The organism is Vibrio sp. Vb1574, assembly GCF_033338675.1.
Genome location: NZ_JAWOTC010000002.1, coordinates 230686 through 288356, shown reverse-complemented (window position 1 = coordinate 288356; position 57671 = coordinate 230686). Strand labels below are relative to the sequence as shown.

Sequence of the window (57671 nt, the reverse complement as noted above, 5' to 3'; positions counted from 1 at the left end):
CTTCCGGCCGGCACTTGAGTTCTTGGTGTGGCAAGCCTTGCCATGTGCAATTGAGTATCAACGTCCGAGAGAAATGCAAAGCCTGGAGCAAAGCCAATTGCAGAAACCGCGTACTCGGTTTTCGTATGCAGGGTAATAAGATCGTCTAATGACAGACCTCGCTTTTTAAAACGAGATAGATCTAACGCGGTTTCTTCAGAGTAATATACAGGGATAGTAATGTGATTCGGCTGGGAAAGCTTAAGTGATTGAGTATCAAACTGGCTCACGATTTGTTGCAGCTCATTGGCTAAGTTCTTTTCGTTGATTCGAAAAGGTAAGTAATCAATGAGAATAGTTTGATAGGAGGGGACAACGTTCATAACAATTGAAGCGAAAGTTTCTCTTATGCTGCGAGCAAGCTCTCCGACTGCATTTTCAGAAATACTCTCATCAAACTTAATGAAAATACTGCACTCGGAGATCAAAGAGATATTAAATTTCTCTTTATGCATTAATTTCCTCCAGCGTATAGGCTTTGGCGGATCTTTTGGATCAGCGCGATCGACTCTTCATTGTCACCATGAACACAAATTGTGTCGGCTTCCAATAATATGTAACCGCCTGAAGCGGTTTTGACACGCCCAGAGTCAGCTAAGGTCCGGACTTGCTCAAGTATCGCGTGCTCGCTTTTTAACACGGCATTGGGCTGTGTTCTAGGAGTCAGTAAGCCGTCATCTTGGTATAAACGATCTGCAAATGCTTCAAATAGCAAGGGAACATCATAATCGTCTGCGATTTCTAAGTATTTTTCGTTTTCCTGTGAAGCTAGGATCATTAACGGTACTTTGAACAGTGCTGCCGCCTTTACTACCGCTCTAAATATCGCATCACTTTTCATCATGTCGTTGTATAGAGCACCATGAGGCTTTATGTAACTGATGTCTGTGTATTGCGCCCGGCATAATGCTTGTAAAGCACCAACCTGATATATAACCATGTTCGTAATTTCATCACCCGTCATGCTTATGCTTCGTCTGCCAAAGCCTTGTAGGTCGGCGTAACCTGGGTGTGCGCCAATATCAACATCGTTGTCATTCGCTAGGGTGATAGTGTCGTGCATGACATTAGGGTCGGAGGCATGAAAACCACACGCGATGTTCGCCATATCAACATGGGGCATCACTTCTTCATCTGCGCCCATACTCCAAGAGCCAAAGCTCTCGCCCATATCACAGTTCAATGTAAGTTGCTGTTTATTCAATGTCATACGTTTTATTTCTACACAAGCAATGGGTTTACGATGCAGGAAAATGCATCTAGGTTCAGTGACTCACTTCATTCTTCTATCATGAAAACGAGGCTTTTTGAGCAGATAGGTGACGAAAAAGATCACGTTAGTCCATAAAGATGTTGCCGTTATTTGAGTTGATCCGAATTTTAAGGTATTTCGTTTCTTTTCCATCCAATTTTTGAGAATTTAAGGTTATTTTGCATTAGCATCGTGTTAATCTTGTCGCCCTTCATGGGTGATAGATTGCATAATGGTTCTTCTGTCATTTTTGTGGTTGTCTGCGACAGGAATATATATGTCATTACGAGCGAAGCTTATTTGGCCTCTTCTGGTCTTTTTAACGGCTATCTTTGTTATCTCAAAAGGTTACACCTCGTATACTGTATACCAATCGTCTAAGCATGAACTGGTCGAGCAGACAAGAAAGTTGATTAACAACGTTTCTTTCTCAATTAAAGATGCGCTGACGACAAAGGACAAGCAAAAAGCTCAAACTATTCTCGCCAACTTTTTAAACCAGCCAAATGTAACGCGGGTCAAACTTTATGACCAAGATGACCAACCATTCGCTGTTATGGAGATAAGTGGGGCACTGGCACCCGTTCCAAGTCAAACCGAAAGAAGTAGGTTGCACGCTCTAGGCTATGCCTTATCAACCAAATTTCTTTATGTTCTAGAGCCGATTATCCATGATGGCTATGTCATTGGTAGCATGAGAGTTACGCTTTCTCATCGCCCAATTGTAGAAGCCATACAATCTTTACTTCGAGATGGCGCTTTACTTCTTCTGTTTCTGATCGCTGGTGGCACTGTTTTTTACATAAGTATCGAGAGGCTTGTTCTCAGGCCCGTGATGGAACTCACCCGCGTAATAGAGAATGTGACACACGGACGAAACACGGAAAATCAAGCTCGCTATTACGCCAAGGATGAAATTGGAGACCTCGCGAGCTCTTTCAATCAAATGATGAATAGGTTAACAGTACGTGAGAAGCAGCGGCAACATTCGCTAGACACACTAGAACAAAAGCGCGCATTTTCAGAAGAGGTTATCGAATCTGTTCAGCATGCATTAGTTATTACAGACAATTCCGGACGTGTTATTCATTGTAATACGGCGACCCAGCAAATATTTCAAAAAAAATTAGATGAACTTAAATATGCCAATATTCGTGATCTAATTAAAACCAAAACACCGAATGAGCTGAGTCAGATCCTGAGTCGAGGCCTAGAGTGCGATGATATTCACCTCAAAAATGCAGATAACGAACAGCAGTTGAGCCTAACCAGTCGTCGCCTCTCGACACATGAATACTTACTGTTTTCGATTCAAGATATCACCGAAATTGAAGAAGCCATAAACCGGCAACGTGTTGCGGGACGCGTTTTTGAAAGCAGCCAAGATGGTCTCATTGTTCTTAATCATCGCGGTGTCATTACGATGGCAAACCCTGCCGTCACTAAGTTAGTCGGCTTAGAGGTGGATCAGCTTATTGGGAAGTCATTCATCCAAACGCTAAAGTGGCGCAAGTTACAGGAAATGATGCCTAGTATCATCGAGTCGATAGAAAATTATGGCGTTTGGCAAGGTGAAGTTATCGAGAAGAACCATATTGGTCAGTTTGTACCGATGTTTGCTCGAGTCAATCGTATCGTTAAGTGTGAAGACTATGGTTTCTATGATCTGGTTATTGTTCTTACCGACCTTTCCGGCGCAAAAGAGATGGAACGATTGGAGCATTTAGCTCATCACGATGCTTTAACGGGGTTAGCCAATCGATCTAAGTTCCATTTAGAGTTGGAACAACTAGTACAACGCTCTGGATACTTGCGTGACGAATTTGCAGTTTTGTACCTCGATCTGGATGGATTTAAAGAAGTTAACGATACCTACGGTCATGATGCAGGTGATGAAGTTTTGAAAAAAGTTTCCGAGCGTCTAACATCTGCGACGAGACATAGTGATTTAATCGCAAGACTTTCTGGTGATGAATTTGTCATGTTGGTTAATCCCGCCAATCAAAAAGTGGTCACCCGAATAGCAGAACAGTTGCTCGAGAGCATATGTGCTCCAATTGAGTACAAAGGTCACTTACTCAAAGTTGGCGTTAGTATCGGCGTAAAATTAGTCGGCGTAAATGAGCGCGATGCTACTCGAGTTTTAAAAAGTGCGGATACGGCAATGTATCAAGCAAAGAAAGCCGGGAAAGGCCAAGCAATATTAATGGGATGCGAATTACAAGAGACAGTTTAAATCGTAACGTCAAAGCTTTAAACTAACTCAATTCGCGTCAGAAGGAATAATAAAATGAAAGTACTCGTTACGGGTGGTATGGGCTATATCGGTAGTCATACGTGTATTCAAATGATCGAAGCTGGCATGACGCCAGTGATTCTAGACAACCTGTACAACAGTAAATCTACGGTATTAGATCGAATTGAAAAGGTATGTGGTGTAAAGCCAACCTTCATTAAAGCCGATATCAGAGATAAATTGGCGATGGTAGAAGCACTAAAGTCGCACAATATTGAAGCTGTTATCCATTTTGCAGGTTTAAAGGCCGTCGGTGAGTCTGTAGCAAAACCTTTAGAGTATTACGACAACAACGTTAATGGCACTTTAGTATTGGTTGATGCAATGCGTGAAGCCGGAGTTAAATCGTTGGTATTTAGTTCATCAGCGACTGTATATGGTGATCCTGCATCTGTACCCATCACAGAGGACTTTCCAACTAGCGCAACTAACCCATATGGGCGCAGCAAATTAATGGTAGAAGAGTGTTTAACCGACTTCCAAAATGCGAACCCTGACTGGAGCATTACACTTCTTCGTTACTTTAACCCGGTAGGTTCACATCCAACAGGCGAGCTAGGTGAAGATCCTCAAGGTATTCCAAACAACTTAATGCCGTTTGTTTCTCAAGTTGCGGTAGGGCGCAGAGAGTTCCTTTCTGTGTTTGGTAGTGATTATCCGACCAAAGATGGCACAGGCGTACGTGATTATATTCATGTAATGGACTTATCCGATGGTCACGTTGCTGCATTAGAAAAAGTAGGTAGCAAAGCTGGCCTTCATATCTATAACCTCGGTACTGGTAACGGCTACAGTGTACTGGACATGGTGAAAGCATTTGAAGCCGCAAGTGGTAAAGATGTCCCATACCAACTTGTTGAGCGTCGTCCAGGTGATATTGCAGAGTGTTGGGCGGATCCATCAAAAGCGATGAATGAGTTAGGTTGGAAAGCAACTCGCTCTCTAGAAGAAATGACTGGCGATACATGGCGCTGGCAGTCTACTAACCCTCAAGGTTATCCAGATGCCTAATCTTTAATTTACATAATAGTAACAAAAAGGCGCGTGATTGCGTCTTTTTTGATCCAAATCGGAAAAAATCGTAAATTACTGGTTAAAAGGTAGCAAGTATATATAGAGCTGTTAAACTATGCCCGACTCTTAATTTGGGTTATAAATTTTCTCATAGCTATTGGGGTAGTTCATGGAACTCGGTCTGATCATCACTTTCATCATTGCAGCAGCAGTAATGGTGAAAAAAGAGATGGCAAAACAGTAAACTTTCATTTTTCATACTTTTCTTTACATTTTTGAAATGAAAGCCATAAAAAAAGCCAGCATTACGCTGGCTTTTGTGTTTTTAAGGTTTAGAACTCGTATTTAACACTAATGTTATAATTACGCTCAGCTTGCGTTTTGTCTCGACTTAACTCAGTCTTACCGCGAACATCGTTCCAAAGATGGTATTCTTCATTCGTTAGATTCATAACACCAGCACGAATGGTTATATCTTTCATTGGTTTGTAGTACGCCGTTAAGTCAACGACTGTCGCAGACGGCAAAGCAACTTGGTCTTTGATTCCGCCTTTATCACCATCAGAGTTGATATCACTGTTCGATTTCTTAGCCGTGTAGTTTACTTTTAGGCTTGTCCCCCAAAGTGCATTTGGTGAATCGTAATTTACAGCAGCTACGGCATTCCATGGGTTTACACTGTTCAAAGGATTACCATCACCATCTTCACCTTCTGTGTATGCTGCAACAAAGCGAGTTGTCACGCCTGATGGAAGACCAGCAATGGCATGCCAATCAAGACGGTTAGAGAGCTCAACCCCTTTAATGTTTGCTTCACTAATATTGATATTTGTGAATTCAGTTAAACCACCATTGTTTGATGACGTTTGCTCAATAAAGTCACTGTAATCACTGTAGTAGAACGCTACTTCAGTTGCAGACGCTGCAGTGTTATGACGGTAACCAAGTTCATAAGACAAACTCTTTTCAGATCCCAAATTTGGGTTAGGGCGGTTGGTATAGCCATGAGCCGGATTATCGTAAGTGTAGTAAAGCTCGTCGAACGATGGCGCTCGGAACCCTTGGCTCACTTGCGCGAAGATCGTGCCAGGTTGCGATACAGAGTAAGTCGCTCCTAAACGACCAGTTAATGCAGAGTCGCTAAACTTCTCGAATGACTCTTCAGAAGTATTTGAAGGATTAGTAGAGAAGTAATCGTAACGCACACCTGGAGTCAGAATTAGCTTGTCATTAAGAAGCGAAATTTCATCTTGCAAGAATAAACCTAAGCTTTCTTCTTTTGCATCCGGTGTGTAAACGTAAACAGTATCTGGCGTGCCAGGATCGGAATTAAACTCGCGATTGGTATTACTGATGTCACTATGTTTGTACGATATTCCGTAAACAATATAGTGATTTTGAATCTCTTTATCTAACTGAGTTTCGAATTCAAATTTGTCTTCAGTATATTCGTAATCTTTTTTCTGTTGGTTGTCACCACTAGGCGGTACGTAAGGTGGGTAACCAGGGCTGGCTTCGATAAAGCGATTAGAGACGCCGTTTTCTTCTTTAGCAATCCATGTAAGCTTGGACGTGATCGTATCCGAGATAGCTGCATCTGCAAACCAAATGTGCTTGAGCCCAATGCGATTTTGCTTGGTTGTGTCTTCAGCGTTGAAGTTTTTGTAACTTTTATGTGCGATCTCTGAGTCAGTCTCGTTGTAAATAACTTCTCCCAAGAACTCCAAGCGATGAGCGTCATTCAATTGAGATTGAAGTTTTACCAATAGATCGTTTTTGTAATAATCTTGGTTGTCCACAGAATAGTTATCGTAAGGCGCCTTAGAGAAATTTTGTAGCTCTGCACCATCACGGCGTGTAAAGGCTATAAGTGCTTCTGTATTACCGAAACGCTTTGCTAAAGCTACATGCTCACTAAAAGAGTTATCTTCCGATGAATAAGAGAGTTTAGCTTGACCACCAAAGTCTTTACCATCTTTGAGGAAATCCTTCGGATCTTTTGTTTCGAATGCGACAACACCGCCAATTGCATCACTACCATGGAGGCTAGAAGCTGCTCCTTTAACAATTTCGACACTCTTTAGCATATCGGGGTCGACAGTAACGGCACTAGAATTGATAAACGAATATGGTCCACCGCTGAATACACCTGGTTGAGATGCACCGTCTACTAAGATTTTAACTCGTTTACCTTCCATCCCGCGAATGTTAATACTTTGGACGCCTTGGCGTTGAGTGCCATTAACAGTAACACCTGGCGTATACTCGAATAGATCATTCAAGTCCTTTACCATGTTTTCTTCGATGTCTTTCTCTGATACAACAGCAACAGAAGCAGCAACAGTGTTTATGGTTTGGTTGGTACGGGTGGCCGACACAACGACTTCTTCAAACTTAGAAGCTTCTTCCGCATAAGCAGTATGGGAAAGGGCAACTAAAATGGAGGCTGACAAAATTGATTTTTTATACATTGGCTTCAATACCTTAGATCCATAATAGGTAACAACACGCGGATATTAATGGATCTAAATGGTAATTACTATCATTACCATTGTCATTTATTGGTTTGTATTGAATCTTCTTCTTTGGCTATGAGCATTCCTAGTCTTTAGTTATCAATGTGTTATATTATTTGTCGTTAGTTCTTGATAAGTTCATCCAAATACAACGAATGTGATGGATATCACATTAAGAGAGGCCGTGTGCAGAGTCCAATTACGTTAGAAGCACTCCATATTCTAGATGCTATTGATCGAAGAGGGAGTTTTGCTGCTGCTGCGAATGAGTTAGACAGAGCCCCGTCATCGCTGAGCTATCAAATCCAGAAACTCGAGCAAGATTTAGACATTATTATCTTCGATCGCTCTGGTCACAAAGCCCATTTTACTGAAGCAGGTAAGCTTATTCTTGAAAGAGGAAGAGCCATTTTACAAGCCAGTGAAAAGTTAGTGAACGATGCAACGTTATTGGCGAATGGTTGGGAACTGGATATTACCATTGCCTTTGATGGCATTATTCCTATATCCAATTTTTTCCCGATGGTTGATGCGCTGGCCGAGGTCAGCTCAACTCGAGTCAGGCTGCAAGAGGAGATTCTGGCTGGTAGCTGGGAGTCGTTGAATACGGGGAGAGCTGATTTACTGATTTGCCCATCACTGGATACGCTTCCTCAAGAAGTTAAGTCAGAAAAAATTGGTAAAATGAGTATGTATTGGGTAGCTTCCGCTGATCACTATGTTCACAAGCGTAGTGGTAAGTTTGATGAAGCAGCGCGAGAAAAGTATCGGATTATTGCTATTGCAGATACCGCACGTGAGCAACCAGCGCTCTCAATTAATATCATTCAAAAACAGCCTCGCTTGACCGTCACCAACTTTACGGCAAAAGTAGAAGCGCTCACTGCAGGTTTAGGTATTGGTACATTACCAAGCCAAATTGCGCAACCTCTTATTGATAGTGGTGTATTGAAACGAATCGAAGGCACTGAAGAACAGCCGATGGATATTATTTTGGCATGGCGCCGGAACACTATGGGTGAAGCAAAATCCTGGTGTATTCAGTACCTAAAAAAGAATTGGAAACTAAAGTAACAACGTAACTTTTACTTCTTAAATTCCCATTGATTATCGAATGTAAGAAGTAAAAGTCATCGCTAATGCTGAGCTTTTCAATTTAAAGGGAGCACCATATCTGCCGTACCGTCTGCAAACTGGACATCGATCTCAAACCCCAAGTTCTGAGCCAACATCAACATTCCTCTATTTGTTGGCATGGTCATTCCAGACATTTGCTTTGTGCCTTTAACTTTGCAATAGCTGATTATTTTCTGCATCAGCACTTTGCCTAAACCTTTTCCTTTCAAATCTGAACGAACCAAAATAGCAAACTCAGCGTCACTATTGTCTGGTGTAATCAATGCGCGGGCTACCCCTATGATAGACGGTCCGTCAGTATTAAACGCTACCGCAACAAACGCCATTTCGCGGTCGTAGTCGATTTGAGTAAAGTTTGCCAAAGCCTCATGGTTGAACTCTCCAACTTCAGAAAAGAAACGTTTATAGAGATCTTCTTTCGATACGCTATTAATGAATTGAGCATGCAGCGGTTCATCCTCAGGCAAGATAGGGCGAAGCAGGATAGGTTGGCCATCTCGAAGCGTTACAGTTTCGACAAACTCTGCCGGGAAAGGGCGAATCGCTAGCCGTTTTTGGGCGTCTCCTTCGTATTTACACAGTGTGACATCTGCATCAAGGATAGTTAAATCGCTTCCGGACACCAGCACTGGATGGATATCCAGCCTTTGTATTTCTGGTAACTCAACTGCCATTTGGGAGATACGAACCAAGAACTTCGACAACTCAGTAATATCGAGCGCATCTTTGTGTTTCTGCAGGCGAATCTTTCCAGACTTTAGGGCAACAACGACAAGGTAGCGCGCAAGCGTCATGTTCAAAGGAGGAAGTGCAGCGACGGCATCTTGGGCGATATTCCACTCAGAGCCGCCTTGACCAAGCAAGATCACTGGTCCAAAGACTTTATCTACTGCAATACTAATCCGTAGCTCTTCAGCGCTGCCGAGCTTTGCCATCCCTTGTACCAACAGCCCATGTACATTGGCGGAAGGGTAGCTGAGCTTTACGGTATCTAAAATGGATAGCGCTGCGTTGGAAACTTCTCGACTGTTTCTTAAATTTAGAGCGACACCGTGAACATCAGATTTATGAGGAATGTCTGGAGAACGCAATTTAACCGCAACAGGATATCCAATATTTTCTGCCATATGAACGGCTTCAATGTCGTCAGATGCAATCCACGTCGGCAAAACGTTAAACCCGAACAGCTTAAATAATGGGCTAGTTTGATGCGTATCTAAGGTGACTGTGTTTTTATCCAGTAGTCGTTCGTTTACCCATTCTTTTGCTGAACTCACACTTCCTGAATGTAATGGCTCTGCCGTCGTTGGCGTTTCCATTAGTTGTTTCTGGTTTCGTCTGTATTCGACCAAGTGCATGTATGCTACAACCGCACTTTCAGGTGTTCTATAGGTTGGAATGCCTGCTTGAGTAAAGGCCAGTCGCGCTTCTCTCGACGTTTGTTCTCCTGACCAGTTGGTCAAGATATTAAAATGCTTATGCCGAGGGTGAGATTTGATGGCATTAATAACGACTTGAGCAGTTTCAAGAGGATCAGAAACAGCAGAAGGACTATGCATAATCAATATCGCATCTGCACAGTCGTTATTCATCAGTGCGTTAATGGTATCAATATAGCGTTTTTGGGTTGCGTCACCAGACAGATCAATTGGATTTCGAGCACGCCAGTTGGATGGAAGTACTGCTTGTAATTGCTCAATGGAAGCGTCATCAAGCGTTGCGAGTTGGCCACCACGTTCAATCAAAGTATCAACGGACATAACAGCAGGGCCGCCGCCATTGGTGATGATCGCTAAACGCTCTCCACGAAGTGGCACAGAATGCGTGAGTGTTTCTACCGCGGCAAAAAGCTCATGCGTATTGCTGACTCGTAACATACCAGTTCTGCGAATAGCAGAATCGTAAATTACGTCAAGTGTATCTCCGTCTTGCTGCTCAAAAGTATTCATCTCTTTAGAGCGGCCCGCTTTTAGCACCAATATACGTCGGTTACGTGAAGCGGCGCGCGCAGCAGACATAAATCGGCGAGCGTCTTGGATATTATCAACATAAAGCAGAATAGCTTCAGTGTTTCCATCCATACTCAAATAGTCGAGCAAATCTGCAAAATCGATATCTTGTCCGCGCCCAATCGAAATGAACGAAGAAAAACCAATGTTCTTATCATTTGCCCAGTCTAAAACCGTGGTACAAACCGCCGCGGATTGTGAGATGAAAGCAATTTTTCCGGGTTTAGCTGCAACAGGGGAAAACGTGCAGTTAAAATTGTGCCAAGGAAGGATGATACCTAAGCTGTTTGGGCCTAAGACTCGAATGTTCAATGATGAGATATCTAAAGGATTAGGGTCATCAGAGATAACAATCGCAAACGGTGTGCCTCTCTCATCTAGCTCTTTAAGCAATTGCTCGTTACGTGAAACGTTCGTACACAAAATTGCAATATCTGGCGTATAGGGCAGGGAAGCTACATCAGGGTAAGCGATCACGCCAGATACGGCTTTATATCGCGGCGTTACTGGCATAATCGCGCCACCAAATCCACTTTGTAGAAGGTTGCGCATCACAACATGTCCTGCTCGCAATGCTTTTTGAGATGCCCCAATAACGGCCACAGAGTTGGGTTTAAAGAGTTTATGTAGTTTATTCATGCTGACTCCTGGCCGTTTGTAAGTCACGTTGGCTTCTCGGTTTCATATCAATCATAAACGAATAATTTATTGATAAAACATCTTCAGACCAGACATTGCAGAAAATGTGTACGATGCTTATGGAGTTTGTGTTATTCATCACATCAAAATCACAGATTATTGTATTTGATGCTTGATAAACGGCCCTGCTATCGGCATGATTTATCGTAATATTTATCCAGAGCATTTGTTACTTCATGAAAAAAATCGCAATCATCGGCTTGTCAGTTCTGCTTTCTGCTTGTGCATCTGAAACTTACATCACGGATGTGACCTCAGAAAGTTACCGAGAGGACTACAAATCAGATCGTATCTCTAAACCAATTATGGCGTCTGAAAACGCTGTAGTAGAAAAAGACGTACAACCAACTGTTGTGAAAATGACGGCAAAGCCTGAAGAAAAGAAAGTAGTCAAGCTAACGCCAAAAGAGCAGGCGAAGCCAGTTAAGATCGTACCACCAAGTAAAAAGCAAGCTGGCATTCAACGATTCGGCTATACCATTCAAGTCGCAGCTGTGGGTAGCCAAGCTAAAGTCGATCAGTTTGCAAATAAGCTGCCACAGAACGGTCAGCCAATTTGGGAAAACTACAAAGTTGTAAACGGTACTAAGTGGTTCTCAGTTTTATACGGAGACTACGCAACAAGCGCAGAAGCCAAGCAAGCGATTTCGACTTTGCCAGCGCAATTTCAGCAGTTAAGACCATTTGTTAAAAGCATTGATGCAATCAAAAACTCAGCTTACCCAACGCTTAACAAATTAAATTCGCACATCAAATAAGGGAGCGAATAGCTCCCTTATTTATTTGCTCAAATCCTATTCGAACAACATTCCTCACATTAAAATTACTGTACGTCACACTTCAAAGGTTTATCATAATAAATAGTATCTTTTGTAGGTCACGGAAAGATGGATTCATGATTAAAAATATTCTTTTACTATGCGGCGGTGGCTCTTCTGAGCACGAGATTTCATTATTGTCTGCAAACTTTGTCGAACAACAACTAAATCTTATTGAAGACGTTCACGTTACACGCGTAGAAATTAAAAACGAAGGTTGGATGACCAACCAAGGTGAGTTGGTTTACTTGGATCTCAATACCAAGCAGTTGTGCTCAAGTGAATCTAATCAAACCATTGATTTCATCGTGCCTTGTATACATGGTTTTCCTGGCGAAACAGGCGACATTCAATCTCTGTTTGAAATCGCAGGTATTCCTTATCTTGGCTGCGGGCCAGAAGCGAGTAGCAATAGTTTCAATAAAATCACATCTAAGCTTTGGTACGACGCTATTGGCATACCCAATACGCCATACTTATTCTTAACGCGAAACGATGAAGAAGCTCACGTTCAAGCTCATAAAGCCTTTGAAAAGTGGGGAAAAGTTTTTGTTAAAGCCGCTCGCCAAGGTTCTTCCGTTGGCTGTTACAGTGTCACAGAAAAAGACAAGCTTTCTAATGCAGTAAATGATGCTTTTGGGTTTTCTGACCAAGTGTTGGTTGAGAAAGCAGTAAAACCTCGAGAACTTGAAGTTGCTGCATATGAGATGAATGGCCAACTACATATCACTAAGCCAGGCGAGGTCATCGCGCCTGATGGTGCTTTTTACTCGTACGATGAAAAGTACAGCAGTTCAAGTCACTCGCTCACAGAAGTTGAGGCGAAGAATCTAACTCAAATACAATTAGATTCCATCCAACACGCGTCAGAGACGGTGTTTAAACAAATGAATCTTCGTCATTTATCTCGTATCGACTTTTTCCTAACGGAAGATGATGAGATTTACTTAAACGAAGTAAACACATTTCCAGGAATGACTCCGATCTCAATGTTCCCTAAAATGCTTCAAAACAACGGGCACAAATTTCATGAGTTCTTGGAAGATTGTATAAACAGTGCAAAGTGATTAACGTTATCGAGACGCGTTTTATGATACAAGTTGTTTTCTAGAGCAAGGATTATTCAAGCCGTATTTGAATATTGCTCAGTAGCAATTATGATTATATCAACGCATTAAACAGATGACTCAGTGGTATGGCGATTTCAAATTATAGAGGTTTTAACCTGCAGTCAGTCGGATCAGATGGCAGTGTTTGGAAGGTTAAAATCAAGAACCACGTTTTACAGGGCAGTTTGACGGCGGTAAAGAAAAGCATTGATTGGTGGTGTGACACCGCATCGATTATTGATCCCAAAGAGTTTGCTTCACTCGGACAAAGAGTGCAGCAAACTGGTGTTGCAAAATCAGAGGTCTTTAACGGCTATACTATTCAAAACGATACAGGCCAACCTAACTCTTGGTACTGTATGTTTAATGGTAAACTGATTAAGGGCAGTAAAGCCGCTATTCAACGCCATATCGAAGCTTATTTGGTTGCAAAGCAAAAAGCGATGCAAGCTCAACAACAAAAGAAACAATAGAATGACTCTGGTATATTCAACAGAAACCGGTCGAATTAAACCGGAAGAAGAAAAAGTATCTCGCCCTAAAGGCGATGGTGTTGTTCGGATTCAGCGCCAAACGAAAGGCCGTAAAGGTAAAGGCGTATGCATTGTTACAGGTTTAGACTTGGATGATGCACCTTTAAAGTTATTAGCGGCAGAACTCAAAAAAGTCTGTGGCTGTGGTGGCTCTGTAAAAGATGGCAATATCGAGATTCAAGGTGATGCTAGAGACAAGATCAAGGCACATCTTGAAAAGAAAGGCATGACAGTTAAATTAGCCGGTGGCTAATTTAATATTTCCAGTAAACAAAAATGGCGTCTAAAGAAATAGACGCCATTTTTTATAAGTTGCTAATTGAAGAGCAAGCAATCGTAGATTGATAGATCGATATTAGCTATTTTATGGTAAATAACCATTATGTTTAATGCTCACAGTAAGGCCCTTAAATTTAAAATCTGCAGGGGAATAGGAGCATACTCAGACAACATTTAGCGTACGGCGATATGCAATTTAACATAATATACATAATGCGAACTTAAAGGTTAGAAGAATCGATTTTGCAGATTTGCTCGACTATTTGAGTATGGATGGAAACACTGAAGCTATTCTGCTTTATTTAGCATTGGTGAAGTCAGTTTAGTTACACCGTATTTGGCTGTTGCTGCTTTGCAAGCCTCATCAGCTGTCTTGTATGGACCGTGAACTTCGATTTCACCACAGCGACAACTTGATAATAACCAGTCATCAACTTTAAAACCGTGTGGCTGATTAAGTTCCTTCATTGTATCTTGGGTTACGTTTAACACTGTACACGTTGGTTCTGCATCTTGCTCATTCAACATGAGTCAACATGGACACGCATTTGCTTAACCCAAACGTGTAAGTACTACATTACTTTTATAGGAACAAGGAATCTAACAGATGTAAACTCTCTACTTTTCAATCTATACCTAGATCTTTCTTCATATGTTCACTCAACTCGTTAGTGGTTCTTACATTAATCTTATGTTTGCAATGATGGATTCTCAACTCTTCACCAAATAATTTTACTAGTGATTTGGTATACAAAGTATTAATATTATTTATTATTCTATACAATGTATCTTTCTGATAAACAGATCTTTTCGAATTTTGTATTGCAGTCTTCATATTTAAATATCCTCACACGTTTAACTTTATAATTTAAAGATTCAATTTCAACTTTTATTATTACTTTTTTCGATATGGAATGAGTCATTATCAATGATGCACAATCAAGAATTAAGTCACCCGAATCCAACTTAGTAATTTCACGAGAAAATTTTTTATTTTTAAATCTTTAATTTCTATATTTAATCCGATTGAGTTAATTTCTTCAGGATATCGGTTTAACTTAATATCCAATATGGTTTTATTAAGATAGTAGCCAGCCTTTATTTCATGGCAGCTTTTAAATATCATTGTCCCCCTCCGATGAAGCAAGTTATACTTTCCCACCAGTTAAAAGACAACGTGACTCAGAGTTGCAAAAAGGTAACAATCATGGAATTGATGAACAATGAGTTGATCTGCTTTGCAGCCATTTGTAAACACCTCTCTCTTACAGAGGCATCAAAAGAACTTGGAAAGTCTAAAGCTCAAGTGAGCAGGCAGCTAGCAGCATTAGAAAAACAACTTGGTGTAACACTCGTCCACAGGACAACAAGGAAACTCGTTTTAACTGATCATGGCGAAAGCATTAGAGAGCTTGCTATCAAGACGTTAGAGAGTTTGCACGAGTTAAATTACAGAGCTAGCTCGTTGAGTGAATGCATTGATGGAAAGTTTAAAATCACAATGCCCAACTCTATAGCCTCTTCTATTTTTGGTTCTGTTCTTAAAGACTTACAAGAACGATATCCAAAAGTTGATTTTGAAATATCATCAAGTAACAATGTAGAAAATTTATTAGAAAGCAATGTAGATTTAGCGATTAGGCTTAATAATGTTATTGATGACACTCTTATTGCACATAAAATTGGTGATTATAGTGATATTTTGATATCTAGGGTAAGTAATGCCAACCACAAAACACTATTAATCTACAAACATCATTCGAATAAGGAATCAATTAAAAGTCAATATACTGATGTTATCGAAGTTGATAACACCTCTATTTTAATAAACTTTGTTTCTGAGGGAGTTGGGGTTGGTGTCATTCCAAACTATCTTGTTAAAAGTAACTATATAGACAAAAACATCCGAATATCGCAAACTTTTGATATAGAACGTTCCATGTATATTGCCTACCCTTATCAAAACCCTTTGCCAAGAAAGCTAGCCGAGATATCTACTTTTATTAGGTCTGAGTTATCACAAGTATTGAAGAGTGAGTCATTTTAGGGCGGTTGTTCAGATTTAGAATTTTGCGTTGTCTACTCAACTAGGCCTAACGCTAATCTTTGTAACATATTGTTTCAGCGGTATTTATTAACCCCCCATCTTTATGCTTGCTATCACAATGTGAGATGCTCTGCCGTCTTGTTATCAAGGTTTTGCGTGGAATAAATCACGTGGGGTAAACGATAGATTGACTTACATTAAAATTTTCATCAAAAGCAACTTTATATAAAATTGATTTCATACCAATCTATGTGTATCTTCTACCCATATCCCCACAATAACCAAGGAGAATGCCATGGATAAGCTACTCGCGTCTGCATTAGAAATTAAGCAGCGAACTATGGTGACTGGCTTTTTTGCTAGAAATGGATTCAAAATCGCTATGACCGATTTTGATGATGTCACTTTTGAGCGAGAAGGCGTGCAAGTTAACGTACATTTTGATCTGAAGTCAAACGCGGAGTCTGCATCTGTTTTATCTCATGAGGTATCAATCATTCCTGGCTAAAAACTTTTATTCTCACCGATATACCAAGCCGAACGTTTATGTTCGGCTTTTTAGTGACAAAAAATGATGAGTGCGAACAAGAGTTGTCGATCACTCATCTAAATAGACGATTAATAAATCAGCTTCAACCTCGTTCACAACCTTTGGTATCGATGAAAAAAAGCGACTCAATAAGTTGTGATGATGGCCACAGACAACTAAATCTATCCCCTCTTTTTTGACGATTCCCGATAGTTTTATATGAAGATCGCCGATTACTACCATGGTCTCGTTTACTGGGTATAAGCATTTATCAGCGAGCTCTTGCAGCCTTCTTTCCAATTCTTGCTCTTCCTTCGCTTCCATGACTATCCGATCAACATCTACGTAAACAAATGAGAGTTTGCTGCTTGAGTTATCTGCTTGCATTATTGCTTTTTCGATAACGGCTTGGCTAGATTTAGATAAGTCGACAGCAACCAAAACGTGCTTGTAACCCATCACTCCTCCCTTGGTTAGTTTTTGTTCTCATATTAAGTCTAGTCCACATAGAGCGAACACAATATCAAAACTACTGCTACATGATAGTTAAAGGAGTTTAGTGTAAAACAGGCAAATAGTTTTCATTGCAACCTTGTTGCTTCCTCTCATCCAAAGATCAACGATGTTTTTCCAATTTCTTCTCTAATTATCGGACAGACTATTTAACAGGAAGGATGCCAGGAAACATTACGTTGTAACACACGTTACTGCTCTTGATTTCTACTACTCTTGAGGTTTCATATTACCCACTTCAACGTCGCCTAGTTTAGTAAAACTACTTTAGATTAAGCATGCTCAATATGTAACGCTCCGCTCAAATCCAGGAGACGTATTTCGGCTAAAAAAAGCAGCTCAATAAGATGAACTTCGATTCATCTATCACATATGTCTGCGAGTGCTTACTGTTCTTATATCGCTTATTTAATAACTCTAGTTTAATTACCACTATAAGTTACGGTGTATCTTTTTTATTTTTTCAGCATAATCCTCTGCCTGAGAACGAAGTCCTTTCGCGCTTTGTAATTAAATTACAAGATCAATCAAGACCAATATAGTTGGCAGATTAAAAGTCCGAGGTAAATAATTGATAATATGGAGTTTAATTTATGAGTTCTTTAAAAGATGCCTAATTACCTGTGCTACGAAAACTAAGGTTAACACGATTAGGTAAAATTTTACTAACTCGCTATTTAGTCTTAAAGGCAATTGAACAAGATTAAAATCATATAGGTTTAGTAAATTGTAGTTACAGCGTAACTAGGGTGGTGTTTGGGAATGTAAAGGAATTGAAAATAGAAAGGCAAAAAAAACAGGGCGTATGCCCTGTCCATGAATTGATTAGTTTTGTTGCTGTTGTTTTTCTGCGTACTCAGAACGAATCCGTTCGGCAACAATTTTGATAGCTTCTGCAGTACTTGTGCCCTTCGCCATCAATTCTTGAATTCTCTCTACAGCTTGTTGTTGCTCTTGGTGAGATAGAGGGGGTAAATCGTCAAACATAAAAAGCTCCTCATTTTGAGGAGCTGACTATAACGATTCAATTAATAGGTAGCAAGGAAATTAATGGATGCACCCATAGCGTTCTCGTTTGTGTACTGAGCTGCGATATCCAATTCGAACAACTTAAGTGGAGACAACCCGATACCAGCAGTAATGGTTCCTTCGTCCTTACTTCGAGCTAAGTTCTTCATATACCCTGCTCGTAATGCCATTTGACGCAAAATATCAAATTCAATACCAGCTCGAATCATTTGCGTATTATCATCAAAGGATGAAAAACGTTTTTCTTCGTTAAGATCGTAGTCAACACTCATCGTAAAGTAATCGGCAACAATCCCTGCCCCAACGGTGTATACAGGACGCATGCTATATTCGTATGATTTTATCGTATCGCTGCCATATTGGAATGATTTTGTTTTAACGTCTCTTCCGATCAAATTTTTCGCTGAAATACCGAGACGATATGGGCCAAAGAACCAAAGTGCGCCTGCGTCTAAGTTAAACATCGTTTCCGCGGTCTCATTTTCACGTAAGTCTTTAGTATCAAAATTCTGAAAACTCGTGGCGTATGAGTATGTGTATATACGCTGAAGTTTAGGAGTAACACCAAAAGAAAGGTGTTGGTTCATGAAATTAGTGTATTTAGCAAGTGAAATACCAGCTTCAGCCACGCCAATAGAAACACCTTGTACATAGCTATCATCTAATGGATTAGTACCTGAGGTATCAACATTTGGTTGTACGAATGATTCAGTGTATAGCTTACCGTATGCAGTTGCAGATAAGAATTTGTTGGGGATACCAATGGCAACGACACCACCAAGATCAAAGTCTGTCTTTTTCCCATCGATAGCATCCATCGATTTTTTGATTTCATCGACGTCTGTCAATTTGCTGATGCGTTCGATTTCATCAACTAGATCATATTGATCATCGTAGCTGCCACCAAAACTTGGCACGATCATTCCTGCATCGTCATTTCGGCGATAAATCGCAGTAAGAGCGGGGTTGAAAAAAGGCGCAGTTAGATAAGTTGCTGATACGGTACCAACGCCCCCCATTGCATCACTACGAGCCTCTATCGCATAAGTAGCAGCAGAAGCAGCATTAGCGAAAAGAATAGTAGCAACAGAAGTGGCAAGAATTTTATATTTGTTTTTCATACTACACTTATGATTTTAGTTCGTCCTGAACCTTTATCGGCACAAGTAGTATTTCTTTAACTATTCTTCCTGGGAAAGATCATAGGTTCGGCTAATAGTTTGAGCCTGCTCAACAATTATATCGCCCTGCCAACGGCGACTATTGATACTTACCGCCAATACGTATCTATCGTTTGGGACAGCCGCTAGCTCCAATGAATTTGGATAGTTAGACTCGTAAGTCTTTTTCCACATTTGCTCGTACTGGCCATCAATGTAGTCATACAAACCGACTTCAAGTTGCGGTAATGGACAATGGGGATTACGAAGTGCGCTCTTTTCTACTTTCCAATTCTCTTTAGATGTCCAACGAACATATTGAGAAGAGTTTGAATCTCCAAGTATTACCCAAGTTCGATACTCTTGTTTATCAGTAGAAACAACGGTTAAGTGATATAAACCAGCTTCAAGTTTACCTGTTAAGTTATAGCGTTTCGAGTAGCTACGCTCGTTGGCAAGTTCTGTCCCGCTCGGCTGTTGTTCATAGCTGAATGAACTGTCCGCGGATATAGAATCATCCACCCATCGATTAAATGAAATATTTTCGATGTCAGTTGTAGCTCTTAGCTTGATTACCAATCTAAATGTATCTCGCCCAGGGCTTTGAATAGTCTGACGAATAACGTTCACACCACTTATCCAATCAGGCAGCGTTACACCAGTGAGAGCCTTGCCACAGTTTTTAGATAATGACTGACCAAGAAGATCATTAAGGTGAGGAGTCAAATCTTTACTTGGTTCCGTTTGCCAGAGTTCAACAAGAGAGTTGAACATACCCGCAAGATCATCTTCAAGTAAGTGTTGATGTGCCTGTGTTAAAGGCGTGTTAGTTTGAAACCAGTCCATTGCATGGACTGGTTTCACTAACGCTAATGAGAGAACTACAGGGAGTAGTATTTTCATTACGACTTATGCTTTCATCTTGTAGCCAACACCACGAAGTGTTTCAATTTCCAGTCCTGGCAGTTTTTGACGAAGCTGTAGTACATGTGTATCAACCGTACGTGTTGTCGGGAAGTGATTGTAACCCCAAACGTGGTCAAGTAGCTCATCACGAGTAAACACGCGACCTAAGTTTGACGCCAAAAAAAGCAGCAAATCAAACTCTGTTCGAGTAAGCGTAATTAGCTCGTCTTTATAAGTCACTTCACGAGTCGAGCGGTCAATCTCTAAGTCTTTTGTAATCACTTTATCAGCGTTGCTTTGTTCTGCTGAATCCGGTGCTCGTAGCTGTGCACGGATTCTCGCAAAAAGCTCCGCCTCAGCAAAAGGCTTTGTTAAGTAGTCGTTCGCGCCGGAATCAAGGCCTGCAACTTTATCTTTTACGGTAACAAGTGCCGTTAACAAGATAACTGGTACGTCTTTAATCTGTTTCCATTCTGGGAGACATTGTACAGAGTCACCATCTGGGAGTTGGCGATCGAGAATTACCAAGTCAGCTTTTTTCCATTGTGGCTCTACGTCTGCAATACGCTCCACATGTAAACACTCATATCCTGCTTGTTCCAGGCTTACTAACAGGCCGTCAGCCAAGTTTTTATCGTCCTCAACGAGAAGCAGTGTCTGTTTCACAAGGTATCTCCAATATAAAAGTTGTAGGTGGTCCCATTAAGGACATTTTTCCGCCCATGCGGCCTACCATAGATTCAACGATTGTTAATCCAAGTCCTAACCCGCTCTTACTTACGAACGGTTTCTTCAAATTTGCCCAATCTTTAGCCGTTAGGCCTCCTGCATCTCGGACTTGGAATACTATTTTTTCTTCACTAGTTGAGACATCCAATTCAACCGGTGCGACACCGTACTTAAGCGCATTACGAAGCAAGTTATCGATACAAGTTCCTAACCAGTACACATTAACTTTAGCAGCCACATCTTCATTGATGTTAAAAAGCACGGCACTATCAAATTCTTCTTCGATCTTAAATTCTAACCAATCTGCAACGGATGGTACCCAGTCTGTTGCAAGCATTTGGTTATCAGATTGCAAATAATCTTTACTTGCTTCTGCCAATTGACGCAGGCGGCGCGTATCTTCACACAATCTGCGGAATTCGTCATACACACTTTCAGGCAAATGCTCGAACTCTCGACGAAAGCCTTCAACCGTTAGTGACAGAGATGCAATCGGTGTTCTGAGCTCATGCGTTAAAATTTGCAACACGAGCATTCTACTACGTAGTTCTTCTCGCTTGCTATTCCAACGGTACACCGCCCAACCAATCACCAAAAGAATATTGGCGATTACCAGTATGATCATACTGATCCGCAAAACTTGCGAGTGATCTTCTACATCCCAACAAATATTGCCTCGTTTAACAAAGCAACTTTTGCTTTGAGAGGCTAGAGCGTATGACAGACCCGCATTCGCTACGTTCTCTTGCCAGATATCTTTCTCGAAAACAAAGTAACGGTCACCACGTCTTAGCCAAAGTTCGTTACCTTCAATAAACATGCTCGCGCCTGCAATCAAAGCATTAATGGCGTCGTCATCCATGTTTTTCAAGCTTTCTAGCAACTCATCCCCTTCCTCGTTATCACGCTCTTTTATATGCATGTACTGAGATAGTTTGGGTTTGAGTTCTGGATACTTATCCACATAACGTGCCGCGTACGTCCCACCACCAGGGTGAATGAGACCACTACGCGAGAACCAACGAGGTGTCAGCTGCGTCCCTTTACAAATCGCTCTTGTAAATACTAAAGGCTCAGTAATTAAAGGACTTAATGGTAATTTGCCACGACAAGTATTCGCCAAGCTGTAAAGCTGTTGGATATCTTTTAACGGATAGTCAGACGTTTGCGGCAGAAGCGAATCTGGCGCAAGTAACTTGGTAGGATAATTTGATTGCAGAATACGAATATCGTACGACTTAAGAGCTACTTCATAGTTAAATAGCTCTGTAAACGTATCTATTCTTTCTGGTAGTGAATCGGAAAATGCAGGTGCCGAAAAAAGCGGCAATACAGTTGCAAAACCGAGCAAAAACTTTTTAATCAAACTGTTACCGTCACTTGTTACATTAGCCAAAACTATACATCAATCTACAAGCAATTGACATCTGCTAACAGAAGGATTTGCATTACTATAACATTGAAACGGAACAAAAAAGGGCCAGCGATTGCTGACCCTGTATAGTTTTAAATCAAGAATGGTTAAAGTGCTTTAAAAATAGACTCAACACTTTCTTTCGCATCACCAAATAGCATTGATGTATTTTCTTTGAAGAACAGTGGGTTCTGTACTCCTGCGTAACCAGTATTCATTGAGCGCTTGAATACCACTACGTTTTTCGCGTTCCATACCTCCAATACGGGCATACCAGCGATTGGGCTGTTCGGATCTTCCAGTGCGGCTGGGTTGACCGTATCGTTAGCACCGATAACCAATACGGTATCGGTTTCTGCAAAGTCATCATTGATTTCATCCATTTCAAGAACGATATCATACGGTACTTTTGCTTCAGCGAGTAACACATTCATATGCCCCGGTAGACGACCCGCTACTGGGTGAATCCCAAAGCGAACTTCAATACCTTGTGAACGAAGTACATCAGTAATTTCATGAACAGGGTATTGTGCCTGAGCTACTGCCATGCCATATCCTGGAGTGATGATTACTGATTTTGAGTTCTTCAACATCTCTGCAACTTCTTCAGCCGTTGTTTCACGATATTCGCCCTGCTCTTCGTCACCTGAAATCACTATCTCTTGACCAAAACCACCGGCAATAACACTGATAAACGAACGGTTCATTGCTTTACACATGATGTAAGAAAGAATCGCACCTGATGAACCTACCAAAGCACCTGTTACTATCAATAGATCATTTGCGAGCATGAAACCTGCTGCCGCTGCTGCCCAACCTGAGTATGAGTTCAACATAGAGACAACAACTGGCATATCAGCACCACCGATTGAAGCGACTAAATGGTAGCCGAATGCGAACGCGATCAAAGTCATCACAATAAGAGCGAACATGCTGCCATCTGCTTTTACGAAGTAGATCATAAGAAGCGTAGAAATAACAACCGCTGCGAGGTTCATTTTGTGCTTATGAGGCAGGTTAAGTGGCGACGAAGAAATCACACCACGCAGCTTACCAAATGCGACAATTGAACCGGTGAAAGTTACGGCACCGATGAACACACCCAAGAATACTTCTACAAGGTGGATAACATGCTCAGCATGTGTTGCTGCTTCTGGCGCATCTAGGTAACTGTTGTAGCCAACTAAAACCGCAGCTAAACCTACAAAGCTGTGTAGAATCGCAACCAGTTCTGGCATCTCGGTCATTTCTACTTTCTTCGCATAGAAAATACCGATCGCACCACCTATCGCCATCGCGATAATGATCCAACCAAAACCTTGCGCATCTGGGCTAAAGATCGTCGCTATCAGCGCGATCGTCATACCAGCGATACCGTAGTAGTTACCATTACGAGCAGACTCTTGCTTTGAAAGTCCCGCCAAACTCATGATGAAAAATAATGCAGCAACAATGTAAGCTGCTTGTACTAATCCTGCAGACATTGTGACTCCTATTTATCTTTGCGGAACATTTCAAGCATACGCTTGGTGACGGTGAAACCACCGAAGATATTGATACTCGCGATCAATACGGCAATAAAAGATAGGAATGAAACGACGCCATTACCTTGTCCAATTTGCAGTAATGCACCAACGACAATAATGCCAGAGATAGCATTCGTTACTGACATTAGTGGAGTATGAAGTGCATGGGTAACATTCCATACTACGTAGTATCCGACAACACACGCTAGAACAAATACAGTAAAGTGAGAAAGAAACGCTGCCGGAGCAACCGATGCTACCCATGCAAAGGCTCCAACAGCCGCTGCCACACCAATAATTTTCTTCGTTGGAGACGTAGGTTCTTCTACTTTAGGCTCTGGCTTCACAGGCTGTTCTTGTTTCACTTGCGGCTGAGCTGAAACCTGAATTGGTGGCGCTGGCCAAGTAACTTCACCTTCTTTCACCACGGTAACGCCACGGATAACAACATCTTCAAAATCAATATTGATGTTGCCATCTTTCTCTTTACACAGCAGTTTTAGAAGGTTAACAAGGTTTGTCGCGTAAAGCTGAGAAGATTGTGTTGGCAAACGACCAACCATGTCAGTGTAACCAACAATTTTTACGCCGTTATCCGTCATGATAACTTGGTCTTTCACTGTATATTCACAGTTACCGCCATTAGCAGCTGCCAAGTCGACAATTACACTGCCCGCTTTCATGCTGTCGACCATTTCTTTGGTGATCAACTTCGGCGCAGGTTTACCAGGGATGAGCGCGGTCGTAATAATGATATCAACATCTTTAGCTTGCTCTGCGTATAACTCTGCCGCTTTTTTGTTGAAGTCATCAGACATTTCTTTTGCGTAGCCATCCCCAGAGCCTGACTCTTCTTGAAAGTCAACGGTCAGGAACTCAGCGCCCATCGATTCAACTTGCTCTTTTACTTCTGGGCGAACGTCAAACGCACGGACAATAGCACCTAAGCTACCTGCAGCACCGATAGCCGCCAAGCCAGCGACGCCAGCACCCGCAACCAATACTTTCGCTGGAGGTACTTTACCGGCAGCCGTAATTTGACCTGTAAAGAAACGACCAAACTCATGAGCTGCCTCAACCACTGCACGATAACCAGCGATATTAGCCATCGAAGATAGCGCGTCTAAGGCTTGTGCACGTGAGATACGAGGAACGGAATCCATGGCAAGAACGTTAATGTTCTTACTTGAAAGTTGTTCCATCAACTCAGCATTTTGAGCCGGCCAAATAAAGCTAACCAGTGTTGTTCCATCTTGCAGTAACGCAATTTCGTCAATGCCTTGCTCATCATCCACAATTGGCGCATTAACTTTTAAAATAAGGCCAGATGCCCAAACTTCTTCACTAGAAACGATTTTCGCACCAGCTGCTTCATAAGCGGCATCATCGAAACTCGCTAGCACCCCCGCTTGGGATTCAATCGCGACATCGAATCCCAATTTTATTAACTGCTCAACCGACTTCGGCGATGCAGCCACTCGCGATTCACCCGCGAGTATCTCTTTAGGTACACCGATTTGCAAAACGCATACTCCTTGTATACATATCAATAAATTAGTCCCAAAACAGAGCGTCGCTCTACTCTAATTCTTTTTTATTTCTATCTGTTTACCACGCAAGACAATTGCAAACGAAAGATGATGTTTGGGGACACCCATTTGCACAATAACACCTTGACTAACAGCCCTGTTATTATTCTGTTTGTATCGAACGCGTCTCATTACTTCAAGTGTTTTGTAATTTAAATACTAAATTTCATTACATATAACGCTAAGTAATGAATGATTGTCGCTCTGTGCACGAAAAATAACAACGCAACACCGTACTAGACTGAGGTCTAACCAGGTAACGATTAAATACTGACTTAACAGAGATTTAAGCGTTAAAAAGAAAGAGCCACTAGCATATACACTAATGGCTCTTTTTAAGATGACTGGAATCAAATTGCAGTAAATTGCTAGTCGAAGATTTTATCGCCCATTTGATCAATAAACATTTGAGATTTCTTCAACATAAGGTCATTGGCATCTTGCTCTGAGCCAAGCAAATCGGAGCGAATAAACCGATGTGTTTTCACTTCATCATTGTCATGCTTTTCTATTCGACCAGCGATGCGATATTGTCCGCCCTCTGAAAGGCTCTCTGGGTAAATAAGGAAACCTTTATATTCAACTGGTTCGATATTTTTGGCTTCAACCGTTTTCTCACTACCACCAAACAAACGCGAAAAAAATCCCACGATTCCTCCTTGGGTCAGCTCACTAGTCAACTGAGCGACTCTTACTTAATATTAACGTTAAGGATCGGTTTTTCATACCAATCCAACTCTTTGTCATCATCATAACTAGTATGGGAAAAAATTACAGGCACATCATACTCTCGGTTCTTACGCCTGTCTTCTTTCACCATTTCTGCGGCGTTTTTCACCGCTATATCCGCGCTTTGCTTAAACTGGCTTAATTTTTGTTCAGGAAGTGAAGACAAAAAATCAATATCATGACGGATATAGACAGGCTTGAGCTGGATAAGCGCAAGGCAAGCAATATCGGCTAACTGTTCGTTGTCATACTGTTCTAAAAATTCGGGCAAACTGAGAACCTGGCCTACTAAGGTTTCCATGTAGTTGTGCACATCTGAGCTTATCTGCATCTGTAAATCTCCTTTTTCCTATGAAATGAGTATAGCAACGACTTGTTTATAACAACTTATTGATTGCTCTTAATTTAATCAATCTCTCTCTTTTTGCCGTAATGTCTTCCAAAATACTTGGGAAAAGGAACAAATAGACGTATTCTTGCTAGTTCTCAAAGTTCGAAATTCAATAACGGATAAATATCCATATTGATAAAACGATTTACCTAACCAATTATATAGTCAACTATTTTCAGGCAGTTTGTAATAGATGTCCTCATCGTCAATGACTTCATCAGGCTTCAGATTCTTATTCCCTTTTTTGCTACTGGGCATAGTGAGTTCGGGCATGGACAGCATTATTCAGATGACTCAGGCAAACTGGGGCATTGCCGCAAACTTGCCGTACATACTATTAGGTTGTGCGCTACTCCTTTGTTATTCATTTAAGCAAGGCAGAGAGTCCATGGTGTGCTTGGCAGTGTTGCTAGCCTATTTCGTGATACAGCACCGCCTACAAGTCCCGCTTCAAAGTGGTACCGCTTTACTTGAGCTAACCATTTTAGCCACGTTACTTCCTGTCTCGTTTCTTACGGTATTTTTGTTTAGTAAAGAAGGTTTTGACTCTAGAGCCATGTTGACTTACATCTTGATGTTAGCAATGTTCGTTCTTTGGTCTTATCTAACGCTAGCATATTACGTTGAAGGAGGGTTTGAACAATGGACAAGCGGTATTTTATTTATTGTACCTACGGTCTCTAAACTGCCTTTAATTCTTGTTTTATATTGCGTGGGTATTGTCTGTTTTCTTGGAATCCTTGTTTTAAAGAAGAATGAAATTATCCATGCGATGACCTACTCTGCCATGGTATTGGCGTCTGCGACGTTCATTTTCTTTGATGTGCAGTACATATCAAGCACCATGTTTACGCTAACAGGGCTGCTTATCATTATTTATGCCGCTTCCGCTAGCCATCAACTGGCTTTCACCGATAGCCTAACGCTGATTCCGAGCAGACGTGCACTTGATCTCGATCTAAAACACATGGGTAAGAAGTTCACGATCGCAATGCTTGATGTTGACCATTTTAAAAAGTTTAACGACACCTACGGTCACGATACTGGTGATGACGTTCTAAAAATGGTCGCTTCGCGCCTCACTAAAACCCCAGGCGGCGCAAAAGTTTATCGATTTGGCGGAGAAGAATTTACCATCGTTTTTAAAGGCAAATACGCTGACGAATGTAAGAACTTTTTGGAAGAAGCTCGCAAATCGATTGCAGAATACGAGATGATATTACGCGATGAAGAATCTCGCCCTGAGAACCATAAACAAGGACAAAAACGTCGTGGTAGCAACAGTTCGAAAAGAAAGTCGGTTTTTGTTACCGCAAGTTTCGGAGTTGCTGATAGCCGGAATGGGCAAGCTCCTCTGGACGTCATTAAATCAGCGGACGAAGCACTTTACAAAGCGAAAAAGGCCGGACGTAACTGCATAAAGCTTCGTTAGACCCTCACCAATCGTGAAAGTTAACAAGCTTGTCTGGGTTTACAACAAAACCGAACTTCCCCATCAGCATAATAACTGCACTCATCGTTGCCACTATCCCGATGTTATCTATCTAATCAAAGGTATAAGGTATACGCCCGATTGCGACATTCCGTTCGCACTGTTTGCCTATCTTACTTTGAGTGAGCTTTAAAATTAACCACCAAAAAGTGACAACGCAACAAAAAGAGCGGCATTCATAAGGTTTTGTTTTTAAAAAGAATTAACTATAGTATGTGTGTTTCTTCCCAAAGACTTCGAGGTATATAGCGCTTTATCAACGGTTGCATACAAGTCTGATTGCACTTCTTTCCCTGTCGGTTGAAAAACAAAAACACCCTGTGACACCGTCACTCTATTTGACACACTAGAATACTCATGTGGGTAATCGAGAAAATACATAGCCTCTTGTATACGCTCGGCTTCTCTTTCTGCTGTTTGAGTGTCGGTACACCCTAGCAACACGACAAACTCTTCTCCACCATATCGACCTACATATTCCCCAGAGCGACAAAACGTCGCCTTTAGTTGATTCGCAATCGCTTGCAAGCAACGATCGCCTTCAATATGACCGTAATTATCATTAAACGGTTTAAAAAAATCGACGTCCAATAGAATCAAAGCCATTGGCATGTTGTGACGGCCATGCCATGCAACCATCGATTCCAACTTATGGTCGATATAACGGCGGTTATAGAGTTTGGTTAGGCCATCTTCATTCGCTTGTTGAGTCAAAAGTTGATTAACTTGCTCTAATTGAGCTGTCGCTTGTTTAAGCTCTCGTCTCATATGAGCAATACGCTGCATTGCGATAAGTTTAGAGTTCAGTACCAGTTTATCTACCGGCTTAATTAAATAATCATCACCGCCCGCATCTATGGCTTTAGCAATCATTTCTGGCTCTTCGTGACTACTCAAGAAAATAATTGGGATCCAATCCGGAAACGTTTCTCTTATATGAAGAGAGACTTCAAAACCGTTCATATCTGGCATTGATATATCGAGCAACACCAGTTCCGGATCAAAACTCTCGTAGGTATTTAACGCCTCTAGTCCACTACCTACGGCTTTTACAATATGTCCAAGTTGCTTTAGACGAATAGCCAACTGCATCCTGTCTAGCTGAACATCGTCAACCAGAAGGATTCGCATCGATGTCCCTGTCGGTTGCATAACGCGTTCCATTTTTAATTATGTCTTTATTAAACATATACCATACTCATAGAGTTGTTGCATTCGACTCATAATTAAGTGCTATATTTTTGTTTGAATATCACGGAATCCATTGCATAAAGCAGTTAGACTGGACGTTACCCTATCTAATCATGGCCTGTGAGCAGAAGTTCAACAAACTCATTCACTTTGGTCATCTTGTGGATTAATGGGTATAGCTATTTGATGCATTTGGTATTAATATTCCCGCCTTTTTGTAATGAGAGACACACCATGTCAGAAGCAACTAACAGCGAAAGCAAAAAAATCGATCTAGCCAGCATTTCTCCAGAGCTACGTAAAGTTATCGAATTTGACGAAGTTCCAGAGCAAATGTTCGAAATGGTTACCTCTATCCATGAAGTGTCTGAAGAAGCGGTACGTGAATCATGGGACGAAATGCCAGCAAGTGCACAGAACATTCTAGACAACTTTGAACAGTTTCATGCTCTAGTTTCTGTAGGCCAAGCATTCGCTGGTATTAATGTGATGGAAGAGTTTCCGACTCTTAATCTGCCAGAAAACATGACAGATGAAGATAAAGAAGAATACCGTGCTCAACTACTTGATAATGTGCTTCACAACTGTGTGAAAGACATGGTTAAGCAACTTAAGAAAGCACGTCGTGACCCACTTCTTAAGCGTGAATTCAAAGAAGTATTCGCGAAGTAATTCCGACATTCTTCTAGTAACAAAGGCCGCACTTTGCGGCCTTTTTTGATCATGAAGCGTAAATCAGTCTAAACGGTTAATGAGGCGCTAGTGCCATATCTTTTTGTGTCACACTGACACCTTTAATTTGTGCAAAAACACGGCTACCAACTTTTAGGTTGAGATCATCAAGGGCCCACGGTGTGATCGTTGCCCACAAATAACATTTCTCGTCTAGCTTGAGTGATACATTAATACTCTGCTTGTCATCGGCTGCGTTAAACGCCTCGATGGAATCGACAATAGCAGGCAAAATATTTCGAATCGACGTCGCCTTGGGTTGCTCGAGCGTGATAGAAACGTCGTTGGCACGCACTTGCAAGCGTATTGGCGTGTCTGGTGTTCCGTCGATCTTTTGCACCCACAGGAATACATTAGGTGCAAGGCTGATACAAGTCAGTGCATAACGTGCATGATGTTCAGCAATCCGGCCTTCAAATAAGCTGCTTTGATCTGAGAAAGATTGCCATGGACGCATAGCATGAGAAGCCCACACTTCCTCAAGCTTACCTGAACTCGAAATTTTACCTTGGTCAATAATTGCAAGGTGCTGAGCAAGCCTTAAAATTTCCTGGAGACTGTGTGTGACATAGATAATAGGGATATTTACCTTCTCCGACAACTCCTCAAGAAAAGGCATTACCTCACGCTTTCTTGGCATATCGAGTGAGGCAAGTGGCTCATCCATCAAAAGCAAATTGGGTTTAGATAGCAATGCGCGCGCAATCGCAACACGTTGCTTTTCACCACCAGAAAGTGATACCGGAAAGCGCTTTAGTAACGGTTTGATAGACAAGAGTTCGGTGACTGCATCAAAATACTCGTCATCTTTTTCTTTAACGCCATATAACAAATTGCCTTGAACCGAATAGTGAGGAAACAGACGTGAATCCTGAAACACATAACCAATACCACGCTTGTGCGTTGGTAGGTTGATTCCCTGTTCACTGTCAAACAAAACATGCTCACCAACCGCAACATACCCTTGCCTTGGAGTGACCAATCCGCTGATGATGTTAATCAACGTCGTTTTACCTGCACCAGATCGTCCAAACAAGGCACTAATTCCGTTACAGGGTAACTTAAGTTTGATGTCGAAGTCAGTCTCACCAAGCATTTGTTTAAATTGGACTTTAATCGTCATTGCTTCGCACCCAATCTGCTTGCCGCTTTACGATTTAGCCATTCAGAGATCATTAATGTAGACAAGGCTAACGCGATAGAAATGATACACAGACGAGCCGCCTGCATTTCTGCACCTGGCGTTTCAATAAAGTTGTACATTGCCAGCGGAATCGTTTGGGTCTCACCCGGAATGTTAGAGACGAAACTGATCGTCGCCCCGAATTCGCCAAGACTACGAGCAAATGACAGCATCGTGCCCGTAATAATTCCGGGAATGGTCAGTGGTAACGTGACGGTGAGAAACACTTTTAAAGGAGAAGCGCCTAACGTAGAGGCTGCGTGCTCCAATTTAGGGTCGACGCTATCTAAGCTTAAGCGTACTGAACGAACCATCAAAGGCAAAGCCACGACAATACAAGCGACTACTGCCCCTTTCCAATTAAAGCTAAATACTACCCCTAAGTTTTCATGGAGCCACTTTCCAAGGAACCCTTGTCGTCCTAAAGAAATCAACAATAAATAGCCGATTACCACTGGCGGCAATACCAGTGGTAAATGAATTAAGCTATCGAGAATCGATTTACCAAAGAACGTTTTTCGAGAAAGTAGCCAAGCAAGAAAAACGCCGAGAGGAATCAGCCAAAGTACTGCGTACGCGCCTACTTTGAGGCTTAACATTAAGGCTTGGTATTCCAGTTCTGTCACGCTTCGTTCCTATAATTGAAGGCCGGTTTATTGCTGAAAGCCATATTGAGCAAAAACGCGTGCGGCTTCGTCCGATTTTAGGTACTGGAAGAACTGCTCCGACTCAGTAGAATCATTCACAATTGCAGCCGGGTAAACAATAGCCGCATGCGTATCACTCGCAAATTCGCCGAGAATTTTGACTTTATCAGTTAACTGAGCATCGGTTTTGTAGACCACACCTAAAGGCGCTTCTCCACGTTCAACCAACGCCAAAGCTAAGCGCACATTCTTTGCTGGTGCGACGTGAGTTTGAACCGCTTTCCATACACCCAGTGTAGTCAATGACTCTTTCGCGTACATACCAGCAGGTACTGACGTCGGATTGCCTAAAGCAAGACGATTTCCATGCAATGCCTTCTCCCATGCCTTTGTATCAGAAAAGTTAAATGAGGTTAATTCTGAAGACTGGGGAGCAATCAACACTAAGCTATTGCGCACTAGATTTGTGACATTGTCACGATAAATGACGTCTTTATCGACCAAATAATCCATCCATTTCGTGTTCGCAGAAATGAATACATCCGCTGGTGCGCCATTGATAATTTGTCGAGCGATAGAAGAAGAACCACCATAAACGGGAGTGATAGAAACGTCATACTTTTCTTCAAAGTTTTGCGCGATCTCGTTAATCGCATTCGTCATAGAAGAGGCTGCATACACTTTTAGGTTCGTTGCTGCGTTTGCTGAAAATGAAATGCTTAATACTGCCGCAAGGCAAGCATGCTGTTTCCATGCTTTCATAGAGATACTCCAATACAAGGCAAGCGAAAGAACAGGTTATTTGAATATAAAGTTCAATCAGTTAATGTGCTATTTAAACAAAAAATCAAGGCGCATATGTTGTTCTATCGCATCTGCGATGCGATTAATGCCTTGCTCCTTTAACTCTTCAAAGTCTTGTTGTTTGATTTGGGTGCCGTTTACCCATTCTGATACCAGGCTTAAGACATCTGCCTCGTCAAAGAACCCGTGAAGGTAGGTTCCCATGATTTGGCCACACTCGCTGATCGCCCCTTCCGCTTCACCGGAACTGAATGTAAGAGGTTGCAGGCCCCGTACTTCACTTCGCCCTACATGGATTTCATAACCCTTTACATTGGCTGTTTTGCCGTTAAGAGAAAGCTGTGCTTGTGTGTTTGTAAGCTGTTTGCTGTTAGTTAGCGTCGTAGTGATATCAAGCAAGCCAAGTCCTTCGCTTTGACCTGGTTGGCCTTCGACGCCGTTTGGATCATCAATCAAGTTTCCAAGCATCTGGTAGCCGCCACAGATACCAATCACTTTTCCACCAAGACGAATATGACGCAAGATATCTTTATCCCACCCTTGGCTTCTTAGATACTCTAAGTCGTCTCTCACTGATTTGGTCCCAGGCAAAATAACAAGGTCGGCTTTATCTATTTTTTCGCCTTTACCTACATAACGTAGATTGATATCTGGATTCAATCGCAGCACATCAAAATCAGTATGATTACTAATCCGGGTTAAAACAGGCACAACAACATTCAGTTTTACCTCAGAGTGCAACTCTTGCTGCGCAGTGATCGCGTCTTCTGCTTCTAAATTCAAACCATGAAGAAAAGGAAGTACACCAAGTACAGGTTTACCTGTTTTTTCTTCTAGCCAATCGAGGCCCGATTGCAATAAACGAATATCACCTCGAAAACGGTTGATAACAAATCCTTTTACTCGCGCTTGTTCAGATTCAGAAAGTAACGCAAGTGTTCCGTACAAATGTGCAAACACTCCACCACGATCAATATCAGCAACAATGATCACTGGTACATCAGCGGCCTCAGCAAAACCCATGTTTGCAATATCGCCTTCTCGTAAATTGATTTCAGCAGGACTCCCCGCGCCCTCGATAATGATCGAATCAAATTCTTGAGTCAGACGAGAGAAGGAATCTAACACCGTGTCCATCGCCACTTTCTTGTAATCATGAAAGCCAGCCGCATCCATATTGGAAATCGCCTTACCCTGCAAAATGATCTGAGCACCTGTATCACTGTTAGGTTTAATTAAAACCGGATTCATATGTACGGTTGGCTCAATATTACACGCCTGTGCCTGAACGGCCTGTGCTCGACCTATTTCACCGCCATCTTTGGTTACCGCACTATTTAGTGCCATGTTTTGTGGCTTAAATGGGGCAACATTTATCCCTTTTCGTGCTAATACACGGCATAAACCTGCCACAAGGACACTTTTCCCGGCATCCGAAGTGGTGCCTTGAACCATTAAAGATGGGATCGCTGATTTCATGAACATTTGTAAGGAATAGAGGAAGATGAACAATCATAACGTCATCGTCCCCACTTACTCAAGCAAATGAATAGAATATGAATGTTGAAATCATCATTGGTTCAAACAAGCCCTGCTTTAATGACCCCATCAAAATAAACCGATGAGGATGTAACATGAAAAAGAATACAATTATCGCAACAATCGCCGCCTTAGCTATTGCTCCTTCTATCGCGTTCGCGAAAGATAACGCTCAAAACCAATCAAACTTGCAGTTTAACGGTCCTGTCACTGTGGAAAAATTGGATGCCTTGCTAAACGACTCCAATATGTTTACTGAAAAAGATGTGGTCGTTGAAGGTAACTTATTGCGTCAAGTTCGCGCGGATAAGTTTGTCTTTAGCGATGGTTCCGGTGAAGTGATGGTCGAACTCGATGACGATATTCAGCTAAATACTCCGATTGATCACACGACTAAAGTCCGTCTGTTTGGCGAATTTGAAGGCGGAAATAAGCCAGAGATTGAAGTCGAACAACTCGTGGTCATGTAAAACAAAACCCCGATTGCTGTGCATATCAACATGATGTAGTGACGATTACAGCTAAATAGTGACGGCAAGCACTTAAAATGATAGCTTTATCAATCTTGGTCTGCTTTTTGCAGACCATTTTTTTGTTCATTTTAATCATCTTGCCCGGAGACACCATGCTAGGTAAAGCTCTAAAGGTTGCAGCCTTTGGTTTGTGTGCTATTTTGCCACTTTCCGCACATGCAAATAATTTCAACTACAACACGATGGAATTTCGCATGGGTACTAGCCCTGGTACATTTGGTGGCGAGTTCAATACCTACTTTACAGAGAATACCCATTTCATTGCTCGCGCAGACAGTGAGTTTAGCGGAGACTGGGACATTGCTGGTGGTATAGGCTTTAATGGGCCAGCAGGCCAATTTGCAGATATTTATGGCCAAATGTTGGTACACAACATTAAGGAGAACGGCAGTGATAAAGTGGGCGACGAGTGGCGCACGGAAGTGAATATTGGCACTCGTATTTGGTTTATGCAAAATGTTGAGCTACATGGCCGTATCGGCCAAATCATAGATAATGACGATTCGAACACCATTTACAATCTGGGCGCACGATTCCACTCAACTCAGCAACTATCGCTTGGTGCAGATTTCAAAAATAATGGTGTCTATGGCCAGCAAATTGTAATGTCTGCTCGTTTTGCATTTTAGTGGACATGACTACTAGGGCATCACAAGCAAGCATATGATTCAATAAAAATAGCCTCCGATTTTGGAGGCCATTTTTTGTTAATCACGAATTATTAGCTTGTAGCAGAAACCAGCTTTAATACATCAGTTTTTAGCGGTTTTTTTAGGTTTATCTTGCACATATTTTTTCGATACATCTACAACGGCGATATCTCTAAAAAAGCTTCGACCAAGCAAAATTGGAAACGTCATATGTCCGCGATCCGCTAACGTAAACTCTGTCTTTTCTTTGTGATCCCCAACGGTAATGTAGGCTTTTACCACCGCTCGTTTATCCACCTCTTCTGACGAAGACTGCTTAACTTTAGCCCAGCGCTCAACGGGTACTTTAAATTCTTTGGTGTCTTTGTCACCTAAATCTATCTTAAATTTAACCCAGTCTTTACCATCACGCTCAAACGGAACAATGTCAGTCGCACTAATTGATGATGTTGTCGCACCTGTATCGACTCTAGCCTTGAAAGTCTGGTCAATTTCAGGAACATAAACCCATTCTTCAGAACCAAGAATTAACATGCCATCGGGTGTTTTTGTGACCTTGACTGGCTTCTTAGGCTTTGGTTCCGGCTTTTTCTCAGGTTTCGCTTCTGGTTTGGGCTCCACCTCTGGCTTTGGATCTACATCAGGTTTCACTTCTGGCTCGACTTTAACGGGCTCTTCGACCTTTGGCGACTCTGGCTCAACAGGTTCCTGCGTCGTTTGAGTTGACGTACAAGCAATTAAACTGCCGCTCATCATAAGCGGCAGAATCAGTTTCCAGTTTTTCATCCACACTCCAATTAAGCTTGAGATACTTTCTTAATTGCGTCCGCTACGTATGGAATATGAGTTTCGGTAAGTCCGGCAATGTTAATTCGACCATCGCCAACACCATAAATGCCATAATCTTCACGCAGTTGCGCCATTTGGTTTCCACTAAAGCCTAGCACAGTAAACATGCCTTTGTGACCCTCAATGAAATCAAATTGATCTGTATTATGGTTGTTTCTCAACTCGTTACACAAACTTTGACGAAGGCTAACCAAACGATGTTGCATTTCACTCAATTCTTGCTTCCAAACGGAAGTGAGATTGTCATCTTGCAGAATGGTCTTAACTAAAGCTGCACCATGGTCGGGTGGCATCGTGTAAGTCGAGCGAGCTAGAGTGAGGAGTTTACCTTTTGCATTGGTTACATCATGCATGTTCTTACCAACCACAATCGCTGCACCAGTTCGTTCACGGTACAGACCAAAGTTCTTCGAACATGAAGTAGTAATCAACATCTCTTCAACGTTATCTGCCATAAAACGAAGACCTTTTGCGTCTTCTTCTAGGCCATCACCGAAGCCTTGGTAGGCAATGTCCACAAATGGGATGAAACCGTTCTTCTGCGACAATTCTGTAATGGCTTGCCAAGCAGAGAAGTCAATATCCGCACCAGTTGGATTGTGGCAACAACCATGAAGAAGTACCACATCTGAAGGCCCAGCTTTCGCAAGATCATCCATCATTTTTGCGGTGTCTACTTGTTTCGTTTCCGAAGAGAAATAGTGGTAGAACTTAACTTTAAGGCCTGCTGCTTCCATTACTGGCTTGTGGTTTACGTAGCTTGGGTTGGAAATCCAAACCGTCGTATCTGGCTGTGCGATCTTCATCAGATCACCGAGCATACGCAGCGCACCACTTGCACCTGGCGTTTGAATTGCTGCAACACGATCCATTGCAGACGTTCCCGTCAGCAGCAAATCGATCATGCTTTTATTAAATTCTTCGCAACCCGCAAGACCAACATAAGACTTGGTTTTTTGAGTTTCAACAACGACATCCTGCGCCATTTGAATGGCTTTCATAATCGGCGTTTCGCCTGCGCTGTTTTTGTATACGCCAATGCCAAGGTCAACCTTGTTTGGACGTTCATCGTTACGGTATGCAACGGATAGAGATAAAATAGGATCTAATACGGGAGTTGGGAGATTAGAAAACATGAAAGTCATAACCCTTTGAAATTCAAGTACCGAACCTCACGTTAACACCATCGCAAAAAATGACGAAATGATTTTTCACTTATTTCATCAATTAGAGAACAAAATTCTGGCTTACGGTGAGTTTTGTGCGCTCTATCGTTCAGAAAAAGAACGATTCACTCCTTGTCGTACCAATCCACTCTACCGTTTTTTCTAAACTCTCTTGGTGTCATGGTCGACCACGCTTTAAAACGTGTACTAAAGTTAGCGCTTGTCGGATATCCGACTATTTCTCCAATATGCTGAATTGGCCATTCTGTTGAACGAAGTAACCTAGCAGCATATTCCATGCGCATACGCGTTAAATGTGCCATTGGGCTTCGACCAAACTGCTTTTGAGTCAGTCGATGCAAATGAGGCTCCGAACATGGATATAGAGCCGCCACCTGCTCAACGCTCCAATCCTTATGGAGCTGACGTTGGACAAGGTCAAATACACGCCGAAGCCTCAATTGGCTGCGTGATATCGACTCTGAGGGCGGCATGTTTAACATCAGCTCTAACTGAGCCACACTATGCTCACCTACCGCACCACCATAATCGATTGGAAGGTGAATGCTGCGTAGTAGTGTTTGGATACATGCATACATCACTTCAGGTGTAGATGAAAGCTGGTAGCGAACATCGCATTCTAATATCGGCCACTCTCTATCAGGAGCAAGAAAAAGCCACGCGATCTGCCAAGGTTCTTCTTCTATACCAAAACCGTTTTCAACACCTGCGGGTACTGTAATCAACGAGCCCGGTTCCAAATCGTATCGATAAGTCCCACTCTCTAGCCACCCTTTACCACGCACCGTATAGAGCAGCATGTGTTTCTTTTGGTTTTTACGATAAACAGAGAAGAAGTCACGACAAGTGGCAATGCCGCACTGCACAATGCCTCTCTCCTCAAGTGCTAATACTCGACTGTGATCAATAAACTCTTGATAAGTTTTTTCTGAAATCGCGTAGCGTTCTTGTTTATCTTCCATGATTTATTGGCTCACATGTGCGTTAGTAGAGAGTTTTACAAAGGTTTTGGATTCCTTTGAAAAATACACCGCCAAATCATGAGGATAAACTACTCGCATTAATCTTTAAGGAGAAATGCGATGCTCTTAACACGCGAATACATCGATAAAGTATTTTGGCAAAAACTGATTACGATTGGCCTACCTGTTTCACTTCAGTCCATGCTTTTTGCTTTGCTCGGCGTCGTGGATATTTTCATGGTAAGCCTACTCGGTGAATCTGCAACGGCAGCAGTTGGAGTTGGAAATCGTATCTTTTTCTTCAACTTAGCGGTTGTCTTTGGCCTATGCGGTGCAGTTACCGTACTTGCTTCTCAATACTACGGCTCAGGAAACCTAGCCGGAATTCGCAGAACGTTGGCGCAATCTTGGTTTATTTCCATTTTGGTGACGCTGCCGTTTATCGTTCTTTATGCGATTTTTGATGAAGAGATCGTCTCTTTTATGTCAGACGATCCTGAATACGTCACTTATGCACGTGATTATCTTGTGGTTACGGGCTTTAGCCTCATTGCTACGGCGATAGTAGTACCGATTGAAGCGGTATTGCGCTCCGTGGGCCAAACCAAACTGGCAACCAACGTTAGTATCTCCGCCATTGTCGTTAACGTCGCGCTTAATTATGTTTTGATTTTTGGTTTATTTGGTTTCCCTCAATGGGGCGTATTTGGTGCAGCCGTAGGTAGTTTTGTTTCTCGATTTTTCCAAACCGCCGTCTTGATTTATTTTTTCTACAAACGATATGCTTACCTAATTCCGACTAAGTTCGATTGGGTACAAGGCCGCTTAAAACAGTATCGAAAAAAGTACTTTAAGGTTTCTTTACCCATGTTGGTCCACGATGCGCTTTGGACTGGTGGATTGATCGTTTACAGCATCATCTATGGTCAATTGGGCGTTTCAGAACTGGCGATCATCTCATTCTTATCACCGATTGAAGGGGTACTGATTTCAACCTTTATGGGATTTGCGGTCGCTGCATCCGTTCTTCTTGGGAATGATATTGGTGCAAAACATTATGACCGAGTCGAGAAAACGGCGTGGTGGTATGTGTTAACCAGCGCAATCTTAGCCACCTTGCTGTTTTTCCTAGTGTGGTTGAGCTCGCCCATGATTCATCACCTATTGGTACTGAGCCCGTTAACCGATGCAGACATGGCACTTAACGTATGTTTAGTCATGGCGCTAGGTATGATTTTGAGGGTGTTTAACATGGTTGGGATTGGCGGCGTACTAAAGAGTGGCGCTGATATTCGCTATAGCATTTTCATCGACACGTTCGGTCAGTGGGCTATTGGCATCCCCCTGACTTATTACACAGGCATGGTGTTAGGGCTGCCTTTGCATTTTGTCTTGATGTCTCTGCTCGCAGAAGAGTTAGTGAAAGGCGTACTGACGACTTACCGTATTCAATCTAAACGTTGGATAAATAATATGGTTGAAGATGACCAATCGGTGACAGCGTAACCAAAAAGACATTAACGAACTCACACCAAAAGGGCTCACCCGTTATGCACGCGTGAGCCCTTTTTATGTGCGGAGAATGCTTGATTAGATGTCCGTAAATCGATGAATGATTTGGTTTGAACTGCCACGCCATTCGAGATTGAGGTCTTTCTTGTCTTGTTCAAACTTACCATCAATCAAAACATCGATGTATTGCACCACTTCCCTTTGCGCGTCATTCAGTTCCGTCAGCGTGTAGCCAGTCCAAACCCAAATGTCTTTACCTGGGCACTCCTCTCTCACCCTTTTCACTATCTTCAAAATATGAGGCACATTAGCAGGGTGAAGCGGATCTCCACCCGACAACGATAAGCCACGGCGTTTGATACGCGTGTCGTTTAAGTCAGCGATGATTTTGTCTTCCGCTTCTTGCGTGAAAAGTACACCAGAATCCAAACGTTGCGTCGACTGGTTATAACAGCCACGGCACTGATGCACACAACCCGACACAAACAGCGTGCAGCGCGTACCCGGTCCGTTAACAACGTCAATTGGATAGTATTGGTGGTAATTCATAATGCGTCTCTGTGTTATCGCGAAAGAGAAAATCAACCTGTTTAAAGTTGATTTTCAAAGTGTTAAAACGAGTGGTAGTAAACCTTACAGGTGTTTAACTCGGCGCTTCACTTCTTCTTGCTTACCGAAGTTAAACGGGCGTGCATCTGGGCTGCCTAGGTAGCCACAAACTCGACGTGTTACTGATACTTTGGTTGAATCATGGTTGCCACAGCTTGGGCAAGTGAAGCCTTTACTTGTACAGTCAAACTCGCCGTTGTAGCCACACTCGTAACACTCATCAATTGGCGTGTTTGTACCGTAGTAAGGCACTCGGGTGTAACTGTAATCCCATACGTTTTCTAGTGCTTCAACGTTGCGTTGCATGTTCGGGAACTCGCCGTAACAGATAAAGCCGCCGCTTGAGATTTCTGGATAAGGCATCTCAAAGTCGATCTTGTCGTATGGGTTCACCTTCTTCTCTACATCCAAGTGGAAGCTGTTGGTGTAGTAACCTTTGTCTGTTACGCCATCAATCACACCGAACTCTTTTGCATCGATGCGGCAGAAACGGCTGCATAGGTTTTCACTTGGCGTTGCATATAAGCTGAAGCCATAGCCAGTTTCGTCAGCCCATTGATTCACAGCATCTTTTAGATGCTTGATGATAGCGACCGCTTTTTCACGCAAAACAGCGTCATCATAAACGTGCGCTTCTGTACCGAATAGCGCGTTAATTGTCTCGTGTACACCGATGTAACCAAGAGAAATAGACGCACGACCGTTCTTGAAGATATCTGCGATTGAGTCGTCTGCTTTCAAGCGAACACCACATGCGCCTTCCATGTATAGGATTGGGGCCACACGTGCTTTCACGTTTTCAAGGCGAGAGATACGTGTCTCTAGTGCTTTACGAGCAAGACGTAGGCGGTCATTTAGAAGCTCGTAGAATTTCTCTTCGCTTCCGTTTGCACGGATAGCGATACGAGGAAGGTTCAAGCTCACGACGCCAAGGTTGTTACGACCTTCGTGAATCAGCTCACCGTTTTCTTCGTAAGTACCAAGGAAGCTACGGCAACCCATTGGCGTTTTGAATGAACCGGTTACTTCCACTACCTTGTCGTAGTTAAGAATGTCTGGGTACATACGCTTAGACGCACACTCAAGCGCAAGTTGCTTGATGTCGTAGTTTGGATCTTCTGATTTGTGGTTCAAACCATCTTTGATGCCGAATACAAGTTTAGGGAATACCGCTGTTTTACGGTTCTTGCCTAGACCTGCAATACGATTCTTCAGAATCGATTTCTGGATCAGGCGTGATGCCCAGCTTGTACCAAGACCAAAACCGAACGTAACGAATGGGGTTTGACCGTTCGCTGTATGCAGCGTGTTTACTTCGTATTCTAGAGATTGAAATGCGTCGTAACACTCTTTCTCAGTGCGCGCTTTTGCGAACTCTTCTGGCTCAGCAATGTTCCACTCTTTTGCAATCTCTAGGTGTTTCTCGTAGCTTGTGATTACGTACGGTTCTAGAACCTCATCAATACGGTTGATGGTTGTACCGCCGTAAATGTGGCTCGCGACTTGAGCAATGATTTGTGCTGTTACCGCTGTTGCAGTCGAAATTGATTTTGGCGTATCAATCTCAGCGTTACCCATTTTAAAACCATGCGTCAGCATGCCTTTAAGATCGATAAGCATACAGTTAAACATTGGGAAGAACGGTGCGTAGTCTAAATCGTGGTAGTGAATGTCACCCACTTCGTGCGCTTGAACCACATCGCGAGGAAGAATGTGCGTCTTCGCGTAGTGTTTCGCTACGATACCAGCCAACAAGTCACGTTGAGTCGGAATTACTTTGCCGTCTTTGTTCGCGTTCTCGTTGATTAGATCCAGATTACTTTCTTCAATCAAACCTTCGATTTCGCGAGTTAGTGCACTTTGCTTCTCACGAGCGATGTCGCGATCGTGGCGATATTCAATGTAAGAACGCGCTAGGGCTTTGTAAGGACCTTGCATGAGTTCATTTTCGACTAAGTCTTGAATCTCATGGATGTGAACTTCATCGTGTTCTCTTAACTGTAACTCGACAGCAAGAGCCACATTAAGAGCATAAATAGCGACATCTTTATCTTTGTTTTCCGCTGCTGCTTCAACTGCTGCTTGGATACGATCCCTGTTGAACGGAGCTCTTGATCCGTCGCGTTTGATTACGATTGGTTTCACCTTGTTCTCCTTACCCGAGCATACTCACAGAGTTATCCACAAACACACTATATGGGGTTATTTTTTATTCTAGCAACACAATATATTGTGGCGTATTTAACGAGAAGCACCACTCAAAAACATTGATTTTGATCAATAAAGATTGGCTAGCGAACAAGAAGAAATCGATCTTATTGGCGTTGATCTCAGTTGCGAAGAAAACCATGAAAATTGCAAAATTGGTACTAAATCTACTTGCTATTTTTGGAGGTCTTGTAGGATAAAGGATGGAAAGGAATACGCTAAAAGATAGGAGTGCAACAGGCCAAAATGCGATCACTTTTTGTTACGTTAATATTACTTTTTAGTTCTCTTTCATTTGCTCAAAACTCCATCAATCTAACCAGTTGGAACATAGAATGGTTATCTATAGATGGTGGAAAAGTGTCGAGAACACCACAAGATTTTGAAAAACTGACCCACTATGTGGATAAAACACAAGCCGACATTCTTGCTTTTCAAGAAGTCGAAAGCGTCGCTGCAATGCAAAAAGCTGTTGGCAATGACTTCACTATTTATCTTTCCGATCGTTCAAACGCCTCCAACCGACACCTTCAGTTTAACGACACCAACCAATACACAGGCTTTGCCGTGCGCAATGGCGTAAGCGTATTAGACAAGCCAGACTTCTCTATCACACGAGGCAACAGCAAGCTGCGCTTCGCGAGCTACCTTGTTTTAAATCCAAACCAAGAAAACGAGACTCACCTACTCTCTGTACATCTGAAAGCGGGTTGCAGTGGCGCGTATCGTAATAACCGCGATTGTAAGATAGTGAAACAACAAGGACAGGCACTAGCTAAGTGGATAAAGGCGCGCGAGGACAACAAACAACATTATGTCGTGCTTGGCGACTTTAACCACAACTTGGGTTATCAAGGAGATTGGTTATGGGACGTGATATCAGACAATACTAGTGCAAAGCTAGTGACTAAAGACACTAAAGCGGAATGTAAAGTGCGTTCTAATCGTAATCCGAATAAAACCCACCAATTCCGCTCGGTGATAGACCACATTATTGTGAGTGGTGATTTAAAGGCGTCGTCTGGTGTTCAAACCGTTTTCAAAACACAAGATGTACTCGACTATAAACTGAGTGACCATTGCCCGGTTTCTACGACACTCACTTTTTAGCGTTTAAGTACTATTTTTAACGTTGAAGTACTTTCTTTATTGACGAACCACTCTTTTAGCGGTGAATGACCCAGCCAACATTGCCGCTATAAAGAGCAGAACTTGTGTGTTGCCAGTAATAAGGCTGGCAACCGCAGGACCAGGACACACACCCAGTAAGCCCCAACCAATACCAAACAGTACAGCACCACCGACTAACTTTTTGTCTATCGCTTTAGAAGTTGGGCATACAATCTCATCACCAAACACAGATTCGCTTCTTGGCTTTATTAATAAAAGATAAGCAGGAACGAACACAACAAGTGCTCCGCCCATTACAAAGGCTAAGCTTGGATCCCATGCTCCAGTAATATCGAGAAAGCCAATCACTTTTGCCGGTTCAGCCATACCAGAGACCACCATACCAATACCAAAGAGCACACCAGAAAATGCAACAACGGACATTTGCTTAATACTTTTCATTACATGAGTTTTCATAACGGCACTATTCCTCACGATACTAGCAAGACGGTTAACATGGCTGTGGCCATAAAAGTACACGTCGCGACCACAGAACGGATTGAGAAACGCCCTATCCCACAAATACCATGGCCACTAGTACAACCATTGCCGATACGCGTACCAACACCGACTAACAAGCCAGCAACGATAACTAAAATAAGAGAACCGCTGTACTGATCTGGTACATGCCCGCCAAGAACATAAACAGCAAACAAGCCACCTAATACCATCGCAATTAAAAAAACAATTCGCCAAACGCGGTCTGCGCTCTCAACGGCACCGTTTAAGATCCCACTGATCCCAGCAGTCTTGCCAGTAAATAGCATCAGTGTTATCGCTGATACGCCAACTATTATGCCGCCCAAAAGCGACATCCAAGGAACTTCAAACATAGCATCCGCCAAACTAATTACTTACAGAAAACTTGCTTAAACGCTTCAACCAGCGGACCAACTCTTTCATCAGAAATTGAATAAAATACCTGCTGAGAAACCTTCCTAGCTTTAATGATGTCGTGCTTTCTCAATACGGTGAGATGTTGTGAAAAAGCAGATTGGCTTAATGATGAACCTTCAAACAGTTCACCGACCCCTTTCTCGCCTTCAATCAGCTTACACATCACGATTAGGCGCTCTGGATGAGCCATAATTTTAAGCAGCTCACTCGCTTCGGTCGCACTTTGTAGCATACTGTCGCCCATTCTTATGCCTCTTCATTACTACATTACATTTCATTAGATATTACTAATTAATATTATTAAGTCAATGCTAATGTAGATTAAATAACATTAGACTCAGCTAATTTATTTAAGTAAGGTGTAGGCGTTTTCGATCATTCAGCAGGAGAAATCCATGAGCAAAATCGTGATTATTGGTGGGGTTGCTGGAGGTGCATCTGCAGCAGCTCGCGCTCGTCGTTTAAGTGAAGATGCAGAAATCATTATGTTTGAACGCGGTCCATTTGTGTCATTTGCAAACTGTGGCTTACCCTATCACATTGGTGGTGATATCCAAGAGCGCAGCAAACTGCTTCTTCAAACGCCTGAGAGCTTTTTAGCGCGTTTCAATGTTGATGTCCGTGTGATGAACGAAGTGGTTTCTATTAACCGTCAAGACAAAACGGTTACGGTTAAGAATTTGCTTGATGGCTCGGAATACCAAGAGAGCTACGACTTTCTTCTACTCAGCCCTGGCGCAGGTCCAGTTGTGCCGCCTATTCCGGGTATTGATAACCCGTTAACGCACTCGCTGCGCAATATTCCAGATATGGATCGCATCATTAAAACGATCGAAACCAACAAAGTTGAACACGCTACGGTCGTTGGTGGTGGTTTTATCGGTTTGGAAATGATGGAAGCCTTCCACCAGCTAGGCATAAAAACCACATTAGTTGAAATGGCGGATCAAGTGATGACGCCCGTTGACCGTGAAATGGCTGGCTTCGCACATGCTGAAATTCGTGAGAAAGGCATCGACCTTAAACTTGGCGTCGCACTTGAGTCGGTGAAATTCGTACCTAACGAGCACGTGGCAAGTTTCGACTCTGGTGAGAGCGAAAAACACCAACATCTAGAAGGTGAATTGGAATTAACACTAAACAACGGTGAAAGACTCACCACCGATATTTTGATTATGGCAATTGGTGTTCGCCCCGAGACCAAATTAGCGAAAGAAGCTGGCTTAGAAATCGGCGCTCTTGGTGGTATTTATACCAATGAATACATGCAAACCAGCGATCCTTCGATCTACGCTGTCGGCGACGCGGTAGAAGAGAAAGACTTTGTGACTGGCGAGCAAACTCTAGTGCCACTTGCGGGCCCGGCAAACCGTCAAGGCCGAATGGCAGCAGACAACATGCTTGGCCGCCAAGAAACTTACCAAGGTACGCAAGGCACGGCGATCTGTAAGATTTTTGATTTAGCCGTCGCTTCTACTGGTAAAAACGAGAAACAGCTGAAACGTGAAAACATCGCTTATGAAAAAGTGTATGTGCATACAGCAAGTCACGCGAGTTACTACCCAGGTGCAGAAACCGTGTCATTCAAAATGCTGTTTGATCCAGTAACAGGTAAAATATTAGGTGCGCAAGCAGTAGGTAAAGACGGTGTTGATAAACGTATCGACGTAATGGCAGTTGCTCAGCGTGCTGGTATGACGGTAGAGCAACTGCAACACCTCGAGCTAACTTACGCGCCACCTTATGGCTCTGCTAAAGATGTAATTAACCAAGCGGCGTTTGTGGCAAATAACATCATCAAAGGCGATGCGACCGCAATTCATTATGATGAAATGGATTCACTGACAGAAGACCAACTGTTACTTGATGTTCGTAATCCTGGTGAATTGGAGTCCGTTGGTTATCTTGAAGGTGCAATTAATATTCCTGTCGATCAACTACGTCGTCGCATGCACGAACTTCCTAAAGACAAAGAGATCGTGATTTACTGTCAAGTTGGGTTACGCGGTAACGTAGCATACCGTCAGCTGGTCAACAATGGTTACAAAGCCCGCAACTTGATTGGTGGATACAGAACTCTCAAATTTGCTCGCTTATAACTTGATAATAAAAAAGAGAAAACCACGTGCTTGGTTTTCTCTTTTTTTGCAGGAAAGAAAGCGTAGATCATTCACCTTCAATTGCCAAACGGACTGCTGCTTGAGCATGGATAGAAGTGGTATCGAGTAGTGTAACATCGGTGTGACTTTGGTTTACAAGTAAGGCAATTTCAGTACACCCGAGAATCACAGCTTCAGCTCCCTGCTCTTTTAGTTTTTCAATAATTTGCAAGTATATCGTCCTTGACTCCTCTTTGATTTCACCTTGGCATAACTCTTTATAAATAATGTTATGTACTTTAGAGCGGTCGTCTTGATCGGGAATGATGACATCAAGCCCATAGAGGTCTGAAAGCCTTCCTTTATAAAAGTCTTGCTCCATTGTGAATTGAGTACCAAGGAGTCCGACCTTTTGAACCCCTTTCTCACGAAGTAACTCAGCAGTCGCGTCTGCGATATGTAGTATGGGGATATTAATACTGGCTTCAATTTGAGGCGCAACTTTGTGCATTGTGTTAGTACAAATAAGAATGAAGTCAGCGCCCCCTTTTTCTATTGAAGATGCAGCATCAGATAGAATGCTTGCCGTTTCTTCCCATTTACCTTGATGTTGAAGCTTCTCTATCTCTGAAAAATTCACGCTATACATACAAATTTTTGCAGAATTTAGGCCGCCTAACGCCTCTTTTACTCCTTCGTTGATCAATTTGTAATAGCTAAGCGTCGACTCCCAGCTCATACCACCTAGAAGGCCGATAGTTTTCATATAACTCTCCAATCGTTATACACCACCGTGTCAGGGGGGTTACAAACAAAATTAACCACTTAAATAAGAAGCATTCAAGCGTATTCACTATTGAGCATTGGGTAACACGAAAATAAAATCATTCCCACAGGGACCGCTACGCGATTCTCATATATCCTCGCAATATCGTTACCGCACTTCCAGAAAGTTTAACGTGCTCAGTGCTTAACAACTCTGTATGAACGACCCCACTTCTCTTAGAGGCTTGGAAGCCTTTCAGTTGCTTTTTGTTGAGCTTTTTAGCCCAGTAAACACATAAAGCGCAATGTGCAGAGCCTGTAACTGGGTCCTCGTTAACACCCACCCAAGGCGCTAAGTATCGAGAGACAAAATCGGCGTCAGTGCTTGATTGAGCAGTGATGACGACACCACGACCTTTTTGTTTAAGCAGCACACCAAAATCAGGGTCGAGCTGTTCAAGCACAAATTCATCATTAATGACGATCAACTGCTTATTATCAAACTGACCGTAGGCGACTACATTGGCGGCATCTAGCCCCAAACCATGAAGTAAGTCTTTGTTAATACTCGCTCGCATATCTAAAGTTGGAGCAGGAAACACCAAATGAATTTCTTCATGATCGAGTTGTGCGGTTAAAACCCCAGATAGCGTAACGAACTCAATCGTATCTCCAGTATTATATAACCCCTGCTCTTTCAGAACGTGCGCCGTTGCAAGTGTGCCGTGTCCACACAAAGCAACTTCCGTCCTCGGTGTAAACCAACGAAGTTGCATTGTACTGAGTGACAGAAATGCAGTTTCAGATAACGACATCTCGGCCGCGATGGCCAACATCGTTTCCTCATCAAGGCTTGACTCTGTGATACAAACACCCGCGGGATTACCTTTGAAAACCTCTGATGTAAACGAGTCAACCTGAAAAATTTTAACTTCCACGAAATATCCTTAAGTTCTATCAAACACGTAATTCTGTATCACGTGATTTTTAATATCTGTTGTTTGAGCGAAAAAACCTATGAAATTTTCTACCAACCTTATAGGTCTTGTTGGAAGCGCTAACAAACAGGAGAATGTAGTTAATTATGCAAAACGTAAAAAGCCATCATCAATGTGACTCAATTGGATATCTTATCGGAGTTTTCGGCGTTTCTTTAGTTCTAATATGGATTGGTATTTATAAATTCACACCTACAGAGGCCAAGCTTATACAACCGCTCGTTGAAAATCATTTTCTGATGAGTTGGTTGTATGATGTGATGTCAGTTCAAGCCGTATCAAACATCATTGGCGCAACAGAAATCATTGTCGCTATTGGATTAATCGTTGGCCTTAAAAACACACGAGTCGCTTATTTTTCTGGCATAGCCGCCGCAATTATTTTTCTTGCGACACTCAGCTTTCTAATTACGACACCGAATACATGGAAAGTGTCTGATGGGGTTTTGGTGACAAACTTCTTTTTAGTAAAAGATATTCTATTTTTAGCCATTGCGATTAGCGTCATCGAACGAAACAAGCCAAACAGAGAATAACTCTAAATAGTTCGAAATCTTGTTTTTCCAGAACGTAGCCTGAAAGGTGCAAACGACTTACAAGTCGAATGGTTCTGTCAATAACTCTAAATAAAGGCTCTTAAATTTAGAATGTTTAAGAGTCTTTGCCTCTTAATTATGCGAAACAACATCCTAGCGTAAAGTGAAAAGAAAAGCCTTTCACTCTACTGCTAAGGTTTATTGATACTTTGCCGAAGTAATGAACTCACCGAATGTCTCGCACCATACAACAACCGTATTGTATTCAGAAATTGAAGTGCTTTGAGGAACCTCAACAACGAAGTTATCGAACGTTTTGACATCACCAATTAAGCTCATCTCAGATTTAAGGTCATTAAACTCTTGTTCCGTTTCGACAAACTTAGGAGATAGATAGAGTTTATAGTCTGGTCCGGGAGCGAGTTTTCCTACCAACGTAATGACTTCAGAACTCAAATGAATCTCTCCCTCTCCCCAATGAAAAGCATCGCTACCTTTGAGTTCCCTCTTAAACACTGCGCTGTATTCTGCACCTTGCTTACTCTTAGCAACTTGCTCATCGGTCGGCGCAGGTGGTGCAATAAGGATCGGTAAAGTATAGATACCTATCGCAATGCCAATAGAAACTGCCACTAAGTGACTGATTGTTAATTTAATTATATTTTTCAAGGTCATAAGCATCTTCTTATTAGTTTTACTACTTGAATTTAGATTCAAATCGGCCTTATCTGTCTATTATCGAGCAGCATAATGTCATTAACATTATACACAAGCTATGCGCACTAAATGCAGACTGAGCGCAATTAAAAACGGCTGATAATTAATATCAGCCGTTTGCTTATCGGAAATGTCGTTGTGCCGGTTTGGTCACTATTCCGCTTCCACCAAAGCGATCTTATCGGATATCGATTTTTCCAATTTTATCGCAATAAACTTAGAGGTTGGCGTAAACGTTCTATCCCCATAACTGTCCAAAGGAACTAATGGGTTTGTTTCTGGATAGTAAGCCGCCGCCTGACCTGCTGGTACATCATAGGCAACAAGCGTAAATCCGCTCACACGGCGCTCAACGCCATCTTCCCACAATGACACCATGTCCACTTTGTCTCCCGGTTCAAAACCGAGTTTACGAATATCCTCTTCATTGATAAACAGCACTTCGCGCATACCAAATACTCCACGATAACGGTCATTCAAGCCGTAAAGTGTCGTATTGTATTGGTCGTGTGAGCGCATGGTTTGCAAGATCAAATCTGGCTTTTGGCCTTTTTCGAGTATCGCTTCGCTGATCAACTGCTTCGGCAACTCGCTAGAGCTGAACTGTGCTTTGCCGCTTGGTGTATTCCATCGACGCTCGGCAGCTGGGTTTACCAAGTGGAATCCACCCGGGTGTTTAAGCTTATGGTTAAAGTCGGTAAAGCCCGGAATCGTGTCGGCAATCAAATCGCGAATACGGTCGTAATCTTCAATCGCCCACAACCAATCAATTGGTTTTGCCCCGAGTGTAGCATTGGCAATACCGGCAATAATCGCTGGTTCTGAACGCAAATGCTCCGAACGCGGTTTTAGCTGACCAAATGAGATATGTACCATGCTGAAGGTATCTTCAACCGTCACGCCTTGTGGGCCAGTCGCTTGCTGATCAATCTCAGTACGGCCTAAGCATGGAAGAATAAGCGCATCTTTACCTGTGACAAGGTGAGAACGATTTAACTTCGTCGAAATGTGTACGGTTAAATTACAGTTTCGCATCGCGTTGTGCGTACGTTCTGTGTCTGGCGTTGCTTGTGCAAAGTTACCGCCCAAACCGATAAATACTTTCGCTTGCCCTTCTTCCATCGCTTTAATGGCTTGCACAGTGTTGTGGCCTTCACCACGCGGGACGGCAAAGTTAAATCGACTTTCAATGCGATCCAACAACAGATCTGAAGGTTTTTCATCAATGCCCATCGTACGGTCGCCCTGAACGTTACTGTGACCACGCACTGGTGAAAGCCCCGCTCCCGACTTACCAACGTTACCTCGTAACATTTGCACGTTTGCGACTTCTTTAATGGTTGGCACAGAGTGACGATGCTGAGTCAACCCCATCGCCCAACACATGATCACACGTTCTGCACGTCGATACATGCTCGCCACCATCTCGATTTCACTTAAATCAAGACCCGATTGTTCCGCGATGTGTTCCCAAGAGGTTGCGTCCACTTCAGCCAAATACTCATCAATACCTGTTGTGTGTTGCTTGATGAATTCACGATCAAATACCGCTTTGCCACCGTTTTGCAATGCCTCGCGTTCCCATTGCAACAAGAATTTCGCGATGCCACGAAATACAGCCATGTCTCCGCCCAAAGCAGGACGCAGGTACGCCGTGTTTGTAGGCTCTGAGCCGTTACTCAACATCTCAATCGGCATTTGTGGGTTTTGGAAACGCTCTAATCCGCGCTCTTTGAGCGGGTTTAGACAGATAACCTGTGCACCACGTTTTACCGCTTCACGCAGAGGTTCAAGCATTCGTGGGTGGTTCGTACCCGGGTTTTGACCAATCACGAAAATCGCATCAGCTTCTTCAAAATCATCAAAGATCACTGTGCCTTTACCAACGCCAATGGTGTCTTTCATCCCTATTGCACTGGCTTCGTGACACATGTTGGAACAATCTGGAAAGTTATTGGTACCGAATGCGCGCACAAATAGCTGATACAAAAACGCCGCTTCGTTGCTTGCACGACCAGAGGTATAAAACTCAGCTTGGTGTGGTGAATCCAATTGATTGAGATGTTTCGCGACAAGTGCAAAAGCCTCATCCCAAGAGACAGGCACATAGTGGTCGGACTCGGCATCGTATCGCATTGGGTGCGTGATACGGCCTTGGTATTCCAACCAGTAATCGGTTTGCGTTGAGAGAGAAGAAACGCTGTGATTGGCAAAAAACTCAGGATCAACCAGACGATTGGTCGCCTCCCAGTTTACCGCTTTCGCGCCATTCTCACAGAAATTGACTTTACCGCTATCTGGCGACTCACCCCATGCACATCCCGGGCAGTCGAAACCGCCATTTTGGTTGGTTTTGAGCATAGTGCGAATGTTTTTAACTGCATTTTCACTGCCCCACCAACTTCTGGTTACGGCTTTCAGTGCACCCCAACCACCAGCTGGACCTTTGTATGTTTTTATTTGTTCTTTTTGGCTCACGACTTTACTCCTCGCAGATATACCAGCAAGCAGGGTGCCCGTGAAAACAAGCGCGTTATTTATTGAGATAATGCGGAAGTATTGAAGGGCTTAGTTTCTAATCCATGTATTTTTTAATCCAAATAAGTAACCACTCAACATGCTCTCGCTTGTCCGAGCGTTTACTTATCTAGATTCTTGATATCGGATACCCGCCTACTGTTTCTAAGACTGGTAGATTCAATTCGCATTGTTGCGTCTTGATCTAAATCAAAGATTAAGTCGTTATTCAATATGCGTCCAATTGATAATCCTGACCGAGTGATAAACAAAATCTATGACGAATTTTTCCACTGACGGTCATCACATTTTTAATCAATACAATTTATGAGGTTAATCGTTTTCCCATCCGATTCCACCTAGCTCGCTTAACAAACTCAATAAAATCGGCACTCTTGATAATAGATAATATCTATCACACTATAGATACTTTAAATTTGACCCTAATTAATATCAGGAATAGCCTTGATTCAGATCAATTTTGAGTGTGGTTTTATTCTTGACTTGGTTTTGGTTTTCCATTCCCCAGTTAAAACGCTCCAGCGCTTAAAAAGTACGGTAGTGCTGTGCCCTTTTTAGGGAGTTCTCCCGTACATGTGACTCACAACGCAAGGTTAACAAGCCATTATGGATATCAAACAACTTAAATATCTCATCGCACTTGAACAGACCAAACACTTTGGTCAAGCCGCCGCATTGTGCCACATTACGCAGCCTACCTTGTCCATGAGAATCCGAAGCTTAGAGGAAGAACTCGATCTCGAATTAATCCAAAGAAGTCAACGATTTGAAGGGTTTACTGAAGCAGGAGAACGCATTTTAGCTTGGGCAAAAACCGTCTTAGCAGCTCATGATGGATTGCAAGCTGAAGCCGCCAACTGCCGTGGTCAGTTGGTCGGCTCTCTTCGGCTTGGAATGGTGCCACTCGCCAGCCAAAACCCGATGCAATTGCTCAAACCATTAGCTCACCAGTTCCCTGAGTTACGCTTTCAAATACTCTCCATGACGACCGAACAGATCATAGACCAACTCAATCGCAATCAACTAGATTTGGGGATGTGTTATGTCGATCAAGTTAACACCGCTTACTTCGATGTTATCGAGCTCGACTCGACAAAACTTGGCGTATTATTCGATGAGCGTCATTTCGATTTTGCCGAATCTGAAGTGTTGTGGGAGTCACTCAATAACATTCCGCTAGGGCTGCTTTCGAAGGGTATGCACTATCGCCACTCAATTGATCTTAGCTTTGTGAGTAAAGGGCTGGTTCCGCAAACCGTCATTGAAAGTAACTCCACCTTTCACTTGATCCAAGCAGTAACCAGTGGCCTTTGTTGCGCTATTATGCCGCTAAACTGTGGATTGGAAGAGTTGAACGATACGCTTCGCATTATCCCTATCGAAGAAGCCGCCGTTCACGCCCCGCTAGGTTTGTTAAAGCGAAAACAAGAACCCTTCTCCGCGCTAACCGATCAGTGCTTCGCAGAAGCGAAAAACATATTCAATCGATAACAACAACCCACACGTCAATTTTTGGCATACATAACGGCTTATGAGGTGATTTCATGAGATGTACTACTCAATCTTATTTTGAACTGTCCGATTTCAATCAAGCACCACCTCAACCAAGTGCGTTCAATTACCGAGAATTGATTGATGGCCGCCCAGTGCAACAAATGTCGCTGGCGAGTGAATCCGCCTTAGCTATCAGCTACAACGGCATTAGCCAAGCGGTCATGATGGTGACGCCAGGCCATCTGGAAGACTTCGTGAAAGGATTTAGCCTAAGCACAGGCATCGTCCACGACTTCAAAGAGATCAAAGACATTGAAGTTGGTGGCGATCACGAATCTCACTATGCGGAAGTGGAAATCAGCAACCGCGCTTTCTGGGCTTTAAAAACACAACGCCGGAATCTTGCCGGCACAACCGGATGCGGCATTTGTGGTGTCGAGGCTCTGGAACAAGCTTTGCCTGATTTAGCACCGCTAACACCGTCTCTTCCTCCGCGCTCCGATGTATTTGAAGGGCTGCGAGACAAAGTCGCACTGCATCAAGAAGCCGCACGTGAATCTGGCGCGTTACACGCCGCCTTATTTGCAGATTTACAAGGCAACATCAAGTTGTGCCGAGAGGATATCGGCCGCCACAACGCGCTAGATAAGTTGATTGGCGCATTTGCCAACAATCACATCGAACCTCAAAGTGGCTTCGCTATCATGACAAGCCGTTGCAGCTTGGAGTTGATCCACAAAGCCGTTCGCGCGCGTATCCCCACTCTGGTTTGCTTATCTGCACCTACAGCGTTAACCGTCGAATGGGCAAGAAGAAACCATTTGAACCTAATTCACTTACCAAAACACGGCTCGCCGCGTCTATACAGCCCTGCGCCTTAACACGTCAACCTAGCCGAATTCCTAATATTTCTAACAGAGACCTCTGGGTCTCTGTTGTTTGTTTCTCATTCGCGATTGATAGCTAGCAACGAGACACTATTCTTCCAACCAAACGTACTCACCCCTTGTCAGCACTAAGCTTACGCATATTAACCTGCTTGCATTTGAACGCTTTCCAATCCGATAAGAAACCAGTCAAAAACCCATAAATTAGTAAGGATTTTGTGTGACTCTTTTCACGCTTTTCCGCCTTCCTAGGCATTTCTAGGAATTTTTCCTAGCCGATCTAGGCAACCATCTCATGTGCCTCACAAAACCACTCTCTAGAATTCCGCTCAGTCAAAGGTAACAAGAGCGCATAACGGTCTCCGTTGTGTTTCTAAAACAATTACAAGAGAGTTCATCATGTTAAAATTCCTCGAACAGGTGCGGAAGCCGACCCTCGATCTTCCTGTCGAAGTTAGAAGAAAGATGTGGTTTAAACCGTTCATCCAATCTTACTTGGTCGTATTTATCGGCTACCTAACCATGTACTTGATTCGTAAGAACTTCAATGTCGCGCAAAACGACATGATCTCAACTTACGGTTTGAGCATGACAGACCTAGGTCTTATTGGCCTTGGCTTCTCCATCACATACGGCATCGGTAAAACCGTTGTGTCTTACTACGCTGACGGTAAGAACACCAAGCAATTCCTCCCTTTTATGCTGATCCTTTCAGGTCTTGCAATGCTTGGTTTCAGCTTCAGCATGGGCGGCGGTAGCGCAAGCCTGTTCTTGATGGTGGCTTTCTACGCTCTAAGTGGTTTCTTCCAAAGTACTGGTGGCCCTTCTAGTTACTCAACCATTACAAAATGGACACCTCGTAACAAACGCGGCTCTTACTTAGGCTTGTGGAACATGTCACACAACGTTGGTGGTGCGGGCGCAGCGGGTGTTGCTCTTTTCGGTGCCAACTACCTATTCGACGGCCACGTAATCGGCATGTTCGTGTTCCCTTCTATCATCGCGATCATCGTTGGCTTCATCGGTATGCGCTTTGGTAGCGACTCTCCAGAAGCTTACGGTCTAGGTAAAGTAGAAGAACTTTTCGATGAAGCAGTGAGTGAAGAAGACACCGCCGCTGAAGAAAACCAGATGACCAAAAAAGAAATCTTTGTTGAATACGTTCTTAAAAACAAAGTTATCTGGCTACTTTGCTTTGCCAACATCTTCCTTTACATCGTTCGTATCGGTATCGACCAATGGTCAACGGTATACGCGTACCAAGAACTTGGTCTGTCAAAAGAAACGGCAATCTCTGGCTTTACTCTATTCGAAGTCGGTGCGCTTGTGGGTACTTTGATGTGGGGTTACTTATCTGACTTAGCAAACGGTCGCCGCGCATTGGTTGCTTGTGTGTCTCTTGGTTTGATCATCGTATCGCTTGAGTTCTACCAACACGCCACTAGCGAGTTCATGTACTTGGCCTCACTATTTGTATTGGGCTTCTTGGTGTTTGGTCCGCAACTTCTTATCGGTGTTGCCGCGGTTGGTTTTGTCCCTAAAAAAGCAATCAGTGTGGCTGACGGCGTAAAAGGTACATTCGCTTACCTAATCGGTGACAGCTTCGCGAAACTTGGTCTCGGTATGATTGCAGACGGTACACCTATCTTCGGCTTAACAGGTTGGAAAGGTACCTTCGCAGCTCTAGATACCTCCGCCATGATTTGTATTGTTTTGCTTGCTTTCGTCGCTATCGCGGAAGAGAAGAAGATTCGACACGCGAAGAAGCTTCAACTTGCACAAAACCAAGCCTAACTTCTCTGCGCGCTTTACTTCGGTAAAGCGCGCAAGATCATTAAAAAGCATGGCTCAATTCAGTATCATTAAAGGTTTTTCTATTGGCTCCTGTTGGAGCTTATTGTTGTTAGTCGTCTGCTCTATTTGGTTGTAATAATGATTCATGTTGCTCTAGTTGATGATCACGTCATCGTGCGTTCAGGTTTCGCACAATTATTAAATTTAGAAAGTGATGTTACCGTTGTTGGTGAGTTCGGCTCTGTCGCCGAAGCGCGAAAAGGGTTGCCTGCGGTACACCCACACGTCGTCATCCTAGATATTTCCATGCCAGATGAAAGCGGCTTAAACTTTCTCAGCGAAATACCAACTGGCATTGCCTGCGTGATGCTTAGCGTGCATGACTCCCCTGCGATGGTGGAAAAATCACTAAAGTTAGGTGCAAAAGGCTATCTTAGTAAACGCTGTAGCCCAGACGAACTTATTCAAGCCGTGAGAACCAGTGCTTCTGGCGGCTGTTACCTCACATCAGATATTGCACTTAAACTTGCAACGCCTAGCGACAACACCACCTCTCTATGCCAACTGACAAAACGTGAAAACGAGGTATGTCAGCTACTTGCCACTGGGTTGGATGTAAAGTCTGTCGCGGCAGAGCTTGGCTTGAGCCACAAGACTGTGCATGTTCATCGTGCGAATGCCATCGACAAACTCGGCGTGAAAAACAACGTTGAGCTCGCCAAACTATTTTCTCAAGAGTCCTTTTAATGCGAGCTTATGCTGTTACCACCATTTGCGGACTTTTTGTTATGGCTTGCGCCTGGTTCTGCTTATGGGTGATTGCCTATTACTTTGTCAATGATCCCGAGCTGGCGATCTTATTGTTTCCTTTCGCTTTACGATTAGGTGTCGCCCTTCACACTCGCACCGCTTATTGGCCGACGATTTACCTTTCGGAGTGGGGACTTTCCATCGCACTTGCGATCTTACTGGGTCAACCGCAGTGGCTTACCGTGCTGATTGCGAGCATTGCCAGTATCCCGGTCACTCTGATTGCGAAAAAATACTACTACGGAGACCAAAACCGCCATTTAGCCGTGATGAGCGCAGTCATTATCATTAGCGCGTTTATTAATGTGATCGCCGTTGGTTTTCACGTTCCTTCGGTTTACATGGTATGGCTGGCTAGCATTTCTGGAGGCTTGCTCGTGGTTCCTATGTGCTACTTGTTATGGAGTTATTTGTTCCAAAGTCGTTGGTCTCCGCTTAGCTCTCTCCTACTTAGCAATGCCGTTGTATTTCAGGTGCGTCATATCGTGCTTTATGCACTGCTTTTGATCGGCAGTATTTTGGTGCAAACCAGTTTGCCTGAAGAGCTAAAACGATTTGCGCCGTTTTGTATGGCGATTCCAATCATCGTGCTTGCTCTGCGTTAC

General features: G+C 42.8%; 54 protein-coding genes (2 of these 54 only partly in view). 22 read left to right on the top strand and 32 right to left on the bottom strand.

Features of this window, described 5'->3' with window-relative positions; translation table 11 throughout:
- Together R7O12_RS03020 and R7O12_RS03015 are read right to left on the bottom strand one after the other, a co-directional pair.
- Window positions 1-494 carry the 5' portion of a 5-oxoprolinase subunit B family protein gene (locus R7O12_RS03020; RefSeq protein ID WP_005376314.1) on the bottom strand. 190 nt of this gene lie to the left of the window's left edge, so the window shows 494 of its 684 coding nt (coding positions 1-494); it begins with the start codon at window positions 492-494; its stop codon lies off the left edge, out of view.
- On the bottom strand, window positions 494-1249 hold the full coding sequence (locus R7O12_RS03015) for a 5-oxoprolinase subunit PxpA (protein ID WP_053307689.1): 756 nt from the start codon (window positions 1247-1249) through the stop codon (window positions 494-496). Before R7O12_RS03015 ends, R7O12_RS03020 begins: the two co-directional genes overlap by 1 nt.
- Before the next feature lie 319 nt (window positions 1250-1568).
- Between R7O12_RS03015 and R7O12_RS03010 the strand changes: the two genes are divergently transcribed.
- Both R7O12_RS03010 and galE read left to right on the top strand, forming a co-directional pair.
- The gene (locus R7O12_RS03010) at window positions 1569-3527 is read left to right on the top strand and encodes a diguanylate cyclase domain-containing protein (protein WP_318125610.1); all 1959 of its coding nucleotides are present in this window, start codon (window positions 1569-1571) and stop codon (window positions 3525-3527) included.
- A 54-nt stretch (window positions 3528-3581) separates the two neighbouring features.
- A complete protein-coding gene (gene galE / locus R7O12_RS03005) occupies window positions 3582-4598 on the top strand; it encodes a UDP-glucose 4-epimerase GalE (protein WP_318103868.1) in 1017 nt (338 codons plus the stop codon).
- A gap of 335 nt (window positions 4599-4933) precedes the next feature.
- Here galE and R7O12_RS03000 read toward each other — a convergent pair whose 3' ends face one another.
- The gene (locus tag R7O12_RS03000) at window positions 4934-7072 is read right to left on the bottom strand and encodes a TonB-dependent hemoglobin/transferrin/lactoferrin family receptor (protein ID WP_176311554.1); all 2139 of its coding nucleotides are present in this window, start codon (window positions 7070-7072) and stop codon (window positions 4934-4936) included.
- Window positions 7073-7303: 231 nt separating this feature from the next.
- On the opposite strand from R7O12_RS03000, the gene R7O12_RS02995 reads away from it, so the two are divergent.
- Entirely contained in the window at window positions 7304-8191 is an 888-nt protein-coding gene (locus R7O12_RS02995) for a LysR family transcriptional regulator (protein ID WP_017634152.1), read from the top strand.
- A gap of 77 nt (window positions 8192-8268) precedes the next feature.
- On the opposite strand, the gene R7O12_RS02990 is transcribed toward R7O12_RS02995, so the two are convergent.
- Window positions 8269-10902, bottom strand: coding sequence for a bifunctional acetate--CoA ligase family protein/GNAT family N-acetyltransferase (locus R7O12_RS02990; protein WP_065275287.1), 2634 nt, complete (start codon window positions 10900-10902; stop codon window positions 8269-8271).
- 236 nt (window positions 10903-11138) lie between these two features.
- On the opposite strand from R7O12_RS02990, the gene R7O12_RS02985 reads away from it, so the two are divergent.
- From R7O12_RS02985 to yciH, 4 genes are all read left to right on the top strand, one after another.
- Entirely contained in the window at window positions 11139-11720 is a 582-nt protein-coding gene (locus tag R7O12_RS02985; protein WP_318125609.1) for an SPOR domain-containing protein, read from the top strand.
- Window positions 11721-11857: 137 nt separating this feature from the next.
- Complete coding sequence (locus R7O12_RS02980; protein ID WP_033907069.1) at window positions 11858-12847, top strand: D-alanine--D-alanine ligase; 990 nt, start codon at window positions 11858-11860, stop codon at window positions 12845-12847.
- 128 nt (window positions 12848-12975) lie between these two features.
- Entirely contained in the window at window positions 12976-13362 is a 387-nt protein-coding gene (locus R7O12_RS02975; protein ID WP_005376294.1) for a DUF3319 domain-containing protein, read from the top strand.
- Window position 13363: 1 nt separating this feature from the next.
- Window positions 13364-13675 (top strand): stress response translation initiation inhibitor YciH, encoded by a 312-nt coding sequence (gene yciH / locus R7O12_RS02970; protein ID WP_005376292.1) that lies wholly within the window; start codon window positions 13364-13366, stop codon window positions 13673-13675.
- Between the two features lie 314 nt (window positions 13676-13989).
- On the opposite strand, the gene R7O12_RS02965 is transcribed toward yciH, so the two are convergent.
- Window positions 13990-14229, bottom strand: a complete 240-nt coding sequence (locus R7O12_RS02965; RefSeq protein ID WP_318103866.1) for a hypothetical protein — start codon at window positions 14227-14229, stop codon at window positions 13990-13992.
- Window positions 14230-14908: 679 nt separating this feature from the next.
- Here R7O12_RS02965 and R7O12_RS02960 point away from each other — a divergent pair.
- On the top strand, window positions 14909-15748 hold the full coding sequence (locus R7O12_RS02960; RefSeq protein WP_318103865.1) for a LysR family transcriptional regulator: 840 nt from the start codon (window positions 14909-14911) through the stop codon (window positions 15746-15748).
- Between the two features lie 295 nt (window positions 15749-16043).
- Complete coding sequence (locus R7O12_RS02955) at window positions 16044-16256, top strand: hypothetical protein (RefSeq protein WP_318125608.1); 213 nt, start codon at window positions 16044-16046, stop codon at window positions 16254-16256.
- Between the two features lie 90 nt (window positions 16257-16346).
- Here the strand turns inward: R7O12_RS02955 and R7O12_RS02950 are convergent, their stop codons facing one another.
- The 10 genes from R7O12_RS02950 to R7O12_RS02905 all read right to left on the bottom strand — a co-directional run bounded on the left by R7O12_RS02950 (window position 16347) and on the right by R7O12_RS02905 (window position 26203).
- Entirely contained in the window at window positions 16347-16736 is a 390-nt protein-coding gene (locus tag R7O12_RS02950) for a universal stress protein (protein ID WP_053349900.1), read from the bottom strand.
- Window positions 16737-17615: 879 nt separating this feature from the next.
- Entirely contained in the window at window positions 17616-17777 is a 162-nt protein-coding gene (locus R7O12_RS02945; protein WP_005376257.1) for a YoaH family protein, read from the bottom strand.
- Window positions 17778-17818: 41 nt separating this feature from the next.
- Complete coding sequence (locus R7O12_RS02940) at window positions 17819-18940, bottom strand: conjugal transfer protein TraF (RefSeq protein WP_053349901.1); 1122 nt, start codon at window positions 18938-18940, stop codon at window positions 17819-17821.
- Window positions 18941-19000: 60 nt separating this feature from the next.
- Entirely contained in the window at window positions 19001-19882 is an 882-nt protein-coding gene (locus R7O12_RS02935) for a DUF2861 family protein (RefSeq protein WP_318125607.1), read from the bottom strand.
- Window positions 19883-19888: 6 nt separating this feature from the next.
- A complete protein-coding gene (gene vxrB / locus R7O12_RS02930) occupies window positions 19889-20551 on the bottom strand; it encodes a response regulator transcription factor VxrB (RefSeq protein WP_005376251.1) in 663 nt (220 codons plus the stop codon).
- Complete coding sequence (vxrA, locus tag R7O12_RS02925) at window positions 20526-21980, bottom strand: sensor histidine kinase VxrA (protein ID WP_025767766.1); 1455 nt, start codon at window positions 21978-21980, stop codon at window positions 20526-20528. The genes vxrB and vxrA overlap by 26 nt, the downstream gene beginning before the upstream one ends.
- Window positions 21981-22135: 155 nt before the next feature.
- Window positions 22136-23512, bottom strand: a complete 1377-nt coding sequence (gene pntB, locus R7O12_RS02920) for a Re/Si-specific NAD(P)(+) transhydrogenase subunit beta (protein ID WP_005376248.1) — start codon at window positions 23510-23512, stop codon at window positions 22136-22138.
- An 8-nt stretch (window positions 23513-23520) separates the two neighbouring features.
- On the bottom strand, window positions 23521-25077 hold the full coding sequence (locus R7O12_RS02915) for a Re/Si-specific NAD(P)(+) transhydrogenase subunit alpha (protein ID WP_053307698.1): 1557 nt from the start codon (window positions 25075-25077) through the stop codon (window positions 23521-23523).
- Between the two features lie 434 nt (window positions 25078-25511).
- Window positions 25512-25793: an HlyU family transcriptional regulator gene (locus R7O12_RS02910; protein WP_005376244.1), complete on the bottom strand. Its 282-nt coding sequence runs from the start codon at window positions 25791-25793 to the stop codon at window positions 25512-25514.
- Window positions 25794-25834: 41 nt separating this feature from the next.
- Window positions 25835-26203 (bottom strand): late competence development ComFB family protein, encoded by a 369-nt coding sequence (locus R7O12_RS02905; protein ID WP_005376241.1) that lies wholly within the window; start codon window positions 26201-26203, stop codon window positions 25835-25837.
- Window positions 26204-26456: 253 nt separating this feature from the next.
- Here R7O12_RS02905 and R7O12_RS02900 point away from each other — a divergent pair, with 253 nt between their 5' ends.
- The gene (locus R7O12_RS02900) at window positions 26457-27695 is read left to right on the top strand and encodes a GGDEF domain-containing protein (protein ID WP_318125606.1); all 1239 of its coding nucleotides are present in this window, start codon (window positions 26457-26459) and stop codon (window positions 27693-27695) included.
- Window positions 27696-27947: 252 nt separating this feature from the next.
- On the opposite strand, the gene R7O12_RS02895 is transcribed toward R7O12_RS02900, so the two are convergent.
- Window positions 27948-28907, bottom strand: coding sequence for a diguanylate cyclase (locus tag R7O12_RS02895; RefSeq protein ID WP_064369249.1), 960 nt, complete (start codon window positions 28905-28907; stop codon window positions 27948-27950).
- 273 nt (window positions 28908-29180) lie between these two features.
- Between R7O12_RS02895 and R7O12_RS02890 the strand changes: the two genes are divergently transcribed.
- On the top strand, window positions 29181-29618 hold the full coding sequence (locus R7O12_RS02890; protein WP_005376232.1) for a DUF3069 domain-containing protein: 438 nt from the start codon (window positions 29181-29183) through the stop codon (window positions 29616-29618).
- 76 nt (window positions 29619-29694) lie between these two features.
- On the opposite strand, the gene modC is transcribed toward R7O12_RS02890, so the two are convergent.
- The 4 genes from modC to R7O12_RS02870 all read right to left on the bottom strand — a co-directional run bounded on the left by modC (window position 29695) and on the right by R7O12_RS02870 (window position 33791).
- Window positions 29695-30801, bottom strand: coding sequence for a molybdenum ABC transporter ATP-binding protein ModC (gene modC / locus R7O12_RS02885; protein ID WP_085569024.1), 1107 nt, complete (start codon window positions 30799-30801; stop codon window positions 29695-29697).
- Complete coding sequence (modB, locus tag R7O12_RS02880) at window positions 30798-31487, bottom strand: molybdate ABC transporter permease subunit (RefSeq protein ID WP_318125605.1); 690 nt, start codon at window positions 31485-31487, stop codon at window positions 30798-30800. The genes modC and modB overlap by 4 nt, the downstream gene beginning before the upstream one ends.
- Before the next feature lie 27 nt (window positions 31488-31514).
- Entirely contained in the window at window positions 31515-32270 is a 756-nt protein-coding gene (gene modA, locus R7O12_RS02875; RefSeq protein WP_065275320.1) for a molybdate ABC transporter substrate-binding protein, read from the bottom strand.
- A 69-nt stretch (window positions 32271-32339) separates the two neighbouring features.
- The gene (locus R7O12_RS02870) at window positions 32340-33791 is read right to left on the bottom strand and encodes a cobyric acid synthase (protein ID WP_193837698.1); all 1452 of its coding nucleotides are present in this window, start codon (window positions 33789-33791) and stop codon (window positions 32340-32342) included.
- 155 nt (window positions 33792-33946) lie between these two features.
- Here R7O12_RS02870 and R7O12_RS02865 point away from each other — a divergent pair, with 155 nt between their 5' ends.
- Complete coding sequence (locus tag R7O12_RS02865; RefSeq protein WP_005376220.1) at window positions 33947-34321, top strand: YgiW/YdeI family stress tolerance OB fold protein; 375 nt, start codon at window positions 33947-33949, stop codon at window positions 34319-34321.
- Window positions 34322-34476: 155 nt separating this feature from the next.
- On the top strand, window positions 34477-35013 hold the full coding sequence (locus R7O12_RS02860) for a hypothetical protein (RefSeq protein ID WP_017634623.1): 537 nt from the start codon (window positions 34477-34479) through the stop codon (window positions 35011-35013).
- A gap of 123 nt (window positions 35014-35136) precedes the next feature.
- On the opposite strand, the gene R7O12_RS02855 is transcribed toward R7O12_RS02860, so the two are convergent.
- The 3 genes from R7O12_RS02855 to R7O12_RS02845 all read right to left on the bottom strand — a co-directional run bounded on the left by R7O12_RS02855 (window position 35137) and on the right by R7O12_RS02845 (window position 38032).
- Complete coding sequence (locus R7O12_RS02855) at window positions 35137-35820, bottom strand: ATP-dependent zinc protease (RefSeq protein ID WP_005388032.1); 684 nt, start codon at window positions 35818-35820, stop codon at window positions 35137-35139.
- Window positions 35821-35831: 11 nt separating this feature from the next.
- On the bottom strand, window positions 35832-37019 hold the full coding sequence (locus tag R7O12_RS02850) for an aromatic amino acid transaminase (protein ID WP_017634625.1): 1188 nt from the start codon (window positions 37017-37019) through the stop codon (window positions 35832-35834).
- Window positions 37020-37174: 155 nt separating this feature from the next.
- A complete protein-coding gene (locus tag R7O12_RS02845) occupies window positions 37175-38032 on the bottom strand; it encodes an AraC family transcriptional regulator (RefSeq protein ID WP_017634626.1) in 858 nt (285 codons plus the stop codon).
- A 120-nt stretch (window positions 38033-38152) separates the two neighbouring features.
- Here R7O12_RS02845 and R7O12_RS02840 point away from each other — a divergent pair, with 120 nt between their 5' ends.
- Complete coding sequence (locus R7O12_RS02840; RefSeq protein ID WP_017634627.1) at window positions 38153-39538, top strand: MATE family efflux transporter; 1386 nt, start codon at window positions 38153-38155, stop codon at window positions 39536-39538.
- An 84-nt stretch (window positions 39539-39622) separates the two neighbouring features.
- On the opposite strand, the gene nrdG is transcribed toward R7O12_RS02840, so the two are convergent.
- On the bottom strand, window positions 39623-40093 hold the full coding sequence (gene nrdG / locus R7O12_RS02835; protein ID WP_005376213.1) for an anaerobic ribonucleoside-triphosphate reductase-activating protein: 471 nt from the start codon (window positions 40091-40093) through the stop codon (window positions 39623-39625).
- An 84-nt stretch (window positions 40094-40177) separates the two neighbouring features.
- Window positions 40178-42298 carry an anaerobic ribonucleoside-triphosphate reductase gene (gene nrdD / locus R7O12_RS02830; protein ID WP_138940298.1) on the bottom strand — a complete coding sequence of 707 codons (2121 nt, stop codon included), beginning with the start codon at window positions 42296-42298 and terminating at the stop codon, window positions 40178-40180.
- Window positions 42299-42607: 309 nt separating this feature from the next.
- Between nrdD and R7O12_RS02825 the strand changes: the two genes are divergently transcribed.
- Entirely contained in the window at window positions 42608-43471 is an 864-nt protein-coding gene (locus R7O12_RS02825) for an endonuclease/exonuclease/phosphatase family protein (RefSeq protein WP_064369248.1), read from the top strand.
- 36 nt (window positions 43472-43507) lie between these two features.
- Here the strand turns inward: R7O12_RS02825 and R7O12_RS02820 are convergent, their stop codons facing one another.
- From R7O12_RS02820 to R7O12_RS02810, 3 genes are read right to left on the bottom strand one after another with little or no spacing between them, the layout of a single operon-like run.
- A complete protein-coding gene (locus R7O12_RS02820) occupies window positions 43508-43948 on the bottom strand; it encodes a YeeE/YedE family protein (RefSeq protein ID WP_318125604.1) in 441 nt (146 codons plus the stop codon).
- A gap of 14 nt (window positions 43949-43962) precedes the next feature.
- Window positions 43963-44376, bottom strand: a complete 414-nt coding sequence (locus tag R7O12_RS02815) for a YeeE/YedE family protein (RefSeq protein ID WP_254901900.1) — start codon at window positions 44374-44376, stop codon at window positions 43963-43965.
- Window positions 44377-44381: 5 nt separating this feature from the next.
- The gene (locus tag R7O12_RS02810) at window positions 44382-44672 is read right to left on the bottom strand and encodes an ArsR/SmtB family transcription factor (RefSeq protein ID WP_005376206.1); all 291 of its coding nucleotides are present in this window, start codon (window positions 44670-44672) and stop codon (window positions 44382-44384) included.
- A gap of 151 nt (window positions 44673-44823) precedes the next feature.
- Between R7O12_RS02810 and R7O12_RS02805 the strand changes: the two genes are divergently transcribed.
- The gene (locus R7O12_RS02805; RefSeq protein ID WP_104976080.1) at window positions 44824-46527 is read left to right on the top strand and encodes an FAD-dependent oxidoreductase; all 1704 of its coding nucleotides are present in this window, start codon (window positions 44824-44826) and stop codon (window positions 46525-46527) included.
- 67 nt (window positions 46528-46594) lie between these two features.
- Here R7O12_RS02805 and R7O12_RS02800 read toward each other — a convergent pair whose 3' ends face one another.
- Together R7O12_RS02800 and R7O12_RS02795 are read right to left on the bottom strand one after the other, a co-directional pair.
- Window positions 46595-47293: an aspartate/glutamate racemase family protein gene (locus R7O12_RS02800; protein WP_176311566.1), complete on the bottom strand. Its 699-nt coding sequence runs from the start codon at window positions 47291-47293 to the stop codon at window positions 46595-46597.
- 136 nt (window positions 47294-47429) lie between these two features.
- Complete coding sequence (locus R7O12_RS02795; RefSeq protein WP_176311567.1) at window positions 47430-48230, bottom strand: PhzF family phenazine biosynthesis protein; 801 nt, start codon at window positions 48228-48230, stop codon at window positions 47430-47432.
- A 146-nt stretch (window positions 48231-48376) separates the two neighbouring features.
- On the opposite strand from R7O12_RS02795, the gene R7O12_RS02790 reads away from it, so the two are divergent.
- Window positions 48377-48826, top strand: a complete 450-nt coding sequence (locus tag R7O12_RS02790) for a YkgB family protein (protein WP_005376100.1) — start codon at window positions 48377-48379, stop codon at window positions 48824-48826.
- Window positions 48827-49024: 198 nt separating this feature from the next.
- On the opposite strand, the gene R7O12_RS02785 is transcribed toward R7O12_RS02790, so the two are convergent.
- Both R7O12_RS02785 and R7O12_RS02780 read right to left on the bottom strand, forming a co-directional pair.
- Complete coding sequence (locus tag R7O12_RS02785) at window positions 49025-49501, bottom strand: DM13 domain-containing protein (RefSeq protein ID WP_005376099.1); 477 nt, start codon at window positions 49499-49501, stop codon at window positions 49025-49027.
- Between the two features lie 195 nt (window positions 49502-49696).
- A complete protein-coding gene (locus R7O12_RS02780) occupies window positions 49697-52021 on the bottom strand; it encodes an FdhF/YdeP family oxidoreductase (protein WP_213907656.1) in 2325 nt (774 codons plus the stop codon).
- 666 nt (window positions 52022-52687) lie between these two features.
- On the opposite strand from R7O12_RS02780, the gene R7O12_RS02775 reads away from it, so the two are divergent.
- From R7O12_RS02775 to uhpB, 5 genes are all read left to right on the top strand, one after another.
- Complete coding sequence (locus R7O12_RS02775) at window positions 52688-53572, top strand: LysR family transcriptional regulator (protein WP_005376096.1); 885 nt, start codon at window positions 52688-52690, stop codon at window positions 53570-53572.
- A 53-nt stretch (window positions 53573-53625) separates the two neighbouring features.
- Window positions 53626-54456 (top strand): formate dehydrogenase accessory sulfurtransferase FdhD, encoded by an 831-nt coding sequence (fdhD, locus tag R7O12_RS02770; RefSeq protein WP_213907655.1) that lies wholly within the window; start codon window positions 53626-53628, stop codon window positions 54454-54456.
- Window positions 54457-54861: 405 nt separating this feature from the next.
- Window positions 54862-56256, top strand: coding sequence for a hexose-6-phosphate:phosphate antiporter (gene uhpT, locus R7O12_RS02765; RefSeq protein ID WP_021707729.1), 1395 nt, complete (start codon window positions 54862-54864; stop codon window positions 56254-56256).
- 138 nt (window positions 56257-56394) lie between these two features.
- The gene (uhpA, locus tag R7O12_RS02760) at window positions 56395-57003 is read left to right on the top strand and encodes a transcriptional regulator UhpA (protein WP_213907654.1); all 609 of its coding nucleotides are present in this window, start codon (window positions 56395-56397) and stop codon (window positions 57001-57003) included.
- A protein-coding gene (gene uhpB, locus R7O12_RS02755) for a signal transduction histidine-protein kinase/phosphatase UhpB (RefSeq protein ID WP_213907653.1) crosses the window boundary here: on the top strand, window positions 57003-57671 show its beginning. The gene runs 834 nt beyond the window's last position; 669 of the gene's 1503 nt are visible here — the first part of the coding sequence; it begins with the start codon at window positions 57003-57005; its stop codon lies off the right edge, out of view. Before uhpA ends, uhpB begins: the two co-directional genes overlap by 1 nt.

Coding starts and splice junctions, on each gene's coding strand:
- R7O12_RS03015 (WP_053307689.1), bottom strand. CDS start 1,249: ATGACATTGAATAAACAGCAACTTACATTGAACTGTGATATGGGCGAG.
- R7O12_RS03010 (WP_318125610.1), top strand. CDS start 1,569: ATGTCATTACGAGCGAAGCTTATTTGGCCTCTTCTGGTCTTTTTAACG.
- galE (WP_318103868.1), top strand. CDS start 3,582: ATGAAAGTACTCGTTACGGGTGGTATGGGCTATATCGGTAGTCATACG.
- R7O12_RS03000 (WP_176311554.1), bottom strand. CDS start 7,072: ATGTATAAAAAATCAATTTTGTCAGCCTCCATTTTAGTTGCCCTTTCC.
- R7O12_RS02990 (WP_065275287.1), bottom strand. CDS start 10,902: ATGAATAAACTACATAAACTCTTTAAACCCAACTCTGTGGCCGTTATT.
- R7O12_RS02985 (WP_318125609.1), top strand. CDS start 11,139: ATGAAAAAAATCGCAATCATCGGCTTGTCAGTTCTGCTTTCTGCTTGT.
- R7O12_RS02980 (WP_033907069.1), top strand. CDS start 11,858: ATGATTAAAAATATTCTTTTACTATGCGGCGGTGGCTCTTCTGAGCAC.
- R7O12_RS02975 (WP_005376294.1), top strand. CDS start 12,976: ATGGCGATTTCAAATTATAGAGGTTTTAACCTGCAGTCAGTCGGATCA.
- yciH (WP_005376292.1), top strand. CDS start 13,364: ATGACTCTGGTATATTCAACAGAAACCGGTCGAATTAAACCGGAAGAA.
- R7O12_RS02965 (WP_318103866.1), bottom strand. CDS start 14,229: ATGTTGAATGAGCAAGATGCAGAACCAACGTGTACAGTGTTAAACGTA.
- R7O12_RS02960 (WP_318103865.1), top strand. CDS start 14,909: ATGGAATTGATGAACAATGAGTTGATCTGCTTTGCAGCCATTTGTAAA.
- R7O12_RS02955 (WP_318125608.1), top strand. CDS start 16,044: ATGGATAAGCTACTCGCGTCTGCATTAGAAATTAAGCAGCGAACTATG.
- R7O12_RS02950 (WP_053349900.1), bottom strand. CDS start 16,736: ATGGGTTACAAGCACGTTTTGGTTGCTGTCGACTTATCTAAATCTAGC.
- R7O12_RS02945 (WP_005376257.1), bottom strand. CDS start 17,777: ATGTTTGACGATTTACCCCCTCTATCTCACCAAGAGCAACAACAAGCT.
- R7O12_RS02940 (WP_053349901.1), bottom strand. CDS start 18,940: ATGAAAAACAAATATAAAATTCTTGCCACTTCTGTTGCTACTATTCTT.
- R7O12_RS02935 (WP_318125607.1), bottom strand. CDS start 19,882: ATGAAAATACTACTCCCTGTAGTTCTCTCATTAGCGTTAGTGAAACCA.
- pntB (WP_005376248.1), bottom strand. CDS start 23,512: ATGTCTGCAGGATTAGTACAAGCAGCTTACATTGTTGCTGCATTATTT.
- R7O12_RS02905 (WP_005376241.1), bottom strand. CDS start 26,203: ATGCAGATAAGCTCAGATGTGCACAACTACATGGAAACCTTAGTAGGC.
- R7O12_RS02900 (WP_318125606.1), top strand. CDS start 26,457: ATGTCCTCATCGTCAATGACTTCATCAGGCTTCAGATTCTTATTCCCT.
- R7O12_RS02895 (WP_064369249.1), bottom strand. CDS start 28,907: ATGCAACCGACAGGGACATCGATGCGAATCCTTCTGGTTGACGATGTT.
- R7O12_RS02890 (WP_005376232.1), top strand. CDS start 29,181: ATGTCAGAAGCAACTAACAGCGAAAGCAAAAAAATCGATCTAGCCAGC.
- modC (WP_085569024.1), bottom strand. CDS start 30,801: ATGACGATTAAAGTCCAATTTAAACAAATGCTTGGTGAGACTGACTTC.
- modA (WP_065275320.1), bottom strand. CDS start 32,270: ATGAAAGCATGGAAACAGCATGCTTGCCTTGCGGCAGTATTAAGCATT.
- R7O12_RS02870 (WP_193837698.1), bottom strand. CDS start 33,791: ATGAAATCAGCGATCCCATCTTTAATGGTTCAAGGCACCACTTCGGAT.
- R7O12_RS02865 (WP_005376220.1), top strand. CDS start 33,947: ATGAAAAAGAATACAATTATCGCAACAATCGCCGCCTTAGCTATTGCT.
- R7O12_RS02860 (WP_017634623.1), top strand. CDS start 34,477: ATGCTAGGTAAAGCTCTAAAGGTTGCAGCCTTTGGTTTGTGTGCTATT.
- R7O12_RS02855 (WP_005388032.1), bottom strand. CDS start 35,820: ATGAAAAACTGGAAACTGATTCTGCCGCTTATGATGAGCGGCAGTTTA.
- R7O12_RS02850 (WP_017634625.1), bottom strand. CDS start 37,019: ATGTTTTCTAATCTCCCAACTCCCGTATTAGATCCTATTTTATCTCTA.
- R7O12_RS02845 (WP_017634626.1), bottom strand. CDS start 38,032: ATGGAAGATAAACAAGAACGCTACGCGATTTCAGAAAAAACTTATCAA.
- R7O12_RS02840 (WP_017634627.1), top strand. CDS start 38,153: ATGCTCTTAACACGCGAATACATCGATAAAGTATTTTGGCAAAAACTG.
- nrdG (WP_005376213.1), bottom strand. CDS start 40,093: ATGAATTACCACCAATACTATCCAATTGACGTTGTTAACGGACCGGGT.
- R7O12_RS02825 (WP_064369248.1), top strand. CDS start 42,608: ATGCGATCACTTTTTGTTACGTTAATATTACTTTTTAGTTCTCTTTCA.
- R7O12_RS02820 (WP_318125604.1), bottom strand. CDS start 43,948: ATGAAAACTCATGTAATGAAAAGTATTAAGCAAATGTCCGTTGTTGCA.
- R7O12_RS02810 (WP_005376206.1), bottom strand. CDS start 44,672: ATGGGCGACAGTATGCTACAAAGTGCGACCGAAGCGAGTGAGCTGCTT.
- R7O12_RS02805 (WP_104976080.1), top strand. CDS start 44,824: ATGAGCAAAATCGTGATTATTGGTGGGGTTGCTGGAGGTGCATCTGCA.
- R7O12_RS02800 (WP_176311566.1), bottom strand. CDS start 47,293: ATGAAAACTATCGGCCTTCTAGGTGGTATGAGCTGGGAGTCGACGCTT.
- R7O12_RS02790 (WP_005376100.1), top strand. CDS start 48,377: ATGCAAAACGTAAAAAGCCATCATCAATGTGACTCAATTGGATATCTT.
- R7O12_RS02785 (WP_005376099.1), bottom strand. CDS start 49,501: ATGACCTTGAAAAATATAATTAAATTAACAATCAGTCACTTAGTGGCA.
- R7O12_RS02775 (WP_005376096.1), top strand. CDS start 52,688: ATGGATATCAAACAACTTAAATATCTCATCGCACTTGAACAGACCAAA.
- fdhD (WP_213907655.1), top strand. CDS start 53,626: ATGAGATGTACTACTCAATCTTATTTTGAACTGTCCGATTTCAATCAA.
- uhpT (WP_021707729.1), top strand. CDS start 54,862: ATGTTAAAATTCCTCGAACAGGTGCGGAAGCCGACCCTCGATCTTCCT.
- uhpA (WP_213907654.1), top strand. CDS start 56,395: ATGATTCATGTTGCTCTAGTTGATGATCACGTCATCGTGCGTTCAGGT.